The sequence below is a fragment of the Sphingobium sp. VMM genome (assembly GCF_056790315.1).
Genome location: NZ_JBXGSI010000001.1, coordinates 1 through 55,940, shown reverse-complemented (window position 1 = coordinate 55,940; position 55,940 = coordinate 1). Strand labels below are relative to the sequence as shown.

The following is a 55,940-nucleotide window of genomic DNA, read 5'->3' as shown; positions in this document are numbered from 1 at the left end:
GCCAGCGCGCGCCGTCATGGTCCCACACTTCCAGCCCGCCGACCCCGTCCTGCATCAGCACCGTGATGGCGCCGAAATCGGTATGCGCGCCGCAGCCCTTTTCATCGGGATGCGGATTGGCTTCCTGCGCGGGATAATGGAGCAGCCGCAGCGTCGCGATGGGTGAGGTCTGGAAATCCGCGAAATAGTCCGCATCCAGCCCCAGCGACAGCGCCAGCCCTTCCAGCAGCACCGCTATCAGGCTGCGCATCGCCGCATAATATTCCTCCATCGTGGCGCGGAAGTCGGGCAGGTCTTCGGGCCAGACATTGGGGCCGGTGTTGAAGAATTTCTGCGCCCGTTCATCGTCCGCCGCCACTTCCGCGCCGATATAATAGCCTTCCTTGAGGTCGGGCGGCGAATCCGGTTCCAGCGTCTGGCCGCGCAGCGGCTCATAGCCGCGATTGGCCTTCGAAAGCGCCATCGCCCGTTCCATCTTGCGGTCCATCGGCTGGGCAAAGAAGGCCGCGCTCTGCGCGAAGACCCGCGCCAGCAGCGCCGGGTCGATGCCATGGCCGACGCAATAGAAGAAGCCCTTGTCCAAACAGGCGGTGCGGATCGCCTGTACCACGGCGGCGCGGGCGCCTTCGTCCGAACCGGGCAGGCTGGAAATATCGACCGTCGGCAGGGTCAGCGCATCGCCCCGTTCAATCGTATCCCCTGTTGCTGTCAGCGTCATTTCATATCCTCGCTCGGCCTCTATATCGGCGCCCATTCTTCCTGTCTGCCCGCTCGAAAAAAAGCATCGATTATAGCCCACCCCGATGCCGAAAAGAGGACGTTGACCGAATCGGGATTATGGCCCAGGAGCGGCTATGTCCAACCGCGCCCACCGTTTCCATGCCCCCATGATCGTCTATTTCGACGCCATCCGCCGGGCGGGTTCGGTGCGGGAGGCGGCACGGCGGCTGAACGTCGCATCCTCCGCCGTGAACCGGCAATTGCTGAAGCTGGAGGAGGAACTGGGCACGCCGCTGTTCGACCGGTTGCCCGGCGGGCTGAAGCTGACCCATGCCGGGGCGACATTCGCCCGCCATGCGATAGAGGTGTTGCAGGACGCCGAACGGGTGCGGTCGGAGCTGGAGGCGATGCAGGGCCTGCGGTCGGGCCATGTCGAGATCGCGGCGGTGGAGGCGCTGACGTCGGGCCTGCTGCCCGATGTGCTGGCGCAACTGCGCGAACGCCACCCCCGCATCACCGTGGGCGTCAGCGTGCTGGGATCGGCCGCCATTTCCGCCGCGGTCATCGGCGGCGACGCGGACATGGGCATCGCCTTCGGTGTCGAGCGGACGTCCGACCTGCGCCAGCTGTCCCACAGCCGCCATCCGCTGGGCGCGACGATGCGGCCCGACCATCCGCTGGCGCGCAGCAGCAGCCTGACGCTGGCGACCTGCCTGTCCCATTCGCTGATCCTGCCCAAGGCGGATCTGTCCATCCGCCAGCAATTGCAGCGCGCGCTTGGCAAGCTGCCCCAGGGCGCGGTAGAGACCAGCTCGGTCGAACTGGCCAAGCAGCTGACGATGCGCGGGCTGGGCATTTCCTTTCAGACGCGGATCGGCATAGAGGATGAGATCGAGCGGGGCGAACTGGTCCATATTCCCATCGCCGGGCCCACCTATCTTCAGGCCGACCTGGGCATCTATGTCCGGTCCGCGCGCAATCCCGCCATTGCGGTCCATGCGCTGGTAGAGTTGCTGAACGCAGCGCTCGCCCGTTGCGCGAACGCCGCGAGCGAGGCCGAACCGGCCGCACCCCCATCATCCACCTGAAGGCCCATCATGACGCAGACGCAAGATATCCAGTTTTCCGAAATGTCCTATGACCAGTTTCTGGCCGATGTCGAAACCATCGCCAGCGCGGTCGAACAGGATCCGTGGGTGCCCGACTATATCGTCGGCATCGGCCGGGGCGGGCTGGTCCCCGCGACATTCCTGTCGCACCGCATGGGCATTGCCATGCTGTCCATCGACCATAGTTCGAAGGTGCATGCCTTTTCGGATTCGCTGCTGGTGCATCTGGCCGCCTGCACCCAGCTGGGCGAAAAATATCTGTTCGTCGACGATATCAACGACAGCGGCAAGACCATTGCCAGATTCCGGTCGCTGCTGATCGACAATGGCGGGTTGGCCGCCAATGTGCGTTTTGCCGTGCTGATCAACAATGTCAGTTCGCGCGAGACGGTGGACCATGCGTCGCGCAATATCGACCGGCAGGTCGACAAGCGATGGTTCATCTTCCCCTGGGGGTCGGTGGCGACCCGCGCCATGCAGGAACAGGATGCGCGCGAGGATCCAGAGCGGCTGAGCCTGTAGGGCGGGCCGTGCGCGATTGGGCGGCTATGCGCCGGCCAGTGTCCCCTGCGCGGTGTCGGATGCGGCATAGCGGCGGGCCAGCACGGCGCAGACCATCAGCTGGATCTGGTGGAAGAACATCAGCGGCAGGATGATCGCGCCCACCTGCGACGCGGAAAACAGCACGCCAGCCATCGGCACGCCCGACGCCAGGCTCTTTTTCGAGCCGCAAAACTGCAGCACGATACTGTCTTCCCGATTGAAGCCCAGCCATTTGCCCAGCGCATGGCTGAGCAGCAGCACGACCGACAGCAACAGCACGGAAAGCCCCGCAATCCGGGCAAGATCGTCCGGCGTGACGCGGTTCCACAGCCCCTCCACCACCGCCGCGCTGAAGGCGGTATAGACCACCAGCAGGATCGATCCGCGATCCACCATGGTCAGCAGCTTCTTTTGCCGGGCGATCCAGGCGCCGATCCACGGCCGCAGGAAATGGCCCGCCAGAAAGGGCAGCAGCAACTGGACCGCGATGGTCACGACCGCGTCGCCGGAAAAGCCGCCCTGCCGCCCGGTGATGAGGAAGGCGACCAGCAGCGGGGTGATGAAAATGCCCGCCAGGTTGGAAAAGGAGGCGCTGCACACCGCCGCCGCGACATTGCCCCGTGCCATGGCGGTGAAGGCGATGGACGATTGCACGGTGGAGGGCAGCAGGGTGAGGAACAGCATACCCGTGCCCAGCGCGGGATCGATGCCGGGGATCGCCCGGACGGCCAGGCCCAGCAGCGGGAACACCGCAAAGGTCATCAGCGCCACCGTCAGGTGCAGCCGCCAGTGGCGCGCGCCGTCGATCACCGCCTGCCGCGACAGGCGCGCGCCATGCATGAAGAAGAGGATGACGATGCCGATGTCGGCGCAGCCCCCCGCGACCGTCGCCGCCATCCCGCGCACCGGCAGGAAGGACGCCAGCAGCACCATGCCGACCAGCAGCAGGATATAGCTGTCGATGTTCAGCCGTGCCAGCAGCGCCTTCACGAGGCGCTGCCTTCGATGGAGACATGGGCGGACACGATCTTCCACCCGTCGGGGAAGCGGATCCAGGTCTGGCTCTGGCGGCCGCGCCGGTCGGACCCTTCGCGGAAAAATTCGATATTGGCGGTGGCGGCGTCGGGGCCGAAGGCAGCGACCGCGATCCGGCCGACGCGGCGCTGGGGGGAACCGCCGCGCCCTTTGCGAAAGTCGCGAATTTCTTCCATGCCGTACAGCACCTCGCCCACGCCATAGCGCACGGTGGTCGGCGCGTCGTGGAACAGCGCGTCCATCTCTGCCAGATCGTCCGCCATCAGCGCGCGTTCATAGCGTTCCAGCTGCGCCGTCACTTCGGCCACAACCCCTGCATCGTTCACGGTCATCGTCCTTCCCCTTTTGCCGCTATCAGGCCCCTGCCCTCCAGCATGGTCGCATAATCGATCAGGGCGCTGTCGCGACCCTTCGCCGCGATCAGCTGCACCCCCATGGGCAGCCCCGCCACCGGCAGGGGTGCGGCCACCACGGGCAGGCCCAGAAAGCTGATCGGCTGGGTGTAGAGGCCCAGATTGGCGCGGGCCGGTTGCGGCGCGCCATCGATGGGGATGGTGGGATCGTCGATGCGCGGCGCCGGGCCGAAGGTGGCCGGCGCGATCAGCACGTCATGGTCGGCCAGCGCGCGCTCCACATGGGCGGCAAAGACGCTGCGAAAGGCCATGGCCTGCGCATATATGGCATCCGGCAGCGCCGCTCCCGCGATCAGCCGGTCGCGGGTCGCCGGATCGTAGGACAGCGGATCGGCCGCCAGCGCGTCGCGATGCAGCCGCCCGCCCTCATAGGCGGTGAGCAGAAAGGCGGCCGATCGCGCCCTCGCCACATCGGGCAGGTCGACCACCGGCAGCCCGCCCAGCCCGGCGGAAAGGCGGTCCAGCGCCGCCGCCATGTCCGGCGCCAGATTGGCCGCGAACCAGCCGCCCAGCAAAGCGGGCCGGCCGAGCGGCGCGGCTTCGCCCGCGCCGCCGCGCAGCACCGCGTCGACCAGCGCCAGATCGCCGGCGCTGCGCGTGAAGGCGCCGATATCGTCCAGCGTGTGGACAAAGGGATAGGTCCCCGCCAGCGGCAGCGAGCCATGGGTCGGCTTCGTCCCGTAAATGCCGCAAAGGCTGGCCGGAATGCGGATCGATCCATTGGTGTCGGACCCAAGGGCAAAGGGCAGCATGCCCGCCGCCACCGCCGCCGCCGACCCTCCCGACGATCCACCCGCGAACCGCGCCGGATCGTGCGGGTTGCGGGTGATGCCCCAATGCGCATTGTCGGTGACGAAGCCATAGGCGAACTCGTCCATGTTGAGCGTCGCCACCAGCACCGCGCCCGCCGCGCGCAGTCGCGCGATCGCTTCGGCGTCGGCGGTCGCGGGCGGCGCATCCTTCAGCCGTGCGGCGCCCGCCGTGGTCGGCAGGCCGGCGACGTCGAACAGGTCCTTGACGCCATAGGGCACGCCGGCGAGCGGGCCGGGATCCTGCCCGGCGGCCAGTTGCGCATCGACCGCTGCCGCCTGCGCCAGCGCCCGGTCGCGCAGGGTGCGCGTCACCGCGACGATCGCCGGGTTGCGGGCGGCGATGCGGTCCAGCGCCGCCGTCGCCAGCGCCACCGCCGACAGCCGCCCGGACCGGACCGCATCGGCGCAAGCGACGACGCCCCATGTCGACAGGTCGGTCATGCCTGTCCCCCGCGCAGCAGGTCGGCATGGCGTTGCAACAGGCGGGCATTGGCCGCCACGCCCGCCACGCAGGCATCAGGCAGGTCCATGCCGATCCGCGCTGCGATTTCGGCGGCCAGATCCGCGTCGGCCGTTTGCGTGAAGAGGGGGACGAAGAGGGGGGTGTCAGCTTCCATGGGCCTTCAGCTTCCGCGATAGGTGGAATAGGAAAAGGGCGAGGCGAGCAGCGGGACATGATAATGGCCCCCTTCGCCCATGCCGAAATCGATGGGCACGATGTCAAGGAAGGGCGGCTGCGGCAGGTCGACGCCCAGCCAGCGGAAATAATCCGCCACCGCAAAGGTCAGCCGGTAGTTTCCGGCCGCCAGTTCCAGATCGCGCAGCGCCGGGCAGCGGCCGTCCGCATCGGTCAGCCCTGCGAACAGCAGCCGGTCGCCCGACAGCAGGCGGATCGCCATGCCAGCGGCGGGGCGGCCGTGCATGGTGTCGAGGACATGGGTGGACAGGCTCATGCCGCGGCCTCCGTCGGCGTGGCGCGGGGCGTGGGCAGCTGCGCGGAAAATTCAGGTTCGGCATAGGCGAAATAATCGGCCAGTATCGCCCCCTGATCGTCCAGAAACAGCTGGTCCGCGACCCCCTGCACCAGCCGGGGCAGCGCATGTTTCAGTCCCGAAATCGCCGATGCCGACAGACCGAAATTGATGAGGCCCGAATAGTTGAAGGCGAACAGCCCGTGCAGCGCGTCTTCATCCTGCGGCGTGCGCGGCAGCAGCTGGAACCCCGTGCCCAGATAGGGGTGCGCATCCAGCACCGCGTCGCGATCCTGCGGTGCGAAGCGGTCCGACCAGCGGGCGATGCCCGCCGCGACCGGGCGCAGTTCGGGGCGCAGCGCGGGATCGGTGGCAAGGCCGGTGGACAGGATCAGGAAATCGAAGCGCTGCCGCCCCTGCGGCGTGATGACATCCACCCCGTCGCCTGCTTCCGCCACATCCAGCCAGGGCGATCCCAGATGCAGATGGAAGCCCGGATGGCTGGCCGCACGCGCGAATGTGTCGTTGGTGGGCGGCTGGTTGCGTTCGAAAAAATTCTTCATCATCCGATATTTGGCCTCATCCGCCAAAGCGGGGAAGCGCGGGATGACGCCGTTCGCCTCCAGAAAACGGATCGGGTTAACGGTGGGCAATTGCTGGCGGCGGACAAAGACATGCACCTCCCCCGCGCCCAGCGACAGCGCATGTTGCGCATTGTCGAAGGCCGACGCGCCGCCGCCCAATATCGCGATCCGCCTGCCCGCCAGCGCATCGAAATCGATGGCCTGAGAGGTGTGGGCATAAAGATGGCCGGGCAGCTTCGTCACCATGGCGGGCATCTGCCACTGGCCGCCGCCCTGTATGCCGGTGGCCATGACGACCTTGCGCGCCAGCAGCGTTTCGCCATCGGCCAGCGACAGGCGGAACAGGCCGCGCCGCACCGGTTCCACCAGCGTGACCCGGCTGTCGTTGCGCACCGGCAGGCGCAGCACGCGGCGATACCAGCGCAGATAGTCCATCCAGTCGCGCCGGGGGATCTTGTCAATGGCGGCCCAGCCCTGCGGCCCGTGCATCGCCTCCCAATAAGCGCGGAAGGTGAGCGCGGGGATGCCATAGTCGATGGCGGTCAGATGCTTGGGCGTGCGCAGCGTCATCATCCGCGCATAGCTGTCCCACGGCCCTTCCTGCCCCGCCGGATTTTCGTCGAGCACAAGGATGTTGGAAATCCGTTCGCGCAGCAGGCCGAAGGCCGCGCCCAGCCCGCTCTGCCCGCCGCCGACGATCACCACGTCGTGGATGTGCTGGTCATCTGGCGCATCGGTGCGGGTCCAGTCCGCCCCGCCAAAGCCGAGACAGTCCAGATCATGCGCCAGCCGGGCCTCATGCTGTGCCAATGTCATGCCAGATCCTCCAGACGCAGGGCCACGATCCTGCCGATTTCGGCAAGGGCGGTGGCGATTTCGCTTTGTTCGTCATGGGCCAGCCGCTGTCCCATGGCCGCCAATATGCCCGCCTTGTTCGTCAGCCGGACGCAGATGATGAAGGGAAAACCGAAACGCGCGCCATAGCGGGCGTTCAGGTCGTGAAAGGCGCGATATTCCTCGGGCGACAGCCGGTCCAGCCCGGCCGATGCCTGTTCGGCGGCAGATGCATCGGTCAGCGACCCGTCGATGGCGGCCTTCCCCGCCAGTTCGGGATGGGCGCGAATCAGCGCCAGTTGTTCGTCCCGGGTGGCGTCGTGCACCGTCTGCATCAGCCCGGCATGCAGATCGTCGAAGGGCAGGCGTTCGGCGGCGCGCTCCACCACCCAAGGGGAATGTTCGAACAATGCGCCATAGCGGGCGATGAAATCGGCTTTTTCTTCAGTCATGGGGGTGCAGCTCCAGCCAGTGGCGGGCAATGTCGATGCGGCGGGCGACCCAGGCATCGTCATGGGCCAGGACATGATCCAGGAAACGGGCAAGCGCATGGGCGCGGGCGGGCCGTCCGGCGATGCGGCCATGCAGACCAACCGACATCATCCGCCCGCCTTCCGCCCGCAGCTGGTCGAACGTGTCGCGCAGATAGCGGAAGAACTGGTCCCCCTCCGTAAAGCCGTTCAGCGCCACCATCTTCATATCGTTGGCGTCCAGCGCATAGGGCACGATCAGCTGCGCCCGGCCGAAACGCCGGTCATAATAGGGCAGGTCGTCGGCGTAGGAATCCGCGTCGTAAAGAAACCCTCCCTCCTGCGCGACCAGCCGGGCGGTGTTGGGCGAGGTGCGGCCCTGATACCAGCCGAGCGGCCTTTGCCCGGTCAGGCGGGTGTGGACCTCTATGGCGCGGGCGATATGTTCCGCCTCCCGATCCGCCAGCATATGCTGATAATCGATCCAGCGATAGCCGTGGCTGGCCACTTCCCAGTCCGCCTTCAGCATCGCGTCGACGGCGGCGGGGTTGGCGGCCATCGCGGCGGCCACGCCAAAAACGGTGACGGGCAGGCCGCGATCCGTGAACAGCCGGTGCAGGCGCCAGAAACCGGCGCGGCTGCCATATTCATACAGGCTTTCCATCGCCATCGCCCGGTCGGCATGGCTGACCGCGCCGACCATGTCGGACAGAAAGGCTTCGGATCCCCGGTCGCCGTTCAGGACGCTGTTTTCCGCGCCTTCCTCATAATTGATGACGAACTGCACCGCGATCCGCGCGCCGCCGGGCCAGTGCGCGGCGGGCGGGGTCTGGCCATAGCCGATCAGGTCGCGCGCGCTCATCGTGCGTTCCATGCGCTGAGCGCGGCGTCGACCGCCTCGCCCGGGGGACAGCCATGCCCCTCCGCCCGCAGCACCGCCTCCAGCGCGCCCAATGTTATCAGTATCTTGTGCTTGCGCGCATTATATCCCATCGCGCCGAACCGCCACACCTTGCCCGCCAGCGGGCCGAAGGCGGTGCCGATCTCTATTTCGAAATCCTCGCGCATGCGGCGGCGCACCCGCTCTCCATCCACGCCTTCGGGAATATAGGCCGCGGTCACATTGGTCATGCGATAGCGGTCGTCGCCGAACAGCGTCAGCCCCAGCGCGCGCAGCCCGGTCGCCATGGCGCGGCCTGCCGCCGCATGGCGGGCATAGCGCTGCTCCAGCCCCTCTTCCAGCATGATACGGGCGCATTCGCGCGCGCCATAAAGCATGGTGGTCGCCTCTGTATGGTGGTTCAGGCGCTTTTCGGACCAATAGTCCATCACCATGCCCAGATCGAAATAGTTGGACCCGATGACGATGCCCCCGCCCTCATCCTCGCCCTCTTCCATGTCCCCGCTGCGCAGGCCCAGTTCGACGCGGCGGCGGCCGTAAATATGCGTCGCCGCGCGATCGGAAATGGTGATGGGGGCCGAACCGGACGATCCGCCCAGGCATTTCTGCAACCCGCCGGTGACGATATCCGCGCCCCAGCGGTCCGCCGCCAGTTCCATGCCGCCGATGGTCGCGGTGGCGTCAACATAGAGCAGCGCGCCCGCATCGCGGCACAGCGCGCCCAGCCCGTCCAGCGGCTGCGCCATGGTGGTGGATGTGTCGCCATGGATGGTCGCGACGACTTTGGGCCCGGTCCGGGCGATGGCGTCGCCGATCGCGTCCAGCGGCACGACTTCGCCCCAGGGCGCGTCCACCCGCTCCACCCGGGCGCCGACCCGCTTCAATATCTCCGTCAGCAGCAGGCCGAAACGGCCGAAGTTGACCACCAGCACCGTGTCGCCGGGGCTGACCATGCTGACCAGCGCCGCCTCTATGCCCGCGCGAGCCGTGCCGTTGACCAGAAAGGTCTGGCGGTTCTGCGTGCCGAAGATCGGGCGGTACAGCGCCATCACCTCATTCATATAGGCGGTCATTTCCGGGTCGAACTGGCCCAGCAGGTCGGCCGACATGGCGCGCAGCACGCGGGGATGGGCGTTGATCGGGCCGGGGCCCATCAGCAGGCGCTGGGGCGGGTCGATCTCTGCAAAGACATTAGGCACGGTGGATATCCTCCAGGGATTTGATGAAGCGCAGCATCGTGCGGGCGGCCAGATCGGCGTCTTCGGGCAGGACGCTTTCGGCCGGATTGTGGCTGATCCCCTCGCGGCAGCGGATGAACAGCATCGCCGTGGGGCAAAGCGCGGACAGGATCATCGCGTCATGCCCCGCCCCCGACACCAGCCGTCGCACCGGCAGCCCCTCCGCCGCCAGCGCGCCGTCCATCAGCGTCATCAGTTGCGGGTCGCAGGGGCTGGCGGGCAGGCTGTGCAGCGCGTCGACCGACAGGGTGACGCCGCGCACCGCCGCGATGTGCCCGAAACGCGCGACAATGACATCGGCCAGCGCGGCGCAATCGGCATCCCGCGCGGCGCGCACGTCCAGCGTGAACATGGCACTGCCCGGCACCACATTGGCCGCGCCCGGCCCGGCGGTGACGGTGCCCACCGTCGCCACCCGGTCGCCCCCGGCGGCCAGCGCCTCCTGCTCCGCCGTCAGGATCATCGCCGCCGCCGCCGCCAGCGCGTCGCGGCGCAGCGTCATGGCGGTGGTCCCGGCATGGCCCGCCCGGCCGCCGACCTTTATGCCAAAGCGCCGTTGCGCGGCGATGCCGGTGACGGTGCCCAGCGCCAGCCCGTCGGCCTCCAGCACCGGGCCCTGTTCGATATGCGCCTCCAGATAGGCGAAGGCGCCGGGGTGGCGCGCCTGCCGATAGGCGTCGAAATCGCGGGGCACCGCGGCGCCCACTGCCTCGCCATAGGCGGCCATCGCCTGAAACAGGGTGACGCCATCGGCATCTGCAGGTTCGGTCAGCTGCGCGTCCAGCGTGCCCGCCACCGCCCGGCTGGTCAGCATCGCCAGCGGAAAGCGCGACCCTTCCTCATCCCCGAAGGCGTAGATCTCGATGGGGAAGCGCAGCCTTTCGCCCGCATCGTGCAGCGCCGCCACGCATTCGATGCCCAGCATGATGCCCAGCGGCCCGTCATAGCGGCCCGCGTCGCGCACGCTGTCCAGATGGCTGCCCACGATCAGCGGCGGGCCGTCGCCTGTCCCCTCATAGCGGCCGATCAGATTGCCCGCCGCGTCGATCCGCACCGCCATGCCTGCCTGCGCCATCCAGCGCGCGACCAGTTGCTGCGACGCGGCATAGGCGGGCGTCAGATAGGCGCGATACAGCCCGTCAGCGCTGTCGCTATAGGGCGGCAGGCCCAGCCGGTCGCACCGTTCGACCGCGCGCGCGCCGCTTACCATGTCGCCACCGCGCCGTCGGACCGGGGGTCGGTCGCGCCCTCGATCAGGCCGTCGGCATGGCGCACGACCGCGCCGGCATGGCCCATGGTGGCGGTAAAGGGGGCCAGCATCTCCACATCATGGCCCGCCGCCGCCAGCGCTGCGACGGTGGCAGGGTCGAAGCGGCTTTCCAGCTTCAGCGTGGTGCTGCTTTCGCCCCAGGTCCGGCCCAGCAGCCAGCGCGGCATCGTCACCGCCTGCTGCAAGGGCACGTCGAACCAGGCATAGCGGCTGAAGATCGCGGCCTGCGTCTGCGGCTGCCCCTCCCCGCCCATGGTGCCATAGGCCATGACCCGCCCGTCATGGAAACGCGCCAGCGCCGGGTTCAGCGTATGGAAGGGCTTGCGTCCCGGCGCCAGCGCGTTCCAGCCTTGCTGCGCCAGACGGAAACTGGCGCCCCGGTTCTGCCAGGTGATGCCGGTCTGCGGCAGGACCAGCCCGGACCCGAATTCGAAATAGGTGGACTGGATGCAGCTGACCACCTGCCCACGCGCATCGGCCGCGCCGAACCAGCAGGTGTCGCCCAGCGCGCTGTCCTGCGGCCAGGGTAGCGCGCGCGCCGGGTCGATGCGCCCGGCCATCGCCGCCAGCGCATCCCGGTCGTCCAGGATCGACTGGGCGGGAACGGGCATATGGGCCGGGTCGCCGACATGGCTGTCGCGCACCAGAAAGGCCTGTTTCGTCGCCTCTATCAGGCCGTGGAGATGGGCGAACCCCTCCCCCTCCGTCACGCCCAGCCGGTCGAACAGGGCCAGAATCAGCAGCGACGCCAGCCCCTGCGTCGGCGGCGCCGTGTTGTACAGGTGCGCGCCCTTGACCGTCAGGGTCAGCGGCCGGGGTTCGATGGCGCGGTGCGCCTCCAGATCGGCAGCCGTGACCGGGCTGCCCAGCGCGACCAGATCCGCCGCGATCGACCGGGCCAGCTTGCCGGTATAGAAATCCTGCAGGCCATTGTCGGCCAGCATCTGCAGCGTGGCGGCCAGCGCGGGCTGGCACAGCCGTTCGCCCTGCTTCAGCGGGCGGCCGCCCGGCGCGAAAATATCGCCATAGGCGCCGCGCTGCGCAATCAGTTCGGCATGTTTGGCGGCCGCGATCTGCGCCCCGCCCTCTGTCACGGCGACGCCCTGCCGCGCCAGATCGATGGCGTCGCGCAGCAGCCGGTCCAGACTGAGCGTGCCGGCATCGCCCGCCAGCGCCTGTTTCCAGCCCGACACCGTGCCCGCAACTGTGTTCGCCGCCAGCGGGCCGCGCCACGGAATGTCCTTCAGCCCGGCATAGAGCGACAGGTCGGCGCGCGCGGCGGCGGCGCCGCAGGCGTCGATGGCATGGACATGGCCGTCGGGATCGTGGATCAGCCAGAAACCGTCGCCGCCGATACCGGTCATATGGGGATAGACCACCGCCAGCGTCGCGGCCATCGCCACGCATGCCTCGACCGCGGTGCCGCCATCCTTGAGCACGCTCAGGCCCGCCTGACTCGCCAGATGATGCGGCGCAGTGGCAAGGCCATTATAGCTGGATGGTGCGTGCATCATGTCATGGGCGTCCCTGTCAGGCTGATGGGAAAAAGTGTGACGGCGGCGGCCGATCTAAAAAAGAACTTATTTTAGGTCATGGCGATGCCAAAATGGGGACAGCAGATAATCCGGCCCCACAGGGAAAGAGGGCGCAAAAAAAGGGCGGGCGGCGATGCCTCGCCGTCCGCCCCCGCAGGTGCCATGGAACGTCTGTTTCAGCAGGTCAGGCCCAGCGCCCGCAACGCCTTGCGATAGGAAACGGAAGATCGGTCGGCCGCGAAATGGGCTTCCTCCTCCAGTTCCAGCGGCAGGTCCTCCGGGCATTGCGCCTCCACAATGGCCTGATCCTCCGCAAAGATCTGCGCGTTGAAGGCGTAGACATCCTCGACCGATCCGGTGCGGTCGAAATTGCGGACCAGCGGCACATAAAGCGTGGTTTCCCGCGCTGACACCGGGGTGGCGATGTTCATGATGCGCAGCACGCCGTCATGGGGGAAATCGACCGTCAGGAAGGCGATATAGGGCGGATAGACGTCGAAGGTCCGGCGCCAGATGAAGCCTTCGGGTTCCAGATGCTGCAACGGTTTGGGGAAGTTGCTGACATCGCTGATATAGATGCTGCGGAACCCATAGTCGGTCTGCCGGGTCTGGTAGAGCGGCACCACGCTGTTCTCGCGGTCGGCAAAGGCCTCATGATGGATCCAGGCGAAATGGGCGACGTCGATAAACCCTTCCACCTGCCGTCCGGGGGCGGCCTGTATCGACACTGGCGGGCAGACGATGGCCTGAAAATCGGACGCGCCGAATTCGGGGAAGTCGGGAATGTCGGCCAGCGCATTGTCCGGATCCAGACAGGTCCACACCAGCCCATAGCGTTCGACCATGGGCAAGGTGGTGGCGCGGAACCGGTCCGACGGCACGACATTGGGCTGGGCCGGGATCTTGACGCAGCGCCCGTCCGCAGCAAAGCGCAGGCCGTGATATGGGCAGACCAGATTGTCGTCCTCCACCCAGCCCATGCTGAGCGGCACGCCGCGATGGGGGCACAGGTCGCGCGCGACGCTGATGCCCGACGTGGTGCGATAGACGACCAGCTTCACGTCCAGCAGCTTTGACTGGACCGGCGCGGTGCCGACATCGTCGACGCGGGCGACGGGAAACCAGTAGCGGGACAATATTTCCCAGTCCCCGTCGGCATAGGTGCAGTTGCGCGGCCGGGTGACGCGGGGGGGCCGGGTCGCGGCCGGCGGCGGCACATCGTCCCGTTCCTGCAGCAGCGATGGCGCCTGCGTCATGCGGGAACTCCCAGATAGTTGATGCGGAAGGCATTCCCGTCAGGATCGCGCAGCACCGACTGATACCAGCCATAATAGGTTTCGAACGGTTCCTTCACCACCTGTGCGCCCAGCACGGCGGCCTGCCGGGTCAGCCGCTGCACCTCTTCGGGCGAATCCACGTTGAAGGTCTGGAACACGCGGTCGCCCGGTTCCGTCTGGGGCGCCATGCCCAGCAGTTCATAAGCGCCCGTGCCGCTGAAGCCCAGCGACGTGCCGCCGGCGGCAAAGCCCCGGAAGATCGGCGAGCGGCTTTCGCGATATTCCTCCAACCCGAACAGGCTGCTGTAGAAATCGGCCAGCCGGTCGATGTCGGCGGTGAAGATGTTGGTATAAGCAAGAACAGCCATTGTTCGATCCTTCACGCCGCGAGGCCATAGGTCTTGCGGTACATTTCGGCGATATGATCCCCCACCGTGGTGTCGGGATAGGTGGGCGGCCCGTCTTCGGGCAGGCAGGTCGGCGCGCAGCTGACCTTGTAGAAATAATTGGGGTCGAAAAAGGTCGGCACCGAAAAGCGATCCCGGCCGCTATGGTTGTTGAGCACCCGGTGCATGTTGGCATGGTACAGGCCGTTGGTCAGCACGCGGACCATTTCGCCCAGGTTGATGACGAAGGTGCCCGGGATCGGCGGCGCAGCGATCCATTCGCCCGCCGCATTTTCCACCTCCAGCCCGCCGACATCGTCCTGCAGCAAAATGGTAATCATGCCCCAGTCGATATGCGCGCCCGCGCCGATCTGGTTATAGGCGGCGTCGGTCGGCTGCGGGCCGTATTTCAGCAGCCGGCTGTTGAACAGCGGCTCCTGCAGCCCGTCGACGAAATAATCCTCCGGCAGGTCGATGGACAGGGCGATCAGGCTCATCAGATGGCGGCCGACGCGGAACATCTCTGCCACATAGGCTTCATAGCGGGCGCGAAAGCCATCGGGCTTTTCCGGCCACAGATTGGCGCCGCAATTGGGCACGCCATCACGCACATAGGGATGGTCGTCGTCCAGATCGACGCCGATCAGAAAGCCTTCCTTGAGGTCCGGCGGTGATCCGTCGTCCAGCGTCTGAAGGCCCGGCGCCTCGTAACCGCGGGTGCAGGTCGAATATCTGGTGTCGACCTTTGCCTTTTCCTCCAGCGGCAGGGCAAAGAAGCGGCGCGCCAGGTCGAGCTGGCCGTCCATCATCGCCTGCGGCACGCCATGGTTGGCGATGTAGAAGAAGCCGGTGTCCCGCGCGGTCTTGTGGATTTCCCACGCAACCGCCTTCTTGGCCTCCAGGTCGCCGGACAGGCTGGGCCCCAGGTCGATCAGGGGGATCGCCTCTGCAGGCTTGGGGGGCGTGTAGACGATCATGTCAGGCGGCCTCCGCTTCCTTGAACTTGGGCGTGTTGTTCATCTGGTCCATCTTCATTTCCAGATGCTCCAGCGACGTGGTGCGCGCATATTTCGGCGCCTTGTCGATGGCGCAGGTCGGGATGCATTCGATGACCGCGTCGTAATTGGGCTGGTGGAAGAAGACGAGCGACTGGCGGCGGCTGCCCACCCCCTTGTCGCGCGGCGGATTGACGACGCGGTGCATGGTCGACACCCATTCGTCATTGGTCCATTGCGCCATCAGGTCGCCCAGGTTGATGATGAACGCGCCCGGCACGATGGGCACCGCTTCCCAGCGGCCGTCGGCGGTCAGCACTTCCAGTCCGCCGGGCTTGTCCTCCGTCTTCAGGATGGTCAGGCCGCCATAATCGGTGTGCGCACCGGCGCGCAGCTGGCCATCCTCCAGCGCTTCGGGCTGGTCGGGATAGTTGCTGATGACCATGTTGGTGATGTGCCGGTCGATCTTGTCCGCGAACCAGTCGGGCGACAGGTTCAGCGCGCGGGCGCACAGTTCCATCAGCAGCGCGGCCAGCTTTTCCATCTCATGATAATAAGTGACGATGGCAGGCTGGAAGGCGGGCACGTCGGCATCGGGCCAGATATTGGGATGGAAGATCCGGCGCGCGGTCGGCGTGGTGAAATAGGGGTCGCTTTCGTCCAGGTCGAAACGGCCGATATTATAATATTCGCGATGGTCGGGCTTGGCATCTTCCTCGCCGATGGTGCTGGCAAGGTTGCCGGTCTCTATCCCGAAATAGCCGCGATAGACGGCCGGGTCGGGCGAGCGATATTTGCCCTTTTCCGGGCCCGACAGGTCGAACAGCGCCCGGCTGGCGGTGGCGGCGGCCTCGATCGCTTCGGCCGGGACACCATGGCCCGACACCACCAGAAAACCGATGCTGCGCGCAGCGGCGCCAACCTGTTCGGCCACGGCCTGTCGGTCCGCTTCGCTGCCCGTGCGCGCGGGGGTCAGGTCGATGATGGGAACCACGCTACCGTCAAACTTCATTTCAGCCTCCTGCGTGGCCGGCATGGGGCGCCGGCATGCGATTGTTGTGGATGTCGGATTCCCCGGCGATGGCGCTGTTCGTTGCGCGCCCGGTGCCAAGGAAGATGTTGAGCAGGATCGCCGTGACAATGCCCAGCAGCACGCCGCTATGGGTGAAGGGCGCCAGCGCAGCCGGGGCCGCGGCAAAGAAACGGTCGGAAAAAGTGGGGATCAGGCCCATGCCCAGGCTGATCGCGACGACCAGCAGATCCTCCCGCGATCGGTCCAGCCCCGCCGCCGCGAGCGAACGGATGCCCGACGCCGCGACCATGCCGAACAGCACCAGCGCGGCCCCGCCCAGCACGCTGGGCGGCACGGCGGCGACCAGCGCGGACAGCCGGGGGAACAGCGCCAGCACCAGCATCATCGCGCCCGCGCCGATGCAGACGAAGCGGCTGCGCACCCCTGTCATGTTCACCAGCGCGATATTCTGGGCATAGGATGTATAGGGAAAGCTGTTGAAAACGCCGCCGATGACCGCGCCCAGGCAATCGGCGCGCAGCCCGCGCGACAGGTCGCGCGTCGTCACCGGACGGTCGACCATGTCGCCCATCATCGTCAGCATGCCGCTGGATTCCACCAGCGTGATCAGCAGCACCACCACCATCGATGCGATGGCCGCCGGGTCGAACAGGGGCAGGCCGAAATGGAAGGGCGTGACCAGTTGCAGCGGGGGTGCGGCGACGGCGCCGGAAAAATCCACCAGCCCCATGGCTGCCGCGACGGCATAGCCCGCCGCCATGCCCATCAGGATCGCGCAATTGGCCAGAAAGCCGGTGCCCAGCCGCGTCACCAGCAGGATCACCGCAATGGTGCCGCCCGCCAGCAGCAGATGGACAGGCGCGCCATAGTCGGCGGCGCCCTGTCCGCCGGCGGCCCAGTCCACCGCCACGCCCATCAGCGACAGGCCGATCAGCAGCATGGCGGTGCCGGTGACGGTGGGGGTCAGCACCCGCCGCAGCCGTCCGACCAGCGGCACCAGCGGCAGGACGATCAGCCCGGCGGCGATGGCCGCGCCATAGACGCCCGGCAGGCCCAGTCCCGGCTGGCTGGCAATGGCGATGGCGGGCATCACGCCGACAAAGGTCACGCCCATGATGATGGGCAGGCGAATGCCCACGCCGCCCCGGCCCAGTCCAAGACATTGCAGCAGCGTGACCAGCCCGCAGGCGAACAGGTCGGCGCTGACCAGATAGGCGGTGTCCTGCGCCGACAGGTGCAGCGCGGAAGCGACCAGCAGGGGCACGGTGATCGCCCCTGCATACATGGTCAGCACATGCTGGAAGGCCAGGGCCCCCAGCGCCCCCGCCGGCGGGACATGGTCCACCGGATGGGGCATGACGCGATCAGAAGTCATATTTCACCGATGCGATGACCTGACGCGGCGGGATGTACATGTCGCTGGTCGTGAAGCTGCCAAAGGGGTTGGAATAGCGCGAGGCGATCCCGTTCTTGTCGAAGATGTTCGACACGGTGACGCCCAGCGTCCAGCCGCTGTCCTGCGGGGTGAAGGCGAAATTGGCGTTCACCTGCGTATAGCCGGGCACCACGTCGCGGGCGCCGTCATTGAAGATGCGATACTGGAACTTGCCGCGATAGATGAGTTCCGCATGCGATTTGAGCGTGCCCAGCGAACCGATGTCCAGCGTGTGGGTCGCGCCGACCGCGCCCTGCCATTTGGGCAGTTTGGGCGGCACATTGCCGTTGGTGTTGCGGGTCTGCTGGGCCCGCAGCGCGATGGTATAGGCATCGAAGGGGCCATAACCCAGCGCGGCGGCGGCCAGCGTGGCGGCATGGGCGCGGGACGGGTCCAGCGTGATATAATCGCCCACCAGTTCGCCATCGAGATAGGTGACATTGCCGTCCAGCTTGAGCTTCCCGGTCAGTTCGACCGTGGCCTCCGCCTCTGCACCCCAGATCCGCGTCTTGGGCACGTTCGACACGCCGCCCTGATAGGGGATCGGATCCTCCATCTGATATTGCAGATTTTTATAGTCATAGAAGAAGGCTGCGGTGTTCAGCGTCACCCGGCCGTCGGCAAAGCGGTTCTTCGCGCCGATCTCATAGGACCAGACATATTCCGGCTGATAGGTCAGCGGCACCAGCAACGGCGTGCTGTTGTTGCTGACGCCGCCGGGCTTATACCCGCGCGAAATGCTGGCATAGACCATGTTGCGCGGAGTCAGTTCGAAATCGACCTCGCCCTTGCCGGTCAGCGCATTTTCACTGGTTTTCGCATGCACGGTCGGCGCGAAAATATCGAACAGCGTGCTGTTGCTGCTGTTGAAATCGTCATGGGCGTAGCGCAGGCCCAGCGTCGCGCTGACCGTGTCGGCCAGCTTGTACTTGGCCTGGGCGAAACCGGCATAGCTATAACGTTTCTGCCGGCTGTTGAGCGCATAATCGAGATTATAGGGATAGTTGGCGAAGGTCAGCGGCAGGGTCAGATCATAGACCGGGTTCGCGTCCGTGCCGCGATATTCCAATATGTCCTGGCCCAGTTTCTGATAGAGGAAATAGGCGCCGACAATGTAGCTGAGCGGCCCTTCCCCGTTCGAGGTCAGGTTGAATTCCTGGCTGAAGGCGTCGACGCTGTTGTTCCAATAGGGCTGGGCGTCATAGGTGCCGGTCTGGGCATAGGTGGACCGGTCGACGTCGATCTGGTTGTGGTTGCGCGTCGTCTGGTAGGAACTGAGCGACTTGAGCGTCGCAAAGCCCATGTCATATTGCAGGTCGGCATAGGTCAGGAAGAAGTCGAGCTTGTATTTGTTCGCATAATCCTGGGAAATGCGGCGCGGATCGGTGTCGATATCGTCGACATTCTTCTGCGCGGCGCCATGTTCGTCGGCATTGAAATATTGCGCCGTCAACTGGGCGGAAAATGTGTCGGTCGGCGTCCACAGCAGCGATATCTTGGCGGAAATACGGTCGGCATCGTCCAGCCCGTAGCGGCCATAGGCCGGGCTGAGCCCGGTCTGGCGCGCGAAGCCCTTGTGATAATAGCGCTGCACGGTGCCGCGCACGGCCAGCGTGTCGCTGATCGGGACGTTCAGCGTCGCGGTGCCGCGCACCAGATCGTAATTGCCCAGTTCCAGCTGGGTCGATCCGCTGAGCGCCTGGGTGTCCGGCCTGGCGGTGATGGCGTTGATGATGCCGCCGGTCGCGCTCTGGCCGAAGACGGTGCCCTGCGGGCCGCGCAACACCTCTACCCGCTGAAGGTCCAGGAAATCCTGTTGCAGCGCATAGGGGCTGACGACATAGACGCCATCGATGTGGAAGGAGGTGCCGGGCTGCGCGCTCAGATTGTCGGACGCTTCATAGCCCACGCCACGGATCGACACGACCCGCACGAAGCTGCCGCTGTTGGCGATGGTCAGTCCCGGCACAAAGCCGTTCATGTCGATCAACTGGGTGATGTTGGACTGGGCCAGCGTATCGGCCGAAATCGCCGTGATCGCCAGCGGCGCGCGCTGAAGCGTGGTCTGCTGCTTTTCGCCGGTGACGATGATCTCACCCTCGGCATAGGCGCTATCCTCGGCCGCGCCCCCGGCGGCGGGTGCCTCTGCTGCATGGGCGGAGACCCCTGCGCCCAACAGGGCGGATATCATGGTGCTGGCCAGAAACGTCGATTTCGACCGCAGATTCAACATTCACATACCCCCTTTTCGACAGGACGACCGGCTGATCGCTCTTTGATTCGCCCTCTCGATTTTGCTGTTGCACAAAATCTGCCATTGAAACCTGTGCTGATCCATCGCAGAATATCGCAAGCACTGTTCGCATAATGAGAACAGTTCAGACGGAGACTTCCTCATGCTTCTCAGCCGGGCCGCCCTGTATTTCGACGAAGTCGCCCGGCGGGGCGGGCTGCGCCGCGCGGCCGACGTGCTGCACATCGCCCCGTCGGCGGTCGACCGCCAGATCATCCAGTTGGAGGAGGAAATGGGCACCCAGCTGTTCGAACGCACCCCCACCGGCATGCGCATGACGGCGGCGGGGGAATTGCTGATCGACGGGGTGCGCCGCTGGCGCCGCGATCTGCAACGCATCCGGTCGGAAATCGACAATCTGGTCGGGCTGCGCAGGGGCAGCGTCGTCATCGGGCTGGTCGAGGGCGCGACGGAATTCATCGCCGGGGCGGTCGCGTCCTTCCAGCAACGCTATCCCGCCATCCAGTTCCGCATGGAGGTGTTTGGCGCGCAGGGGGTGATCGATCAGGTGATGGCAGGCGACATCGATGTCGGCGTGACCTTCAACCCGCCCAATAATCCGGTGATCCGGCTTGACCGGACGATGATCTATCGACTGGGGCTGGTGGTGCATCCCGACCATCCGCTGGCCGGGCGCAAGGAAATATCGCTGGCCGAATGCGCCAGCCATCCGCTGATCGTGCCCAGCGAGACATTGTCGCTGCGCCGCGTGTTCGACATCGCCTGGGGGCGCCATGTCGGCGGCCCGCCCCGCGCCGTGGCGGAAGTCAGCAGCATCGGGCTGATCAAGTCGCTGGCAATCCGCGGCGCGGGGGTGGGGTTGCTGACCGCCTTCGACGCGATCAGCGAGATTCAGGCGGGCAGCCTGATCTTCGTCCCGTTGTCCGACGAACGGATCGACCTGTCCACGCTTTCTATCGTCAGCGCGTCGGGACGGACGCTATCAGTTCCTGCTTCCCTGCTGATTCAGCATCTGGCACAGATAATGGACCAGCAAGGTGTCCCTGTAATCTAGCACTACTTTGGCAGAAGTTTACTGGGACGTCTGATGAGGCAACATCCGCAGTGAGGGCAATGCCCCGGCGGTGAGCGAGACAGGCGGTCAAGGATGGCCTGGCGCACTGCTGGCAAGGTGGGTTGGGGAGGCGGACCGAGGATTCTTTTTTTTTCGCCCCGCCTGAGCGAGCCTTTGAGATTGCAGGAAGGCGTAGGCCATCATCGACATCAAGGCGTGGCGGTGAAGCCCGGTCCAGGATCGTCCTTCGAAGTGATCGAGGCCGAGTTCCTCCTTGAGTTGCTGATGCGCTTGTTCGCAAACCCAGCGCGCCTTGATCGCACCGGCGAGAGCCTTGATCGGGGTGTCGCCGGGCAGATTGGAGAGATAGTATTTGCGCTCGCCATTCGAGCGATGCTCACCAACCAGCCAGGCTTCCTCGCCCGGCATGTGCTGGGCCCCGGCAGAGCCGATCCGTTGAGGCGCACCATCGGCAATGCGCACGCGCATGGCGGCAAAGCGGGCCGTCAGCCGTCCCTTTGTTCCTTTGCGCCAACTGACCTGTCGCCATTTCGCGCTTTCGAGCATTGCGTGCGCGGCCATGGATTTGACGTCGGGCACATGTCGCACCCGTGGGCGACCGCGTCCTGCGACTGGGAAGATCAGTTGCACATCGGCCGGATAGACCTTCTGATGCCGGGGGATGCCAACCGCCCAGCAAAGGCTACGTGCACTCAGTGCCTGCCGGAACGGAGCCGACAGCCCGTAACCCGCATCGGCCAGCACGCAGCCAAAGCGCACCCCGGCCGCGATGACACGATCAATCTCCTCAATCGCGATCTCTGGCTTGGTGCGGTATTCCTGCAAGGGCGCAGGCACGCCAACCTTGTCCATGCGCGCAGCATCGCTCGTCCAGCTTTCCGGCAGGAACAGCCGCAAGCTTAACATGAGGGGAACTTCGCCCGAAGCCAATGTCACCGATACCATCGTCTGGCAGTTGGCATTCTTGCCCAGCGCCGTGGCGTATTGGGGCGCGACGCCAACCGAAGCCTTGCCCTTCTTGGGCAGGGCGGTGTCGTCGATGATCAACCAGGCTCCCTCACCGCCAACCAATTCATCCGCCTGGTTCCACAAGGTCGCTTCCAGTGGGGCGCTGTCCCATAAGCCAGCCCCGATGAAATGATGAAGCCGGTCGTAGGGTATCGCATCCGAACGGGCTGCCATGGGTTGGATGCTCTTGCGATCGCCGGGCCCGATCAGACCGGCGATATAGGCCGGGCACATTCTACGTCGAGTCTTATTCCCCAAGGCTTCCAGATATGGCGCAAGCCACCGTTCAAGATCCGCCTGCCACGCCTCTTCCATCGCCAGCCTCCATCAAAGCTGGCTCCCCATGAATCACGCATTCAGTGCCATGGGAATCCCGAAAATCAAACTTCTGCCAAAGTAGTGCTAGGGTCAGAACCCATTGCTGTAATTAGATTTAGTTGATTCAGGCTCCGTGAGGAGACTGGATCTGAGCGATTGAACGCTCTTGGGAAAATACGGCTCAAGCCGCGCCATCTGCTCGTCCGTCAGCCAATACAGGTCCCTCAAATCCAATCTCCTCGCGGAGCATGAATCAGATCGAGCCGGTTATATCAATGGGTCCTGACCCTAGATCCGCCGATCTGGACCGCAACCTGGGACATGGTGGTTGCAGCATAGCCATTTTCCAGAAAAATCTTCCTCGCATTTTGCAAGATCGCCCGCCGTCGTGCGATTTTCTTCTCTTCGCGGCTGCCCACTAATTTCCTCTTCCTCACCAGAGCCGGTGCTTAGCCCAATAGTATCTCGCTTTCCTGATTGGATTAGCCTGAGCAAATCGCAAACTCCACGATCGAGGCACCGCCATCTGCTTTCAGGTGACATCCTTAAGCATCGTGGACGCGTCAGCCAGTTGCGTCGGATTCAGCACCGCTCCGGACAGCACATGCGCGCGGCCCTGAACATAATCCTTGACCGCATTGACGCAATCGAGCGCGATCAGCTTGCCGTCCTTGAGGTAAAGTACAGAGAAGCTGCGGGTCGCCGGATCGCCGCGCAAAATCGTCTGGTCATGCCCGGTCGACAGTCCGACGGTCTGGAGCTTCAGATCATATTGGTTCGACCAGAACCAGGGCACAGCGTTATAGGCCTCTTCCATGCCCATAATATGGCCTACCGCGGTCTTCGCCTGATCGTTGGCGTTCTGGACCGATTCCAGCCGGATCTGCGCACCACGGGCGAAGCTGTTGGCATGCGCCGCGCAATCGCCCACCGCATAGATGTCGGGCAGGCTGGTGCGGCAATATTCGTCGACATCCACGCCATTGCCGCCGATGGCCCCCGCCGCGATCAGCGGGCCGGTTTCGGGGATGATGCCGATGCCGACGATCACCATGTCGGTTTCGATCCGCTCGCCATCGGCCATCTGCACGGCGGTCGCCTCGCCATCCGTCACCTCGATGCAGTCCATCCGTGCGCCGGTGCGCAGGTCGACGCCATGGGCGCGATGTTCCGCCTCATAAAAGCGCGATAGATCTTCACCCGCCACGCGCGCCAGCACGCGATCAAGCGCTTCGAGCAGCACGACCTTCTTTCCGAATTTGGACAGCACGGCCGCCGCTTCAAGCCCGATATAGCCGCCGCCGATCACAGTCACATGGTTGATCTGGTCGATCTTCGCCATCATCGCGTCGACATTGTCGCGGCGGCGCACGGCATGGACATTGGGCGCTTCGGCGCCATTGCAGGTCAACATGCGGGGAGAGCCGCCCGTGGCCCAGATCAGCTTGCCATAGCCTATTTCCGTGTCGCCTGCGGTCACAAATTTACCGACAGGATCAACGGCCTTCACGCGGCGGCCGAGCAGCATGTCGATCCCGCGCTCTTCCCAGAAGCTCGCCGGGCGGATCAGGATGCGATCAAAGCTCTTGTCGCCCGCGAAATATTCCTTGGACAGCGGAGGACGTTCATAGGGGGGATCCTTTTCGTCGCCGATCATGGCGACCGAGCCTTCGAAACCCAGTTGCCGCAGCGATATGGCCGCTTGCGCACCGGCATGGCCCGCACCCACGATCAGGACGTCATAACTACTCATTCGAAAATCCCATCAAAAATCGGTTCTGGATAGCTGCTGTCCGCGCATTGCTGGCGGACTGCCGACATTGCCATGGCCCACTCAGCCGTTCGATCGGCGATCAGCAGCGGCACCTGCTGTTCGGGCCAGTGACGGAAGGGAAGAACCGTGCCATCCCGGCGCCACAACTCGACCTGATCGAGCCGGACATCGGCTATCAGCCATTGCGGCCGGTTCAGGTCGCCAAATGCGAACACGCCATTGTCCGGCGTGATGCCGTCAGGCGGCCCGTAAATGCCCGCCGAGCCGTGATTCTCGTCCAGCGAGGGCAACCAAGGCGCCTCACCGACCGTCGGCGCCTGAACCACATAGCATTGATTTTCCAACGCCCGGGCCTGCGCACCGATACGCACGCGCCAAAAGCCCTGCATGCTGTCGGTCGCGGAAGGAACAAGGATGATTTGCGCACCCGCCTCTGCCTGCGCACGCGCGATCAGCGGAAATTCGGCATCATAGCAGATGGTTATCCCCACCCGTCCGACCGGTGTATCGATCACATGGATGGCCTCGCCACCCCCTATGCCCCAGGTTTCCCACTCGAATCGGGTCATGACGATCTTGTCCTGATGACCGGAACTGCCGTCCGGGCAAAAAAGGCGGGCACGGTTGACGATCAATCCCCGATTATCCCGGCATGGGCGGCTGCCGCCCAGGATCGTCACCTCATAGTGAATGGCAAAATGGCGATGTAGTTCGTCGATCCGCTCCCCGACCGCCATGACATGATGCAGCCAGGCCTGCAAATCCGCCGCAGCGTCAGGATCGCCGCCCGCCAATTCCATCGCAGCATATTCTGGGAAAAGCAGGAGTTGCGCACCCTGTTCCGCCGCTTCCCACACCCAGCGGCTGATCTTAATTTCCCAAGCGCCGTAGGTGAGTAGAAGCTCGATCGGATATTGCGCGGCGGCAATACGGAAATCTGTCATTTGGACGCCTATAGCTGCTTCAACCAGAAGCGCATCAGATGTTCGCTCTCTTTAGCTTGCCCGGCTTCCTTCCAGCGCATGTTCATGGTGAAGCGCGGCGCAAGGCGATAGCCGCGCCTGTGCCAGAAGGGGGTGAGGTCGCGTGCGCTTTCCGGTCGCAAGGGATGGTCCGCATCCCTCGACACCGCGCAAAAGACAGCGCTACTCGCACCGGCCTTGCGCGCCGCCGCCTCGCGCTCGTCGAAGAAGCGATGACCCAGGCCGAGCCCGCGAAACTGGGGCAGCAGCACGGACTCGCCGAAATAGAAGAAGCTATCGACATCGACGCCGGCGGCCAGAAAGGGAGATTTGACGGCATCAGACTGAGTCGCCATGGGCGATGCGGTAGCCATGCCCACGGGAATTTCCCCCAGCCGTGCGACCACCAACACGGCCGCCTCGTCGCTCAGAAACTCGGCCAGATAGCCGGCTTCATAATCGACGCTACCATCATAAAGATAGGGCCAGCTGCGAAACACAGTCATGCGCAAGGTTGCGAGCGCGTGCAGCGACATGTCGTCCTTGCAAATGCACTCGACCCGGATCTGCTCGACGAGGTCCGCCTGCATCAACCCGCCTTCACCTGATCCAGCCAACCGGCCAGATTATAATGATTGCTGACCCGCGCGATCAGGCCATCGCGCAGTTCGAAAAAGGCGCCGACGCGCAGAAGGTAACGCTGGCCCGATGCCGGGGGCAGACCGGTATCGGTTTCCAGATATTCCCCTTTCAGCATGAATTCCCCCGCCGCCCGTTGCCCGTCAGCCGAGGTCAGGAACACCGGATCAATGACCTGTTCCCTGTAGCAGCGGTTCATATGGTCGAGAAACTCGGCAAAGGCTGTCTTCCCCCTCCGCACCGCACCCTGCGAGGGTTCATGCACGACATCATGCGTCAATAAATCGAGCATCGCCGCACTGTCGCCGCGATTGAAGGCCGCATAATAACGGACAAGCAGATCATCGTTCATCGTCTTCAATTTTCCGGCGCTATGGTGACCCGAAGACCGTCCATCTCGGCCGTCAGGGGAATCTGGCAGGAGAGACGCGACCGGTCACTGCGATGATCGCTACTGTCGAGCAGGTCGTTTTCATCCTCGCTCATCGCGGGCATCGCCGCGTCCGGCTCGATAAAGACATGGCAGGTCGCGCAGGAACAACATCCGCCGCACAGCGCCAGCAATTCATCCAGGCCGCTGTCGCGGATCGCTTCCATGAGCGACAGGCCGGCTTCTGCTTCGATCGGCCGTTCCGATCCATTCCGGTCGGCAATGATGATCTGGACCATTAGTTCGTCCCTTTCATTAGCCGTTCCGCATGCCAGCGCAAATGATCGGCCATGAAGGAGGAAATGAAATAATAGCTGTGATCGTAGCCGGACTGCATCCGCAGCGTCAGCGGCTGGCCCGCGCTTTTGCAGGCCGCCTCCAGCAATTCGGGACGAAGCTGTTCGGCCAGAAACTGGTCGGCATCGCCTTGATCGACCAGCAGATCAGGCAACCGGGCGCCATCCTCGATCAGCGCGACGGCATCATGTCTGCGCCAAACGGCGCTGTCCTCTCCCAGATAGCCCATCAGCGCCTTCTTTCCCCAGGGCACCTGCGAAGGGGCAACGATCGGAGAGAAAGCCGACACCGCCTTGTACCGATCGGGATGGTTGAGGCCGATGGTCAGAGCGCCGTGGCCACCCATGCTGTGGCCCATGATCGACTGGCGTTCCATATCGGCGGGGAAGTTCGCCGCGATCAATGCGGGCAACTCCTCCGTCACATAGGACCACATGCGATAATGGAGCGCAAAGGGCGCCTCGGTTGCGTCGACATAGAAGCCCGCGCCAAGGCCGAAATCATAGGCTCCGGCCGGATCGTAGGCGACGCCCTCTCCGCGCGGGCTGGTGTCCGGCGCGACGAGGATCAGCCCCAGCTCCGCGCAGGCTGAACGGAACTCGCCCTTTTCCGTCACATTGGCATGGGTGCAGGTAAGTCCGGACAGATACCAGACCACTGGCAGCTTCACGCCTTCCGCATGGGGCGGCACGAAGACGGAGAAGGTCATCTCCGTCCCCGTCACGCTGGAAGCATGTTTATGGACGCCCTGGACCCCGCCATGGCTTTTGTTGGTTGAAACGGTTTCCAGGGCCATCATTCACTCGCTGAAGAAATAGGCGCAGACCTTGTTCCCGGCCGGATCGCGCAGATAGGCGGCATAGGCGCCGGGCAAGTGACCGCGAGGGCCAGCTGCGCCTTCACACGCACCACCCGCCGAAACGCCAGCGGCGTGGAATGCATCGACGTCAGCTTGACTGGAGGTCGCAAAGCCGATGGTCACACCGTTGCCGGATGGCGCTTCACCGTTGCCCGGACGCAGGACCGGAAAGGCCGGCTTGTCCTTGCCATACAGAATGGCGCTGTCACCAAAGGGCCCCAAATTCTTCACGCCCAAAGGCGCCAGTGCGGCGTCGTAAAACGCCGTGGAAACTGCCAGATCGCTTGCGCCGACGCAGGCGTGCGAAAACACGCCATCACCCGAAATCACTGCCATATTTATTCTCCGACTCTATCAAAAATGAATGTCAGAACACAACCACGCTGCGAATGCTCTTGCCGGCGTGCATCAGGTCGAAGGCGGTGTTGATCTCCTCCAGACCCATGACATGGGTGATCATCGGGTCGATCTCGATCTTGCCGGCCATGTACATGTCGACAATCTTGGGCACGTCGGTTCGGCCCTTGGCGCCGCCGAAGGCCGTGCCGCGCCAGTTGCGGCCTGTGACGAGCTGGAAGGGACGCGTCCCGATTTCTTTACCCGCTTCGGCTACGCCGATGATGATCGATGTGCCCCAGCCGCGATGGCAGGCTTCCAGCGCGGTACGCATAACTTCGGTATTGCCGGTCGCATCGAACGTATAGTCGGCGCCGCCGTCGGTCAGTTCCACGACCTTCGCCACCGTCTCTTCCCGGCTCAGCCCCTTTGAATTGAGGAAGTCGGTCATGCCGAACTTGCGGCCCCATTCCTCACGGTCGGGATTGATGTCGACGCCGATGATCTTGTTCGCACCGACAAGGCGCGCGCCCTGGATCACGTTGAGACCGATGCCGCCCAGGCCGAAGATAACGACATTGTCGCCCACCTGCACCTTGGCCGTGTTGATGACCGCGCCCACGCCGGTCGTCACGCCGCAACCGATATAGCAGCTCGACTGGAAGGGCGCGTCCTCGCGGATCTTCGCCACCGCGATCTCCGGCAACACGGTGAAGTTCGAAAAAGTCGAGCAGCCCATATAGTGGAAGATCGGCTGGCCCTTGTAGGAAAAGCGCGTCGTGCCGTCGGGCATCAGACCCTTGCCTTGCGTCGCGCGGATCGCGGTGCACAGGTTGGTCTTGCCGCTGAGGCAGCTTTTGCACTGGCGGCATTCCGGCGTGTAGAGCGGAATCACGTGATCACCCGGCTTGACCGAAGTGACGCCCGCGCCGACCTCACGCACGATGCCCGCGCCTTCATGACCCAGGATCGAGGGGAAGATACCCTCGCTGTCGAAGCCGTCGAGCGTATAGGCATCGGTATGGCAGATGCCGGTCGCCATGATCTCGACCAGCACTTCACCAGCTCGGGGCCCTTCCAGGTCTACCTCGACGATTTCCAGGGGCTTCTTCGCTTCAAAGGCGACGGCGGCGCGGGTCTTCATGTCTCACTCCTGCTCGTGATCAAGGTCGGAAATGAGCTGATGTGGCTCGGCGCAACCGGCAAAATTCTCGCACCACCATGCGAAGATGCTCGTTAGCCAAACCACAGGCCCCTCCGATATTCTTTTCGTGCTCAGGTTCTAGCAATTCGCTCGCGCTGTGATAATATAGTCATTCAGCAAATAATTATTTCCTATTAGGGATAATAAATGTCGAGTTGGGACGGGATCGACGAATTTGTTAGCGTTGCGACGACAGGCTCTTTCACGCGCGGGGCGCAATCGTTAGGCGTCTCGACGACCCATGTCAGCCGATCGATCATGGCGCTGGAGCAACGAGTACAGGCGCAACTGTTCCACCGCACCACACGCACCGTCCGCCTAACCGACACCGGGCGCGTTTTTTTCGAGCGCTGTGAACGGATAGCCCAGGAACGAGACGAAGCCATTGCGCTGATCGGAGACCGAAGCGAGCCCCAAGGCGAGTTACGGGTCACCTGCTCCACAGCCATGGGGGAGCGTTTTATCTCGCCAATCATTCGTCGCTTTGCCATGCGACATTCCAGACTTAATGTGTCCATCGAACTCACCAATCGGGTGACCGATCTGATTGCCGAGGGCTTCGATTTGGCTGTGCGAACAGGCACAATCACTGACTCGCGCCTGATCGCGACGAGAGTTGCCTCACGCACACTTTATACCTGTGCTGCGCCCAGTTACCTTGCCACGACTGGACGACCGACAATGGTGGAGGCGCTGGATCAGCATGAATGTATCGCGGGCTCTGCGGCCACGTGGCATTTCAAGGTGGACGGCCAGGAAGTCATTCACAGGCCCCAGGGGCGGTTCCGCTGCAATAGCGGCCAGGCAGTGATGGAAGCGTGCGTTGCCGGCCTGGGCATCTGCCAGCTACCCGATTTCTACATCCTGCCGTACCTGAAGCATGGCATGGTCGAACTGCTGCTGGAAGACATGCAACCCGACGATGAACCGATCTGGGCGGTCTATCCCCAGCGGCGCCATTTGCTCCCAAAGGTGCAGCAGGTCGTCGATTGCCTGCTGCATGAGTTAGGGCCGGCGATGAACAGGCCACGAAACGAAAGAACCTCAGGATAAGTCTCGACTTCCATTTATCCCACCAGCTACAGCAGTACGATCGGCTGGCGCCCTTCATCCATCTCAGGCAGCAAGATCCACAAGGGGCACGACCGCTCGAGCCACCAAATCATCCAGACCATCGACGATCCACCGGGAATAATGCCGCTCGATCATCACGACGGAGGTGTCGTGCAGCGCGGCCACGAGGCGAATCGGCAGTCCCATGCGGAGGCCCCGAACGATCGAGCTGTGCCGTAATGCATAAGGGATGGTTGCGGCTGGGAGCCCTGCCTCTTTCACAACCTGATTCCAGCTTCGGGTCATTTCCGAGGGCGATTTCCATGGCCCTCGTTCGTAACGCTCCCACTTGACCGCCGAGACCTGCCGGACACGCCAACGTTCCAACAACGGCGCACTCGACGACCGATCCTCCACGATCGGCTTCAGCAGTTCGACGATATCGTCGCCGATCGCCACGCGGATATGCTCGTTGTTCTTCTTATTCCCCTTGTAGGATTGCGGGATCATGAGCCGGTTCCGCTCCAGCAACGCATCCGCGACCTGCATCCGCCGCAACTGGGCGAATCGGGCACCGGTCGCCGCCATGACCGCGACCAGACGCCCCAGATCCTCGTCCATGGCGCAGGCGGCCGCGACGATCCGGCGCACCTCGGCATCGGCCAAAATCTGGTTCTCACGGGCCTTCGACTCGGTCACCGCCGGGGCTTCGAGGGACAAGCCATATTTGATGGTCAGCGGCAGATCGACCGGAAGAACCTTGCGATGCTCTGCCCAGGCCGCATTGAGGGCCGCCTTGAAATCGTTGAGCAGCCGCTGCGTGCTGGTGAACTTCTGTCGGGCCAGTCGCTTCTGCCAGGCGCGCAGATCCGCCTCCGACAAATCCTTGAGTGCCAACCCTGCCATCCGCTTGTCGCCGAGGACATGCTTGTTGAGCTTGTAATGGGCATCCGACCGGACATCCCTTCCCGCCTGTGCCGCGCGCCGCGCGTCGCGTCGCACGACATAGGCCGAGATCGCCGTCCCGACGGTGATGTTGGGGTCAAGCGCTGCCGGCGCACCGCTCGTCTGCCGCTCGACCCATTCGAGCGCTTTTGCCAGCGCCTGCTTCCAGCTGAGGATCGTATCATCGTCAGCGTCACGGACGTCGTCTGGCTCGCCCAACGTGGCGTTCAAATAGGCATTGGGCACATCGGTGCGCCGGAAACGGACCACCCAGCTGACCTTCCGCGCGCCCTTGTAATAGCCGATATGGAAGCCCTCGGAGACGAGCCGCCAATAGGCCTTGGTCTTGACCGGCAGGCGCAGGCGCACGGCCCGATCCTGGATACGAATGTCGGCAACTATGCGAGCCATAAGCGAAAGGGACCATCCGATTTCTTGTCCTTTTGCTATAGCAGGACTGCCTTGGATTCGCAAGGATGCCACAATGCTAAGTATATGAAATTAAATGCATCCCAGAGTGTCCCCAGACGTCTTGGCGGCTCTCTCTCACGGCTGAAACACGGGTTCGATTCCCGTAGGGGTCACCAGATTCGATCATATCTGACGAACAACAGATATGCCGACGCACTGGCGATCGCATTTCTCTGCGGGCAGCCGCCCTACATCCCTAGCTCGCTCAACCCCGGATGATCGTCAGGCCGGCGCCCCTGCGTCCAGTGGAATTTCCGGTCGGCCGCGCTGATCGGTGCATCATTGATGCAGGCGAACCGCCGCTGCATCAGGCCGCTCGCGTCAAACTCCCAATTCTCGTTGCCATAGGAACGGAACCAGTTGCCGCTGTCGTCATGCCATTCATAGGCGAAGCGCACCGCGATGCGGTTGTCGGCAAAGGCCCATAATTCCTTGATCAGCCGATAATCCAGCTCGCGCTGCCATTTGCGCGTCAGGAAGGCGATGATCGCCGAGCGGCCATTGACGAACTCCGCCCGGTTCCGCCACTGGCTGAGCGGCGTATAGGCCATGGCCACCCTGGCCGGATCGCGGCTGTTCCAACCATCCTCGGCCAGGCGCACCTTCTGTGTCGCGCTCTCCAGGGTGAAGGGCGGCAGCGGCGGTCTCACATTGTCCATCATGCGTCTCCCAATTTGCCGAGGCGATCCTGCAACGCCCTGTTTTCAGCTTCCAGCTGCGCCAGCCGCTCATGCAGCGGCCGGACCGCCTGTTCGATCTCGCGCTCGGTGAAGCGCGGCGTGATATGCTGCGGGCAGTTCCAGTCGAACGCCTCCAGCCGCAGCCGGAAGATGCGCTCCGCCCGCGCCTTGTAATCCTTGTCCATGACAAGATCGGTGAGCGCCGGATCGGCATCGAGCGCCAGCTTCTCGACATGGACGTAGATTTTGAGCCGGGCACGGCGGGGATAGTCCACCAGGATCAGGCAGGCCCGGTCGTTCGCGGCCAGGTTGCCGGTGCTGATATATTGTCGGTTGCCGCGATAATCGGCAAAGGCCAGCGTCCGGTCGTCAACCAGCTTGAGGAAGCCGGCCGGGCCGCCGCGATGCTGGACATAGGGCCAGCCATCCTCCGACACGGTGGCCATGTAGAAACTGTCGCGGGCCGCCAGGAAATGGGCTTCATTGTCGGTGAAGCGGTCAAAGGCGCGATTGCCGCTGAACGCCGCCCAATGGGCGTCCGCGCCCATCTCCGCCTGCGCCGCGCGGACGCTCGGCGTCGTGGCGATATCCAGAAAACCGTAGGACATGGCCTGTCTCCCATCATCCGTCCGTTGCGGGGCCATGCTTCGACATGGCCCCGCCGGGTGTTCAGCGCGCCGCGACCTTGCGATCGAGGAAGTCGCGGATCAGCGGCGCCATTTCATCCAGCTTGTCTTCCAGGGCGAAATGGCCGGTATCGAGAATATGCATCTCCGCGTCGGGCAGGTCACGCTCGTAGGGATGCGCGCCGGCTTCGGGGAAGATCTTGTCATTCTTGCCCCAGACGATCAGCGTCGGCGGCTTGCGTTCGCGGAAGAAGGCCTGGAATGCCGGGTAGAGCGGCACATTGGTGCGATAGTCGTAGAACAGGTCGAGCTGGATATCCTTGTTGCCCGGCCGGTCGAGCAAGGCCTGGTCCTGCACCCAATTGTCGGGGCTGATCCGCGACAGATCGCGCACGCCATCGGTATATTGGAATTTGGTGGCGTCGAGGCCGACGAGCCAGGCCTGCGCCTCGCGATCCTTGGCCGATCCGCTCTTCCAATAGGTCTTGATCGGATCCCAGAAGGCGCCCAGCCCTTCCTCATAGGCATTGCCATTCTGGACGATGAGGCCGCTGACCCGCTCGGGATGCTTGAGGGCGAGGCGGTAGCCGACCGGGGCGCCATAATCCATGACATACATGGCGTAGCGCCGGGCGCCGATCTTGCCCATCAGCGTGTCGACCATGTCGGCATAATGGGCGAAGCTGTAGGTGAACTGGCGATGGTCGGGCGCGTCGCTCTGGCCAAAGCCCGGATAGTCGGGCGCGATCACATGATAGCGGTCGGCGAGGAGCGGGATCAGGTTGCGGAACATGTGCGACGATGTCGGGAAGCCGTGGAGCAGCAGCACCACCGGGCCGTCGGCGGGGCCGGCTTCGCGATAGAACATCTTGACGCCGTCGATGGTGGCGCTGCGATAATGGACCGTGGCGGCGGCAGCCTGCGTGGCGACGGCGCTCGCGGGCGCGGCGATCGCCTCGGCCGAGGCAGCGATGCCGGCGGTCGCCAGCAGCATCGAAATGACCAGTTTCTTCATCATGTCCTCCACCCTGTTGGGGTCGCTGAGCAAGGGCTTCAGCTTCTGGAGACAGAGATAATCCTTGTCGTCATTCCTGATAATTCGGGAAAACTGGAAGTAATTATTCCTTATTATGGAATAATGGTCATGTCTGCTGGAACAGAGGATTGGCCCGCAGCCGATCGACCGCCAGATCGACGAAACTGCGCACCTTGGCCGCCGCCCGCCGCCCTTCGGCGTGGATGACATGGATCGGCATCGGCTTTTCCATATGCTCGTCCAATATCGTGACCAGCCGCCCGGCCGCCAGTGCCGGCTCGACCTGGTAGGACAGCACCCGCGTCAACCCCCAGCCCTGCTCGGCGGCGGCGATCGCCGCCTCATTGGTGTTGCAGAAGAGCTGCGGGTGCACCGTGACGCTGCTCCGTCCCTCCGGTCCGAAATGCCATTCGGGGGAGGCCCATGCCCCGGTCGGGCCGATGATGCGATGATAGGCAAGATCGGCCGGGGTCCGGGGCATGACATGCTGCTCGAAATAGGCCGGCGCGCCACAGATGACCCGCCGCACCGTCCCGACCCGAATGGCGCTGAGGCCCGAATCCGGCAGATGACCGATCCGGATGGCGACATCGATGCCCTCCTCGACGATGTTGACAAGCCGGTCGACGAACAGGCTGCGCCCGGTCACCGCGGGAAAGCGATCCAGATAGTCGAGCAGGATCGGCAGCACGTACATCTGGCCGAAGACCACCGATCCCGTGACGATCAGCGTGCCGGTGGGATTGCCATGGGCGCCCGCCGCCGCCGCGTCCGCATCCGCCATGTCGGCCAATATCCGGCGGCAATCGTCCAGATAGCCACGGCCCGCCTCGGTCAGCTTCACCGATCGCGTGGTCCGCGTGAGAAGGCGCACGCCGATCTCGTCCTCCAGCGCGGAAATCGCCCGCGTGACCGCCGGCGGGCTCAGATGCAGCTGCCGCGCGGCTTCGGCAAAACCGCCTGTTTCCGCCACGCGAACGAATATCTTCATGGCTTGCCAACGGTCCAAAGCATTCCCCTCGATCATCGCTGCGGCCGAAAAGGATGCGCAGAACCCCATGCGCCGGTCAATCAGCAGGACTGACGCACAAGGTCCGTTTCGGGCGCAACAGAAACGATTATCTCATGGACCTCCCCCCCTTCATCATGACGCCTCAGGGTCGCCCCCGATGGAAATGCACAGGGATCACGGATATCACCGCGCAACGATAACCAGGGGGACATGACGTGCCGATCGACTACCGCAACATGGTTCGCCACGGTCGCCTGTTTTGCGCCTTGCTGCTGCTCCCCCACACCGCCCTCGCCCAAGGCGATCGCGCTACATCACCGCCGGAATTTGCCCGCCGCGCCGACAATCTGAAGCCCGGCCAATGGGTCTGGGCGCCGCAGGTATCGCCGACCGGGCCGCTGCTCGTCTATGTCGATCTCTCGCGCCAGATCGCGACCGTCTATCGCAACGGCGTGCGCATCGCCGTGTCCACCATCTCCTCGGGCAAGGAAGGCCATGCAACGCCCACCGGCGTCTTCACCATCCTGCAAAAGGACAAGGACCATCGGTCCAGCACCTATAATAACGCGCCCATGCCCTATCAGCAGCGCCTGACCTGGGACGGCGTCGCGCTCCATGCCGGCGGCCTGCCGGGCTATCCCGAAAGCCATGGCTGCATCCACCTGCCTTATAAATTCTCGCAGGAACTCTTCGCCATCACCAGCCTGGGCGCGACCGTGGTGGTCCAGGGCAATGCCGCCACCCATATGCGCACCAGCCAGGCGAGCCTCTTGTCACCGATCAACGACAAGGGCGAGCAGGTCGAATATCGCCCGCTCAAGGGCGAGGAATATCGCTGGCAGCCCGAACTGGCGACCAGCGGCCCGCTGACCATCATCGTCTCTAAGAAGGAGCAGCGGATCGTCGTGCTGCGCAACGGCACGGAAATCGGCCGCAGCGTCGCCGAGATCAAGGAGGGCGATCCCGGCTCCCATGTCATCACCCTCACCATGGGGAAGGATGGCAAGACCCACTGGCTCTATGTCGGCCTGCCGGGCCATGAAAATGATGTCGAGAATGTCGTGGACGAAGCGGTGCTGAACCGGGTGCGCCTGCCGCGCGGCTTCTACGACAAGATCCGCAGCCAGTTGAAGCCGGGCACCACCATCCTCGTCACCGACTCCAGCGTCGGCGCCTCGACCGGCGAGAAACTCACGATCATGGACGCGGTCGCGCCCCAGCCCTGACCACCCATCAAGCATCGCCACGGCGGAGCCCTCTATGCTTGCGGGCACCCATCCCCATGCGCACAAGCTGTCGGAAAGAGCAGCATGCCACAGGAAAGGATGAGGATAATGCCCCGCTTCACCGCCGAAACCGCCATTGCCGCGCTAGAGATCGAGCAGTTGGTGATCGACTGGGGCTATGATCTGGACCTTAATGGCGGCATGAATGTCGCACCGCTCTGCACCGACGATTGCCATTATCTGGTCGGCGGCACGCTGCATCAGGGCCATGGCACCATCACCGCCTTCTACACCGCCCGCAACGAACGGGTCGCCGCCCAGCAGAAGGATGGCGTCCGCACTCAGCGGCACACCATCACCAATATGCGCATTCAATTCCCGGCCGTCGATCATGGCAGCGCGCAGTTCATGCTGGTCAATTATTCAGGTGAAGGCAAGGCGCCGATCCTGAACCTGGTCGGCCCGACCATCGTCGCCGATTGCCGCATGGAATTCCGCCGGGATGCGGACGGCGAATGGCGCATCTCGCTGTTCGACAGCACGCCGATGTTCATCGGCAATGATCCGTTCCTCAACGCCGCCGTTGTCCGGAAATAGGGAAATTCGCCGCCCGGCAAGGCTGACATGGAAATGCCGAACCCGGCGCACAATGTTACAGACATCGCCGCAATCTGAAATCGCCGGGCAAAATCACACGCAGACACTCCGCCTGACCAGCGTCAGACCCGGAGTGCAGCGTGATACAACAGCCGATCAATTTCCCGGCCCGGACCGACCAGACAGACAGGAAGACGCAGTCGATCTGCTTCTTCTTCAACGCGCAGATCCATCATCTTCTGCACGCCATGCCGCTGGCACTGGAATTGTCGCATGATCCGCGCTTTCGCGTCGATATCATCGCGGCCGGCGCCGATCATATTGCGCTGGCCCGCGACCTGGCAGCCCGTCATGGCGGCGGCCGGCTGAACTTCATCCATCTCGACAATATCTGGCTGCGCACCCTGTCCCACCTGTCGGGCCATGCCAGCCCGCCCAAGCTCGCCACCCTCCTCGCCGCGCGCCACCGCCTCGCCCGCTATGACGCGATCGTCGTGCCCGAACGCACCTCGCTGCTGCTACGCCGGCTCGGGCTGGCGGGCAGCCGCTTCATCCATACCTGTCATGGCGCGGGCGACCGCGCGGTTGGCTATGATCCGCGCATCGCGCTGTTCGACTTCGTGCTGCTGGCGGGCGAGAAGCAGCGCCGGCGGATGCTGGCGCAGGGCCTGATCCGCGAGGATCATTACGCCATTGCCGGCTATGGCAAGTTCGACCTGACCCAAGGCCAGCGCCCGGCGAGCCCCTTCACCGACAATCGCCCGATCATACTATACAACCCGCATTTCTCGCCGCGCCTCTCCTCCTGGCAGGCGATGGGCACGGATGTACTGCGCCAGTTCGCGGCCGATGACCGGTTCAACCTGATCGTTGCGCCCCATGTCCGCCTGTTCGACAATCGCCGCAAGCGCGCTGCAGCCGAGCGCATGCTGGCCGAATTTGCCGGCCTGCCGCATATCCATGTCGACCTGGGCAGCCGGGCGAGCGTCGACATGAGCTATGTCCAGCTCGCCGCCGCCTATATCGGCGACGTGTCGAGCCAGATCTATGAATTCATCGCCACACCGCGCCCCTGTCTCTTCCTCAACGGTCATGGCGCGCAGTGGCGCGACGATCCCAACTATGCCCATTGGCATTATGGCCCGGTCCATGAATCCGCCGATCGCATCCCCGACAAGGTCGCCGCCGCCATGGCGGCCCACGGCATGTATGACGCCGCCCAGCGACGCGGCCTGTCCGATACCTTCACCAGCGGTGGCGCGCCCGCCTCGACGCGCGCGGCCAGGGCGGTCGCGGATTATCTGACGCGCGGCGCGCCAGCAGCGCGGCCCGTTCCGACACCCTATAAGCTGCGGGAGGCGCTGCGCCATGGCTGATGCCGATCGCCGCCTCTGGCTCGTCGCCCGCGTCCATGCGCCCGATGAAGGCGGGGTCCAGACCTATGTGGCCGAAACCGCCCGCGCCTATGCCGCGCTGGGCTGGCGCGTCACCCTGTTCGCCAAATCCTCGGCCGGTCCGCGCCGGGTCAGCAGCGACGGCGTCGAACTGATCGATGTCGGCCCGGCCTCGCGCCTGCGGGTCTATGGCCGGCTGTTCCGCGCCATGGCCGGCGCCTGGCTGCGCGGTGAGCGCCCACAGGCAATCCATGCCTGCACCTGGCGCGCAGCCCTGCCTGCCCTCGCCTTTCCCCGCCCCCTCATCGTGACGATCCATGGCCGGGAAGTCGGTCGCCCGGCCGGCGGTGCCTTCGCGCTGCTGCGGCTGGTGCTGCGCCGCGCCCGGCGCATCGTCGCGGTCAGCGCCGTCACCCGCGACCTGCTGGTGCAGCGCCTGCCCGATCTTGCCGCGCGCACCATCGTCGCCTGGAACGGGGTGCGCATGCCAACCGACCGCCCCACCACCGCCTTCCAGAATGGCGCCGCGCCGGCCCAGATACTGACCGTCTGCCGCCTGGTCGCGCGCAAGAATATTCCGGCCGCGATCGACGCCGCAGCCGCCTGCCTGCGCGAGGAAGCCTCACTCCACTACACCATCGTCGGCCGCGGCGTGGACGGCATCCGCATCCAGCAGACCGTGCGCCGCCACCAACTGGAGGATCATGTCCGGCTGGCCGGCTATGTCTCCGACGCGGAACTGGCCGCGCAATATCGCGATGCCGACATTTTCCTCCACCCCCAGATCTCGCTGGAGGATGGCGCCGAGGTGGAAGGCTTCGGCCTCAGCGTCGCCGATGCCATGGCACAGGGGCTGGCCTGCATCGTCGGCGCGGATGGCGGCCCTGCCGAACTGGTTCGCGATGGCGTCACCGGCCTGGTCGTCGACGGCAATTCCCCCAGCGCATTGCGCGCGGCGCTCGCGCTGCTGGCGCGCGATCCCGCGCTCTGCCGCCGGCTGGGCGATCAGGCCCGGATCTGGGCCGCGAACAACCTGTCATGGGAACGGCATTGTCGCCTCGTGCTGCACGAACTGCCGGCCAGCCGCCCCGCCCCGTCTCGCAGCGCGCCCGCACTCACCGAAGGAGGATAGGATGCGCAACTACAGGGGCCCCATCATCCATATCGGCTATCACAAGACCGGCACCACCTGGTTCCAGGATATTTTCTATCCCGCCGTCCGCAATCGTCGCTACCTGCCCCGCACCGTTGCGCGGGCCGCCTTTCTGGAGGCCGGCGCGCTCCATTTCGAGCCTGACCAGGCCCGCCACAAGCTGGGCCAGGACCGCGACGACATCATCCTGTGCGAGGAAAATCTGAGCGGCGGGCTGCATAATGGCGGGCTGGCCGGCAATCTTTCCAAGGATGTCGCCGGCCGCATCCGCGATACGCTGCCCAGCGCGCAGATCGTCATCTTCGTGCGCGATCCCTGCTCCGCCATCGCGTCCGCCTATCTCCAATATGTGAAGGGCGGCGGCACTTTCGGCATCCATCGTTATCTGTTCGGCCGCGACCGGCTCGGCCCGGTGGCGCCGGAGCGGGACGAGGCGCCCGGCTTCCGCCGCGAGCATTTCGACTATGCCCGGCTGATCGCTCATTATGACCGGCTGTTCGGCGCGGACAATGTCCATGTCTTCCGCTATGAGGATTTTCGCGCCGATCCACGCGGTTTCGCCGCCACCTATGCCGCCCGTTTCGGGCTGGATATCACCCTCGACCGGCTGGACTGGGGCACACGCAACCCCTCCCCCGGCCGGCTGCTGCTCTGGGCCTTTCGCGCAGCCAATCTCTTCACCCGGCGCGCCGTCGCGGACAAGGACTGCCTGCTCCATCTGCCCGGCTGGTATGGGTTCAGCCGCAAGCTGCTCCGCCGCGCCAATGCCTCGGGCCGCTTCGGTCGCCCGCTGCGCATGCGCGACATATTGGACGAAGGCGCCATCGCCCATTTCAACGACTATTACCGGCATGGCGAGGCTGCCATTGCCGACCGACTGGAACAACAGACATGCCGCGACGCGAAATCACGCGACGGGATGGCCGCAACGGCGCCGTCCTATGCTCGATCATGCAGAACAGCCACATCCTCCTTGCCGACGATGACGCAGCACTGCTGACGTCGCTGTCGGACTATTTCGGCCGCTATGGCTTCGACGTCGACACCGCCGCCAATCTCGCCGACATGCGCCGCCTTTCGGAAGAGGGTCATTATGACCTGTTGATCGCCGAACCGATGATGCCGGGTCAGCATACAGCCGGCCTGCTGCGCGAATTCGCGTTCGAGCGGCGCATTCCGGTCATCATCCACAGCCGCGCCAGCAGCGACATCGATCGCATCCTGGGCCTGGAAATGGGCGCGGAAGATTATCTGACCAAGCCCTGCAACGCCCGCGAACTGCTCGCCCGCGCCAATGCGGCCCTGCGCGCCCGTCGCCGCCAGGCCGATGCCGGCACCATGGCTACGGCACCGCGCGACAATAGCTGGGTCGCCTTCCAGGGCTGGCGCTTCGATCTCACCACCCGTCAGTTGTTCGATCCGAGCGGCGGCACCATCTCGCTGTCCGAGGGCGAATATCAGTTGCTGCGCGTCTTCGTGGCCAATGCGCGCCAGGTGCTCAACCGCCACCAGTTGCTCGATCAGGTCTATGGCGCGTCGAGCGACCATTATGACCGCGCCATCGATGTCCAGCTGTGCCGTCTGCGTCGCAAATTGTCGGCTGGCGGCCTCAAGGGACAGACGATCCGCACCGTGCGCAACGAAGGCTATATCTTCGTCCACCCCGTCACGGCTGGCAACGCCGCCAACTAATCATAATAAAAATCAGATCCATTACCCCGTATATGAAAATATGCGGGGATTTTTTCGTCACAAATCAAATATAATTACGACATTTCATAAATTATGAAATTCCGTGAAACATACGCAACATTTCACAACATAATCAAATCTATCGTCATATCTGTTTTTTATTGGCAACAGCTTTGTTAAACCTTTGTGAAACACGGCAAATCGCGTTGACGCACTTCGTCGCACGCATACAAATCTCTCCATCGGCTCGCGTCACCCCAAGGACAAAACCAACAGGGCGCGGACCGGGATAGAATATCCCAAGGGAGATTATTTTCATGCCGTCTCACATCATGCGGCGCCTTTCGGCGTCGACCATCCTGCTCGGCCTGGCGACCCCGGCCTTCGCGCAGACCAGCGCGGCGGATGATGGCGCGACCAGCGACACCATCGTCGTCACCGGTTCGCGCATCGCCCGCCCCGACCTGCAGCAGGCATCGCCGATCGCGATCGTCAGCGCGCAGGAATTGAAGCTCAGCGGCAAGGTCAACGTCGAATCGATCATCAATGACCTGCCCCAACTGATCCCCAGCACGACGGCAGCATCCAATAATCCGGGCGGCGGCGTGTCGACGGCCGACCTGCGCGGCTTGGGTGCCAACCGCACCCTGGTGCTGGTCGATGGGCGTCGCTACGTCTCCTATGACTCCAACCAGATCGTCGATCTCAACACCGTTCCGGCGGGCCTGATCGACCATGTCGAAGTCGTGTCGGGCGGCCGTTCCGCCGTCTATGGTTCGGACGCGATCGCCGGCGTCATCAACTTCGTGACCAAGCGCGACTTTTCCGGCGTGGAAGCAAACGCCAATTATCGCATCAACCAGGCAGGCGACGGCGGCACCTTCAACACCAACCTGCTGATGGGCGGCAATTTCGCCGACGGTCGCGGCAACGCCACCTTCTATATCGATTACACAAAGCGCGACGCCGTGCAGCAGTCGGCCCGCAGCTATACCAAGCAGGCCTATACCGATGACGGCGATGGCGGCCTGGCCGCCGGCGGCTCGGGCTCGATCCCCGGCACCCGCTTCGCCCTGTCCGGCACCCAGTATAAGTTCAATCAGGACGGCAGCTATTCGGCCTATGACGCGACGACCGACGCCTACAACTATGCGCCGGACAATTATCTGCAGGTGCCCCAGAAGCGCATCCTGCTGAGCGCCCAGACCCATTATGACGTCAACGATCACCTGACCGTCTATGCCGAGGGTCAGTTCATCAACAACCGGGTGAAGAACCGCCTCGCGTCCACGCCGTTCACCGGCTCGGTCTCGCTCGACGTCGACTCCTCCTTCCTTTCGCCGGAATCGCAGGCGCTGCTGTCCGCAGCCGACACCGATGGCGATGGCTATGCCACCGCCGCCATCTATCGCCGCCTCAACGAGGTCGGCGCCCGCATCTCCAACGTCGACAACACCGCCTATCGCACCCTGATCGGTGCCAAGGGCCAGATTGCCGGCGACTGGAACTATGACGGCTATTACAGCTATTCGCGCACCAAGCAGGTCGAGACCCAGACCGGCAACGTATCGCGCAGCCGCGTGGAGCAGGCGCTCAAGACCACCTATGACAGCGACGGCAATCTGGTCTGTTCGGACACCAGCAATGGCTGCGTCCCGCTGAACATCTTCGGCGAAGGCAATATCAGCAGCGAAGCCGCCGCCTTCATCTCGATCCCGGTCAAGAATGTCAGCACCGTGACCGAACAGGTCGCCAGCTTCGCCGTCACCAACGGCAATCTGTTCGACTTGGGCGCCGGCCCGGCCGGTATCGCCTTCGGTGCGGAATATCGCTCCGAACATGGCAGCTATGATCCGGACTATGCCCTGTCCTCGGGCGACGTCGTCGGCTTCAACGCCGGTGAAGGCCTGTCGGGCGGCTATAATGTGAAGGAGCTGTTCGCCGAAATCGACGTGCCGCTGCTCGCCGACCTGCCGCTGGTCCACAAGCTCGACTTCAACGGCGCCTATCGCTTCTCGCATTACTCGACCGCAGCCAAGAATGTCGGCACCTTCTCGGCCGGCCTCATCTATGCGCCGATCAAGGACGTCACCTTCCGCGGCCAATATAGCCGGGCGGTGCGTGCGCCGACCGTCGCGGATCTCTATTCGGGCCAGTCGCAGGACTTCCCGACCGCGAACGATCCCTGCTCGACCGAGGACGCGACCACCAATGCCAGCCTGGCGGCCAGCTGCGTCGCGACCGGCGTTCCGTCGAGCGCGCTCGGCACCGACATCAACGGTGGCAGCTCACAGATCGACTCGATCACCGGCGGCAACCCGAACCTGCGTGAGGAAAAGTCGGACACCTGGACCGCGGGCGTCGTGCTCCAGCCCAGCTTCCTGCCGCGCTTCAGCCTGACGGTCGATTATTACCATATCAAGATCGACAATTACATCTCGACGCCGGGCACCGCGAACATCATCAAGGCCTGCTATGGCGATCAGTCCAATGGCTGGACGCCCTATGACAGCAGCTATTGCTCGCTGCTGCCGCGCAACGAGAACAGCTATGCGATCGAGGGCGCGGAAAATCTCCTGTCCAACACCGGTGGTCTCAAGACCGAGGGCGTGGACTTCGAGATGAACTACAGCCTGCCGCTCAACTTCGGCGTGTTCGGCGCCAAGACCGGCAAGCTCAGCTTCCGCGTCGCGGGCACCCGTCTGATCCGTTACGACCTGAACCCGGTCGCGGCGATCCCGGAACTGAACCAGAGCTGCGCCGGCCGCTTCGGCGTCTATTGCGGCGATCCTTATTCCAAGCTGCGGCTCAACAATCGCATCACCTGGAGCAGCGGTCCGATCACCCTGGGCCTGACCCATCGCTATCTGTCGAGCGTCCGCGACGACGACGATACGACCACCTATACCGTCGAGAAGATCAAGGCCTACAACCTGTTCGACCTCGGCCTCCAGGTGCAGGCGACGGAAACCTTCGGCTGGTCGCTGGGCATGAACAACATGTTCAACAAGAAGCCGCCGATCATGGGCGACAACCAGCAGCAGTCGAACACCTATCCGTCGACCTACGACGTATACGGCCGCGCCTTCTTCGTGAACGCCTCGGTCAAGTTCTGATCATATTGCCGGACGGGCCTCCTCGCCTGTCCGGCACCTGCACCACAAAAAAGCGGCCACCCTTTCGGACGGCCGCTTTTTCCTTTGATCGACCGGCGCATCAGCGCGGCGGATTGACCACCACATATTGCACCGACGATCCGACATATTGCGGCTGATACCAGCTGTTGCCGCACCGCGAATAGCTGATGCCGTTGACCACCACGGTCGAACAATCCGGCGGAATGCTGCGCACGATCGAGCCGATCGCCGCCGCCGTCAGCGTCACCGCGGCCGCGGTCGCCACCGGATGCCAGTGATCGTCCCAATCATCATCCCACCGGTCATGGCGATGATGATCATAATGGTCGTAGCGGTCCGGACCGCCCCCATGATGCCCACCGCCATGATCAACATTCACATGGACATTATTGACCGTGTTGTGATGCCGGTTGTGATTGACATTGTTGATCGATCCGCCGCGCACGCCCGGCCGCCCGCCGGGATGGGAATTGCCCGGCCGCGCCGCATGGCCGCCACCCGAGGGCCGCGCCGGTCGTGCGCGCCCGCCGCCACCGCGATTGCCACGGTTCCGGGGCGGCGCCGCCTCTGCCGTCGAAGCGGTCATGCCCAGCACCAGCGCCGCCGATGACAACATGACCCGACCGATGACGACCGGTTCGGCCATCAGGGCAAGCGATGCGATGATGGCCAGGCCGCGTTTTGCCTCCATGCTCATTTCGCCTCTCCCTTGCTCAGGTCCACCATGCGGATCGGATTGGCGCCGGCCGGCGCGGTGAAGGCGAGGTCAGCCGCCGACGGTCGCGCGCTGCCGTCCCAGCGCATCAGCGCGCTATATTGCGGCATCGACGGATCATTCGTGTCGGTGATCACCATCTTGCAGGGCAACTGGCTGCTGTCCTCGATCCATATCTGCCAGTCGACCTTTTCCTGGCGGAAGGCATAATGGGTGCAGGTACGGCCATCGATCGTCTCGGGGCGGATGACATAGCCCGACTTTATGCGGCTGCGCAGCATCTGGTCCGTGCCCCAGGTGAACAGGTCGGCCAGCGGCAGTTCGACACCATAGGTGGTGCGCAGGCTGTCGAGCGACTGGCCGATCGAACCGGTCACCGGCACGCTGGCATAATAGTTCAGGCGCGGCGCCAGCACCGTGAACTTGCCGCCGCCAAAATAATATTCGCGGTTCTGAATGTCGGATGTGGCGACGATCTTGAACGCGTCGGGCTTGTGGACCTGAATGTCCAGCGCACCGGTGAATTGCAGTTTCTGGCCGGTATCCAGCACCACTTCGGTCGTGACATCGGCCTTCAGCGCGAATCCGGGCAGCGCGATCAGCTTGGCGCTCATCTTGTCCATCGCGTCCATTGCCGCCGGCTCGACCACGCCCGCCGCCGGTGCGGCAGTCTGCGCATGGGCAGTGGATGCGGCCAGCAGCGTCAGCGGCACACAGAGACATTTTATCCTAGACCTCATCACAAGCTCCTTCTGCCCGGATCGGACGCGCGGCGAGATGCGCGATGCAGCCATCGGACGTCATCTCCCTTGCTGCGGCCGACTATCGCCGTTCCCACGACGCGGCCCATCGGGATAATTGCCGATTTGGCCGCATTTCTTTCCGAGCAGGGCCTGAGGCTGACGGAGCATCAGGCGGAAAGTGCAGTCCTTCTTCCCGCCTGATGCATGACCACACCCAGGGGGATGGGTGGCAGTCATTTCATGGGCCGGTAGTCCCGGCCGATCCCTGCTGCCGGGTGGTCATTTGCGCACCGTCCCGGCCTTGTCCTGTCGCTATCAAGCTAGAGCGCCGCCGGGGCCGGCCAAGTCGGGATTTGCCCTGATCGGCCTTTTGCGCCGATGCCCGTCATTCGGCGCGACCATAACATGCTGCTATCCAACGCTCCGCGCCCCTTTGCGCCCGCGCACCGGCAACAGATCGTTACCGTGCCGTCCCAGGGTTTATCATGATCGCCAATCCCCGACGGCACGCCTAGGATCACCGCAAGATTTCTCGCTGATGGAGCGGCGATCATGACGGAAGACATTCCCAATCTGCCAGCCGATCTGGGTGCAAAACGCACCGTCATGGCCGCGGATCGCACCTTGATGGCCTGGATTCGCACCTCGCTCTCGATGCTCAGCTTCGGCTTCACCATCTACAAATTTCTCGACGCCGCGACGGAGAAGACGGGCCATGGCGATTCCCAGAGCCCGCAGCATATCGGCCTGTTCCTCGCCGGCATGGGCACGCTGGCCATCCTGCTTGGCACATGGGGTTACTGGATGACGCTGTCCGACCTCAAGCAGACCAACCAGTTTCATCTGGGCCGACCAGTGCTGGTCATGGCGCTGATCATGTGCGTGGCCGGCATCGCCCTGTTCGCGGCCATTGCGACGCGCGCCGTATAGGCGCATCAACAGGATCGACAGACAAGGAGTATCGGTTGACCGTGCCATCCCCCCTCGCCCCTGCGGCCACTGCGCCGGACAACATGATCCATATTCCCGGCGGCCGCTTCATCATGGGGTCGGACCATCATTATCCCGAGGAAGCGCCGGCCCATCCGGTCGAGGTCGACGCCTTCTGGATCGATGCCACCCCCGTCACCAATCGCGACTTCCGCCGCTTCGTCGAGGCGACCGGCCATCGCACGACGGCGGAGATCGCCCCCAATCCGGACGATTATCCCGGCGCCCAACCGGACATGCTGCGCCCCGCCTCCTTGGTCTTCACGCCGACCGAACGCCCGGTACCGCTGCATGACTGGAGCCAATGGTGGCGCTATGTCTTCGACGCCGACTGGCGCCACCCGCTCGGCCCGGACTCCTCGATCGATGACCTCGACGACCATCCGGTGGTCCATGTCACCTATGACGACGCCACCGCCTATGCCGCCTGGGCCGGCAAGGCGTTGCCCACGGAAGCGGAATGGGAATTTGCCGCGCGCGGCGGCTTCGATGGCCAGGAATTTGCCTGGGGCGAGGAACTGCTGCCCGATGGCAAGGCGATGGCGAATTTCTGGCAGGGCAATTTCCCATCCGAAAATCTGCTGATCGACGGCTATGAACGCACCTCGCCGGTCGGCAGCTTCCCCGCCAATGGCTATGGCCTGTCCGACATGATCGGCAATGTCTGGGAATGGACCGAGGATTTCTACGCCGCCCGGCACCAGGCCGATCCCTCGCGCCCCTGCTGCGCGCCGCGCAACCCGCTCAACCAGGCGCGCGAAGCCAGCTATGACCCGCAGCAGCCGCACATCCTCATCCCGCGCCGTGTCCTTAAAGGGGGCTCGCACCTCTGCGCGCCCAGTTATTGCCGGCGCTATCGTCCAGCCGCGCGCCATGCCCAGGCGATCGACTCCTCGACCAGCCATATCGGCTTTCGCTGCGTGATCCGCGCCGCCTGACAGGCAAAAAGGGCGTCGCGCCGATCCGCGCGACGCCCTGTTATTCCTAGAAACCGACCTGCATGAAGACCGCCGGCCCGCTGAACCGGTATTTGATCCGCCCGGCCCAATTATCCTTGTCGACATCGACCCGATAATTGACGTAGCGCCACATCGCGCCGATCCCGACATTCCTGGCAAAGCGCCAGGTCATGGCGGCTTCGGCATTGAGCAGCCGGCCCTTATAATCGTCGACCTTGAGCGACAGATAATCCGCCCTTGCGCTCAGCGTCAGGTCATTGGCGATCCGCTGCGTCGCGAACAGCCCCACCGTCGGCAGCGGCGCCAGCGCCTTGCGGCGGCGCTGCGTCCCACTCACCTGCGTTTCCCCCAATCGGGCATCCCCCTTGAGCGTCAGGGTGAAATCGGTCGCATGCAGCCCCAGCGCCGCGCCGACGCGGGTATCGGGCGTGCTCACGAACGCATAGCCGAAGGTCAGTCGGTAGACGTCGCTATCGAAGCCGCTTTCCACCCGGACACCGGCCGGATAGGTGACATCGTCAAAGACAATATCGCGCGCTACCGTCTTGGAGCCGTTGCGGCTCAGCGAATAATATTCGCCCATCACCGACCAGTTGCCGCCCAATCTTATCCCCGCCGCGATCTGCGGCAGTGCCTTGTGCTTGTCGAGATCAAGGTCGGATTCCAGGTCGATATTCGTGCCGCCATCCGGGTTGGAGGCTGGCGCGACCCGGACATGGGAACTGACCAATGGCCAATAGGCCCCCACCTCGACCCAATATTTGTCGTCGATCGATTGCGCATGCGCAGGCGCTGTGACCGTGCCCATCATCACGACACAAATGCCGCCAAGCCTAATGCTGTGACGCGCCATTTCGTCCTCCCTTCGGCCGGCGGCCGCTCATTAGATACGGTGACCATGCCGCCTGCCCCCTTGTGCGCCCTTGCGTAGAGCTTGGGCATCGGGGTCATTGCCTAGGAGCGCGGAGAATGTTGCCGGGGTAAACCCGATGCCGTCATCACCATTGGCCTGTAAAGCGGCCGGAAAATGTCGTGCAGGCCGATCCCCCCTCTCCGGGTAAATACCCGGTTATCAGATCGGGCCTTTCAACCATCCATCCGGCATGCGCGACTCAGGAGCGGCGAGCAGGCCGCCGCCCGACTTCGGCGCGCCACGCTAGGTATATTTCCTTATACCTAAAATTATACATAAAACCCACATTTCTTCAAAGTATACAATGTCATACTTTGGTCCATTAACGCTGTTAAACGCCCATTTCACATAGGTTTCGTAGCAGCAACCCGCCAAACATTCATCAATGCAGAAAGCATCGAAAGGCCGAGAAAAACTCTGCTTTTTACACAGGCTTGACCATTGCTACATAGAATCACCACCGGTATACTTACCGATAACAGGGTCGCTCGTTAGTTAGTCCATTTTCACGCGGCATTTGCCGCGCAGATAATCTTTACGCGCCGGGACTTTCGCCCCGGTCGAATGATACAGGGCATTTTTAGCTGGTGAGGGAGACGTCATGCTCGAACTACATCAAGCGGGGGCACCCTATTATCCGGAGTTTTTCGGTGACGAACGTGGCAGTGCCACAGTTCCCGTGCCGATCTATCTGGTTCCGCCGAGTCCGTCCCATACAACATCCCGTGCAGAGCTGCAGCGCCTGATCAACAGCATTCCGGTCAAGATCGTGGTGGTGGATCGCGATGCCTGCATCGTGGCCATCAATGGCGCCTGCCAGCCCTATCTCCGCGCCGTTGGCCTCGACCTGCATCTCGTGGCAGGCCAGAGCTACTATGCCGTCAAGGCGCGTTTCGCCGCGCCGCCGCAGGATGCCCGCAGCGTGAGCGAGCATGTCGCCGCCCTCTGTCAGCACAACACGCCCTTCAGCCAGACCCTCAGCTTCCCGCTCGCCGGGCAGGACATCCGCATGGTCGTCCATGGCGAACGCCTGCCGGGCGCCGAGGATCTGTTCATCCTCAGCCATCTCGACGATGAAGATCCGGAAAGCGAAACCGCCAATCCCCGTCGCTACCACCTCTCGATGCTGCAGGCGGAGGAAGAGGAGCGCAAGCGGATCGCCCGCGAACTGCATGACGAAACGGCCCAGCAACTGGCCCTGATGCAGTTTAACCTCATGACGCTGCGCAACAGCGACATGAGCCCCCAGGCCAACGACGCCTATCAGGCCATGGAAATCTCGCTCAAGGCGATCCAGGATCAGGTGCGCACGCTCAGCTATCTGCTCCATCCGCCCGAACTGGCGGAGGATGGTATCGAGGCGGCCCTCGCCCATTTCACCCGCGGCTTCGCCCGCCGGTCCGGGCTCCAGGTCGAATTTCGCTGCCTTTCGGGACCGATCAAGCGCGACCCGGACATGGAGATCGCCTTCTATCGCGTCGCGCAGGAAGCACTGGCCAATGTCTACAAACATGCCGATGCCCGCCACGCCGTCGTCCGCCTGCGACGGACCCAGACCAGCTTCACCCTGGAAATAGAGGATGATGGCCGGGGCGTGCCCGAACATATCCTCAACGGCCAGGGCCGCGACATCGTCGGCGTCGGCCTGTCGGGCATGCGGGAGCGCGTCACGGCGCTCGCCGGCCAGTTGGAGGTCCGCCGCACCGGCGCCGGCACGCTCGTCACCGCGACCATACCGCGCCGCCGCCAGACCGACTGATCGGCGGCGCAGGATCAGGCCCGCCCGCCGTTCCCCCGCCGATCAGGGTTCGACGATATTGTTGCGCACCGCGTAGCGCACCAGTTCCGCCGTCGTTCCCAGCTTCAGCTTGTGCATCGCCGCCGCGCGGTGGGTTTCGACCGTCTTCACGCTGATATCGAGCAGATGGGCGATCTGCTTATTGATCTTGCCCTCCGCGATCAGTTGAACGATCTCGCGTTCGCGCGGGGTCAGCGTCGCGACATTGCTGCCGGCCACGCTGCTCTTCACATAATGGTCGAGCAGGGTTTCCGAGATCGCCGCCGAGAAATAGGGCTTGCGCAGCGACAGCGCCTCGACCGCCGACTGCAGATGCTGCCCGCTGTCGGATTTGAGCACATAGCCGCGCGCGCCCGCACGCAGCACCTCGACCAGCAGATCCTCCCGATCATGCATGGTGTAGATCAATATTTCGATCCGCGGGAATTCCTGCTTGAGCGCGCGGGTCAGTTCCAGCCCGTTCATCAGCGGCAGCGAATAATCCAGGATCGCGATGTCCGGCTGGGTATCGCGCGCCGCCTTCAGCGCGTCATGCCCGTCCGATGCCTCGGCGACGATCTGCCAGCGATCCTGGGTTTCGAGGAAAGTCCGAACCCCCTGGCGCAAGGCCTGATGATCGTCGGCAATCAATATCCGCGTCAATGGCTTGCTCATCCCTTACCCCTGTCCACTCCCGATGGCGCCCATGATGAGCCCGCCTATCTTTGCGGCCCGCCCGCCTGAAACAATGGGGGTTTTCCCCCGCATTAGCCGATATTGCCCCGACAGCGCGCAAAGCCGCCAATATCCGCCTTTCCGTCATGGTCTACGCGGGGCCTGGCAGCTGAAAATCTGCCATGCCCCGCCATATTTGGCGAGAGGAAAGCATGGTTATCGTGCATTTTCCTGATCTTAGCATCGATCACAGGGTTTTCTGCGATGCGAGCGTCCCCCAACCGGGTCGGGGATTATCCCGATGGCCCCACCCGCCGCGCCGATGGATGATGGCACCGGGCTTCATGGCCTTCAGGGAAAATGGGGACAGATGATGCGCAACGTAAAGACCTGCCTGCTGGGCGCTATCCTGCCGCTGGCGGGTGCGATCAGCACCCCGGCCCAGGCCGTCGAGGGCGCGGCCAGCCTCTATGTTCCCGGCACCGGCGGCCCCGCGACCGCCGTGATGCCGCCGCTGGAGGGCGTCTATTTCGACGACACCATCTACATCTACAATGGCAGCGCGAGCGCAAGCAAGGAATTCGTCGTCGGCGGCAATGTCGTCGCCGGCCTCGATGCAACGATCGTCGCCGATTTCCTGACGACGCTGGTCGTTCCCTCCACCAATTTCCTGGGCGGCACCCTGTCCATGGGCGTGACCGTGCCGGTCGGTGCGCCGATGATTGATGCCAATGCCGTCGTCACCGGCCCGTTCGGCAATCTGCGCAGCCTCAACGTCCATGATTCCGCGCTGGTGGTCGGCGATCCGGTGTTCAACACCATGCTCGGCTGGAAGGCGGGCAAGCTTCACATCCAGGCGAGTAGCATGGTCAACATCCCGGTCGGCCATTATCGCGAGGACCAACTGGCCAATCTGGCGCTGCATCGCTGGGCGGTCGACACATCGCTCGCGCTCAGCCTGCATGATGATGAGAGCGGCTGGGATCTGACCGGCAAGGCCGGCGTCACCTTCAATGGCAAGAATGACTATACGGAATATGACAGCGGCAATGAATTCCATCTCGAAGGATCGGTGGAAAAGGCGCTGTCGAAGAAATTCTCCCTCGGTGCCCAGGGCTATTGGCTGAAGCAGATCAGCGACGACAAGAGCAGCGGCGCCCTGCTCGGTGCCTTCCGGGGTGAGGTGGTCGGCGTCGGCGGCACGGCCGCGCTCAATGTCACCATGGGCCGCTCGCCCGCGACCTTCCGCCTGCGCGCCTTCAAGGAACTCGACGCCACCAACCGGCTGAAGGGCGAGGCCTTCTTCCTCAGCCTCAGCCTGCCGCTCTACATGAAGATGCCCAAGCAATAGCCTGGGCATCCCCTCTATAGTTGCCGCAGCGCGCGCGCGGGCCGCACCGACATCAGCGGGATCGATCCGGCGAGGCCGATCCCCAGCGTCAGCACCGCCCCGCCCGCCAGCGTCGCCAGGACCACGCCCCAGTCCGGCGCCCAGCCAAAGCTGAAGAGCTGGACCACCACATACCAGGCGGCCGCCCCGCCCAGCAGCAGCGCGACCAGCGCCAGCAGCCCGGCCAGCACGCCATATTCCAGCGCCTGCGCCCCCAATATCTGGCCACGCGTCGCGCCCAGCAGTTTCAGCACGACACTGTCATAGCTGCGGCTCTGCCGCCCGGCCGCGATCGCGCCGATCAGCACCGCGACCCCCGCCAGCACCGTTACCGATGCCGCCGCCAAAATCGCGCCCGACATCTGGTCGAGCAGGCCGGACACCTGGCTGATCACCTGCCCCACCTCGATCACCGACGCGCCGGGGAAGGTCGCCAGCAGCGCGCTCGTCACCGCCTGCTCCTGGCGCTTGTCGGGCAGGCTGATCGTCGCGGTCAGGCTGTGCGGCGCCGACGCCAGCGTGCTGGGCGAGAAAACCATCACATAGTTGAAGCCCATCGTGTCCCAGTTGATCTTGCGCAGCGACGCGACCTGCGCCTCGATCTCGCGGCCCAGGATCGACACGGTGATGCGATCGCCGACCCAGATGTCCAGCGCCTTGGCCTGGTCGGCGTCCAGCGACACCAGCGGCGGCCCGACATAGTCGCGCGGCCACCAGCGTCCCTCCACGATCTCGCTCCCCTCCGGCAGGGTCGGGCTATAGGTGACGCCGCGCTCGCCGCGCAGGATCCATGCCCCTTCCGGCTTTTCCTTCAGGTCGGCGACGCGCTTGCCCGAATAGCCGGTCACCGTGCCACGCAGGATCGGCACGACATTCAGCTTCGCCGCCGGGACGCGCTTGGCCATCAAGGCGCGAAACTGCGCCTCCGCCCCGGCCGGCATGTCGAGTATGAACAGGTTGGGCGCCTGTTTCGGCACGGTCCGGCCGATCTCCGCCCGGATGCTGGTCTGGATCGCAGCCAGCGTGACGAACAGGGTCAGCGCCAGCCCCAATGCCACCGTCAACGCCGCCGTCTGCGCGCCGGGCCGATGCAGGTTGGCGAGCGCCAGCCGCAGCAGCGGCCGCCGCGCATGGGGCATGCGCCGCGCCAGCCACTTTATCCCCTGCCCCATCGCCAGCAGCAGCAACAGGGTCGCCGTAATGGCGCCCAGCATGGCCGCAGCGAACATCGGCGTGCGCGCCGTCAGCAGCACGACCGCGACCAGCAGCGCGATCGCACCGCCAACCAGCGCCAGCGTGTGCCGGTCGATCCGCCGCCGCCCGTCGACCAGGGTGCGCAGGATCGCCGCCACCGGCTCGGTCCGCGCACGAGCGAGCGGCGGCAGGGTGAAGATCAGCGCGATCAGCAGGCCATAGGCGGCGCTCGTCACCAGCGGCAACGGATAGAGATGGAAGCCCGGCGCCACCGGCAGCATGTCGCCCGCCGCCCAGACCAGCAAGGGCGGCGACAGCGCGCCCGCCACCAGCCCGGCCAATATGGCCAACCCCGCAACCACCCCGATCTGCAGCAGATAGATGCGCTGGATATCGGCCGATGTCGCCCCCAGCACCTTGAAGGTCGCCAGCGCGCCGCGCTTGATCGCCAGATAGGACGCGACGCCATTGCTGACGCCGATGCCGGCGATCACCAGCGCAGCCAGGCCGATCAGCGACAGGAACTGGCCCATATTCTCGATAAAGCGATTGGTGCCCGGTGCCGCCCGCTCGCGGTCCTTATACTCCCAGCCCTGCTCGACATAGCGCTTCTCCAGCCGCTCGCGCAGCGCCTGCGCATCCGCCCCGACGGGCAGGCGGAGCCGATATTTGGCGCGGTAGAGGCTGCCCGGCTGGATCAGCCCGGTGCGGTCCAGCCCGTCCATCGACACGATCGCCACCGGCCCCAGGGTAAAGCCCTCGCCCACCCGGTCCGGCTCGTCGGCGATGATGGCGGCGACGGTGAAATCGGCAGTGCCATAGCGCAGCGCGTCACCGACGCCGATCGCCATCCGCTCGGCCAGGGCCGGGCTGATCAGGATGCGGTCGGCGGCCAGCGGCGCATAGCGCCCATGCTGCAACGCCAGCGTGCCATAGAGCGGATAGGCATCGTCCACGCCCTTCAGCTCGGTCAGCAGCGGCGCCGCCCCGCGCGCCCCGCCCTTGTGGACCATGGCGCGCAGCCGCACCGTCTCGCTCATCCGGCCCAACCGCGCGATCGCCTGCTGGTCGCGCGCGTCCATCACCCGCTGGGTCATGGCGATCTCGACATCGCCGCCCAGGATCATCTGTCCCCGCGCCGAAATCTCGCCGGTGATCGCGCTGGTCAGGCTGCCGATCGCCGCCAGCGTCATCACGCCCAGGAACAGGCAGACAAACAGCAGCCGCAAGCCGCGGAACCCGGCATGCAGGTCGCGCCGCGCGATCCGCCAGCTTGCCCCCCACCCCAATGTCGTCACGCGGCGACCTCGCCGCCCAGTTGGCCGTCCCGCATCTCGACGGTTCGGTCGCACCGCGCCGCCAACGCCGGATCATGGGTGATGATCAGCAGGGTCGCGCCGCTCGCCTGCTGCCGGGCGAACAGCAGGTCGATGATCGCCATGCCGGTCGACTGGTCCAGATTGCCGGTGGGTTCATCGGCGAACAATATCGCCGGATCGGGCGCCATGGCCCGCGCGATCGCCACGCGCTGCTGCTCGCCGCCCGATAGCTGGGCGGGATAATGGGACAGGCGATGGCTCAAGCCCACCGCCGTCAATTCCCGCGCCGCCCGCTCGAACGGATCGGCCAGACCCGCCAGTTCCAGCGGCACGGCGACATTTTCCAGTGCCGTCATCGTCGGCAACAGATGGAAGGATTGCAGGATGATGCCGATCCGCCCGCGCCGCGCCCGCGCCAGCCCATCCTCGTCGAGCGAGCGATAATTGACGCCTGCGACGCTGACCGTGCCGCCGCTCGCCTGCTCCAGCCCCGACAGGATCGCCATCAGCGATGACTTGCCCGATCCCGACGCGCCCAAGATCGCCAGGCTCTCGCCGCGACGAATATCCAGGTCGATGCCCTTCAATATCTGCGTGTTGCCGAGCGAGAGGGTGACATTGCGCGCCTGGATCGCGATATGGGGGGCATCGATGGTCGCATGCATGAAGAAGGAAGGCTCCTTGGCGAACGGTTTCCGGCTATATGGGTTCTCGCTGCTGCTTGTCCAACTGCTCGCCGCCTGTTCCCCAACGAAGGAGCAGGCACTTGCCCCCGCAGACAATAATGCAGCGAACATGACAGCGAAGGCGACACAGCCAATCGCTGATGACAAGCTGGTCGTCGTGTTCGGCGACAGCCTCTATGCCGGCTATAATCTTCAGCAGGATCAGGGCTTTGCACCCATCCTTGAACAAGCCCTGTCAAAACAGGGGGTCAAGGCCCATGTCGTCAATGCCGGCGTGTCAGGCGACACCAGCGCCGACGGCCTCGCCCGCCTCGCTTTCGGTCTCGACGGCCTGCCGCGCAAGCCAGACCTGGTCCTCGTGGGCCTGGGCGGCAACGACATGCTGCGCGGCCTCAGCCCGCAGGCGACCCGGACCAATATCGACGCCATCCTAACCGAACTTGCCAAGCGCGGCATTCCGGCAATGCTGACTGGCATGATGGCCTCGCCCAATATGGGACCGGACTATGCCGCCGCCTTCAACCCGATCTACCCGGACCTGGCGAAGAAGCATGGCGTACCGCTCTACCCCTTCTTCCTCGACGGCGTGATTGGCCAGCGGAGCCTGCTGCTGCCCGACGGCATCCACCCCAATCCGCAAGGTGTCCAACGCATCACCACCAAGGTCGCACCATTGGTAGCCAGGCAATTGGGGGAGTAGACGGCGTGGGCAAATCGGGCGCTCGTCAAATGGTTGAAATCGGCGGTGGGTTCAACGGGTGGCGGCAACACTTTAATCTTTTGAGGAAGATGGAGTGTCGCGATGAAGCAGCGTCGTCGGATCTATTACACGGCCAGCCA

55 protein-coding genes (1 of these 55 running past the window's edge) are annotated in these 55,940 nt (G+C 64.2%); 16 read left to right on the top strand and 39 right to left on the bottom strand.

What is annotated here, in order from left to right; genetic code table 11:
- Positions 1 to 718, bottom strand: partial view of an isopenicillin N synthase family dioxygenase gene (locus ACUCV3_RS00275; protein ID WP_048938654.1) — the 5' portion only. 281 nt of this gene lie to the left of the window's left edge; 718 of the gene's 999 nt are visible here — the first part of the coding sequence; its start codon is at positions 716 to 718; the stop codon falls past the left edge of the window.
- Positions 719 to 854: 136 nt separating this feature from the next.
- Here ACUCV3_RS00275 and ACUCV3_RS00270 point away from each other — a divergent pair, with 136 nt between their 5' ends.
- Together ACUCV3_RS00270 and ACUCV3_RS00265 are read left to right on the top strand one after the other, a co-directional pair.
- Positions 855 to 1,808 (top strand): LysR family transcriptional regulator, encoded by a 954-nt coding sequence (locus ACUCV3_RS00270; RefSeq protein ID WP_017502979.1) that lies wholly within the window; start codon positions 855 to 857, stop codon positions 1,806 to 1,808.
- A 9-nt stretch (positions 1,809 to 1,817) separates the two neighbouring features.
- Entirely contained in the window at positions 1,818 to 2,351 is a 534-nt protein-coding gene (locus ACUCV3_RS00265) for a phosphoribosyltransferase (protein WP_017502978.1), read from the top strand.
- Positions 2,352 to 2,375: 24 nt separating this feature from the next.
- Here the strand turns inward: ACUCV3_RS00265 and ACUCV3_RS00260 are convergent, their stop codons facing one another.
- From ACUCV3_RS00260 to ACUCV3_RS00180, 17 genes are all read right to left on the bottom strand, one after another.
- Positions 2,376 to 3,362 carry a bile acid:sodium symporter family protein gene (locus ACUCV3_RS00260; RefSeq protein ID WP_017502977.1) on the bottom strand — a complete coding sequence of 329 codons (987 nt, stop codon included), beginning with the start codon at positions 3,360 to 3,362 and terminating at the stop codon, positions 2,376 to 2,378.
- Entirely contained in the window at positions 3,359 to 3,739 is a 381-nt protein-coding gene (gene hpxZ / locus ACUCV3_RS00255) for an oxalurate catabolism protein HpxZ (RefSeq protein WP_048938630.1), read from the bottom strand. The genes ACUCV3_RS00260 and hpxZ overlap by 4 nt, the downstream gene beginning before the upstream one ends.
- Entirely contained in the window at positions 3,736 to 5,073 is a 1,338-nt protein-coding gene (locus ACUCV3_RS00250) for an AtzE family amidohydrolase (protein ID WP_017502785.1), read from the bottom strand. Before ACUCV3_RS00250 ends, hpxZ begins: the two co-directional genes overlap by 4 nt.
- A complete protein-coding gene (locus ACUCV3_RS00245; RefSeq protein WP_017502786.1) occupies positions 5,070 to 5,249 on the bottom strand; it encodes a DUF4089 domain-containing protein in 180 nt (59 codons plus the stop codon). Before ACUCV3_RS00245 ends, ACUCV3_RS00250 begins: the two co-directional genes overlap by 4 nt.
- Positions 5,250 to 5,255: 6 nt before the next feature.
- On the bottom strand, positions 5,256 to 5,585 hold the full coding sequence (gene uraH, locus ACUCV3_RS00240; protein ID WP_017502787.1) for a hydroxyisourate hydrolase: 330 nt from the start codon (positions 5,583 to 5,585) through the stop codon (positions 5,256 to 5,258).
- Positions 5,582 to 7,003, bottom strand: a complete 1,422-nt coding sequence (locus ACUCV3_RS00235) for an NAD(P)-binding domain-containing protein (RefSeq protein ID WP_017502788.1) — start codon at positions 7,001 to 7,003, stop codon at positions 5,582 to 5,584. The genes uraH and ACUCV3_RS00235 overlap by 4 nt, the downstream gene beginning before the upstream one ends.
- Positions 7,000 to 7,473 carry a 2-oxo-4-hydroxy-4-carboxy-5-ureidoimidazoline decarboxylase gene (gene uraD / locus ACUCV3_RS00230; protein WP_017502789.1) on the bottom strand — a complete coding sequence of 158 codons (474 nt, stop codon included), beginning with the start codon at positions 7,471 to 7,473 and terminating at the stop codon, positions 7,000 to 7,002. The genes ACUCV3_RS00235 and uraD overlap by 4 nt, the downstream gene beginning before the upstream one ends.
- Positions 7,466 to 8,353 (bottom strand): allantoinase PuuE, encoded by an 888-nt coding sequence (gene puuE, locus ACUCV3_RS00225; RefSeq protein ID WP_038293028.1) that lies wholly within the window; start codon positions 8,351 to 8,353, stop codon positions 7,466 to 7,468. The genes uraD and puuE overlap by 8 nt, the downstream gene beginning before the upstream one ends.
- Entirely contained in the window at positions 8,350 to 9,546 is a 1,197-nt protein-coding gene (locus ACUCV3_RS00220; protein ID WP_080993657.1) for a pyridoxal-phosphate-dependent aminotransferase family protein, read from the bottom strand. The genes puuE and ACUCV3_RS00220 overlap by 4 nt, the downstream gene beginning before the upstream one ends.
- Positions 9,547 to 9,583: 37 nt before the next feature.
- Positions 9,584 to 10,840 (bottom strand): allantoate amidohydrolase, encoded by a 1,257-nt coding sequence (locus ACUCV3_RS00215; protein ID WP_017502792.1) that lies wholly within the window; start codon positions 10,838 to 10,840, stop codon positions 9,584 to 9,586.
- Positions 10,834 to 12,414, bottom strand: coding sequence for a gamma-glutamyltransferase family protein (locus ACUCV3_RS00210; protein WP_017502793.1), 1,581 nt, complete (start codon positions 12,412 to 12,414; stop codon positions 10,834 to 10,836). Before ACUCV3_RS00210 ends, ACUCV3_RS00215 begins: the two co-directional genes overlap by 7 nt.
- A 197-nt stretch (positions 12,415 to 12,611) precedes the next feature.
- A complete protein-coding gene (locus ACUCV3_RS00205; RefSeq protein ID WP_017502794.1) occupies positions 12,612 to 13,691 on the bottom strand; it encodes a Rieske 2Fe-2S domain-containing protein in 1,080 nt (359 codons plus the stop codon).
- Positions 13,688 to 14,080, bottom strand: a complete 393-nt coding sequence (locus tag ACUCV3_RS00200) for a VOC family protein (protein ID WP_017502795.1) — start codon at positions 14,078 to 14,080, stop codon at positions 13,688 to 13,690. The genes ACUCV3_RS00205 and ACUCV3_RS00200 overlap by 4 nt, the downstream gene beginning before the upstream one ends.
- An 11-nt stretch (positions 14,081 to 14,091) precedes the next feature.
- On the bottom strand, positions 14,092 to 15,075 hold the full coding sequence (locus tag ACUCV3_RS00195; protein WP_017502796.1) for an isopenicillin N synthase family dioxygenase: 984 nt from the start codon (positions 15,073 to 15,075) through the stop codon (positions 14,092 to 14,094).
- Between the two features lies 1 nt (position 15,076).
- Complete coding sequence (locus ACUCV3_RS00190) at positions 15,077 to 16,105, bottom strand: isopenicillin N synthase family dioxygenase (RefSeq protein WP_026109529.1); 1,029 nt, start codon at positions 16,103 to 16,105, stop codon at positions 15,077 to 15,079.
- A 1-nt stretch (position 16,106) separates the two neighbouring features.
- Positions 16,107 to 17,501: a nucleobase:cation symporter-2 family protein gene (locus ACUCV3_RS00185; RefSeq protein ID WP_107917611.1), complete on the bottom strand. Its 1,395-nt coding sequence runs from the start codon at positions 17,499 to 17,501 to the stop codon at positions 16,107 to 16,109.
- Positions 17,491 to 19,794 (bottom strand): TonB-dependent receptor, encoded by a 2,304-nt coding sequence (locus tag ACUCV3_RS00180; RefSeq protein ID WP_017502799.1) that lies wholly within the window; start codon positions 19,792 to 19,794, stop codon positions 17,491 to 17,493. The genes ACUCV3_RS00185 and ACUCV3_RS00180 overlap by 11 nt, the downstream gene beginning before the upstream one ends.
- 163 nt (positions 19,795 to 19,957) lie before the next feature.
- Here ACUCV3_RS00180 and ACUCV3_RS00175 point away from each other — a divergent pair, with 163 nt between their 5' ends.
- The gene (locus ACUCV3_RS00175; RefSeq protein ID WP_048938628.1) at positions 19,958 to 20,869 is read left to right on the top strand and encodes a LysR family transcriptional regulator; all 912 of its coding nucleotides are present in this window, start codon (positions 19,958 to 19,960) and stop codon (positions 20,867 to 20,869) included.
- Positions 20,870 to 20,956: 87 nt separating this feature from the next.
- On the opposite strand, the gene ACUCV3_RS00170 is transcribed toward ACUCV3_RS00175, so the two are convergent.
- From ACUCV3_RS00170 to ACUCV3_RS00125, 10 genes are all read right to left on the bottom strand, one after another.
- Positions 20,957 to 22,213, bottom strand: coding sequence for an IS701 family transposase (locus ACUCV3_RS00170; protein WP_026109249.1), 1,257 nt, complete (start codon positions 22,211 to 22,213; stop codon positions 20,957 to 20,959).
- Positions 22,214 to 22,488: 275 nt separating this feature from the next.
- On the bottom strand, positions 22,489 to 22,635 hold the full coding sequence (locus ACUCV3_RS00165; RefSeq protein WP_157228514.1) for a TetR family transcriptional regulator: 147 nt from the start codon (positions 22,633 to 22,635) through the stop codon (positions 22,489 to 22,491).
- A 113-nt stretch (positions 22,636 to 22,748) separates the two neighbouring features.
- Complete coding sequence (locus tag ACUCV3_RS00160; protein ID WP_017501556.1) at positions 22,749 to 23,969, bottom strand: NAD(P)/FAD-dependent oxidoreductase; 1,221 nt, start codon at positions 23,967 to 23,969, stop codon at positions 22,749 to 22,751.
- The gene (locus ACUCV3_RS00155) at positions 23,966 to 24,934 is read right to left on the bottom strand and encodes a carbon-nitrogen hydrolase family protein (RefSeq protein ID WP_017501555.1); all 969 of its coding nucleotides are present in this window, start codon (positions 24,932 to 24,934) and stop codon (positions 23,966 to 23,968) included. Before ACUCV3_RS00155 ends, ACUCV3_RS00160 begins: the two co-directional genes overlap by 4 nt.
- An 8-nt stretch (positions 24,935 to 24,942) precedes the next feature.
- Positions 24,943 to 25,542, bottom strand: coding sequence for a GNAT family N-acetyltransferase (locus ACUCV3_RS00150; protein WP_017501554.1), 600 nt, complete (start codon positions 25,540 to 25,542; stop codon positions 24,943 to 24,945).
- On the bottom strand, positions 25,542 to 25,943 hold the full coding sequence (locus ACUCV3_RS00145) for a ketosteroid isomerase-related protein (protein WP_482240281.1): 402 nt from the start codon (positions 25,941 to 25,943) through the stop codon (positions 25,542 to 25,544). Before ACUCV3_RS00145 ends, ACUCV3_RS00150 begins: the two co-directional genes overlap by 1 nt.
- Positions 25,944 to 25,948: 5 nt before the next feature.
- Positions 25,949 to 26,260 (bottom strand): 2Fe-2S iron-sulfur cluster-binding protein, encoded by a 312-nt coding sequence (locus tag ACUCV3_RS00140; protein WP_017501552.1) that lies wholly within the window; start codon positions 26,258 to 26,260, stop codon positions 25,949 to 25,951.
- Complete coding sequence (gene fghA / locus ACUCV3_RS00135; protein ID WP_026109246.1) at positions 26,260 to 27,108, bottom strand: S-formylglutathione hydrolase; 849 nt, start codon at positions 27,106 to 27,108, stop codon at positions 26,260 to 26,262. The genes ACUCV3_RS00140 and fghA overlap by 1 nt, the downstream gene beginning before the upstream one ends.
- A 9-nt stretch (positions 27,109 to 27,117) precedes the next feature.
- Positions 27,118 to 27,513 carry a VOC family protein gene (locus ACUCV3_RS00130; protein WP_017501550.1) on the bottom strand — a complete coding sequence of 132 codons (396 nt, stop codon included), beginning with the start codon at positions 27,511 to 27,513 and terminating at the stop codon, positions 27,118 to 27,120.
- Positions 27,514 to 27,544: 31 nt separating this feature from the next.
- The gene (locus tag ACUCV3_RS00125; RefSeq protein WP_017501549.1) at positions 27,545 to 28,657 is read right to left on the bottom strand and encodes an S-(hydroxymethyl)glutathione dehydrogenase/class III alcohol dehydrogenase; all 1,113 of its coding nucleotides are present in this window, start codon (positions 28,655 to 28,657) and stop codon (positions 27,545 to 27,547) included.
- 207 nt (positions 28,658 to 28,864) lie between these two features.
- On the opposite strand from ACUCV3_RS00125, the gene ACUCV3_RS00120 reads away from it, so the two are divergent.
- On the top strand, positions 28,865 to 29,770 hold the full coding sequence (locus tag ACUCV3_RS00120) for a LysR family transcriptional regulator (RefSeq protein WP_017501548.1): 906 nt from the start codon (positions 28,865 to 28,867) through the stop codon (positions 29,768 to 29,770).
- 63 nt (positions 29,771 to 29,833) lie between these two features.
- On the opposite strand, the gene ACUCV3_RS00115 is transcribed toward ACUCV3_RS00120, so the two are convergent.
- From ACUCV3_RS00115 to ACUCV3_RS00095, 5 genes are all read right to left on the bottom strand, one after another.
- Positions 29,834 to 30,961, bottom strand: coding sequence for a tyrosine-type recombinase/integrase (locus ACUCV3_RS00115; protein ID WP_313326511.1), 1,128 nt, complete (start codon positions 30,959 to 30,961; stop codon positions 29,834 to 29,836).
- 413 nt (positions 30,962 to 31,374) lie between these two features.
- Complete coding sequence (locus tag ACUCV3_RS00110) at positions 31,375 to 31,845, bottom strand: nuclear transport factor 2 family protein (protein WP_048938651.1); 471 nt, start codon at positions 31,843 to 31,845, stop codon at positions 31,375 to 31,377.
- Entirely contained in the window at positions 31,845 to 32,474 is a 630-nt protein-coding gene (locus ACUCV3_RS00105) for a pyridoxamine 5'-phosphate oxidase family protein (RefSeq protein WP_279776280.1), read from the bottom strand. The genes ACUCV3_RS00110 and ACUCV3_RS00105 overlap by 1 nt, the downstream gene beginning before the upstream one ends.
- Positions 32,475 to 32,535: 61 nt before the next feature.
- Positions 32,536 to 33,507, bottom strand: coding sequence for an alpha/beta fold hydrolase (locus ACUCV3_RS00100; RefSeq protein ID WP_432215176.1), 972 nt, complete (start codon positions 33,505 to 33,507; stop codon positions 32,536 to 32,538).
- Positions 33,508 to 33,634: 127 nt separating this feature from the next.
- Positions 33,635 to 34,519, bottom strand: a complete 885-nt coding sequence (locus tag ACUCV3_RS00095; protein WP_279730761.1) for a LysR family transcriptional regulator — start codon at positions 34,517 to 34,519, stop codon at positions 33,635 to 33,637.
- Between the two features lie 236 nt (positions 34,520 to 34,755).
- Between ACUCV3_RS00095 and ACUCV3_RS00090 the strand changes: the two genes are divergently transcribed.
- The 7 genes from ACUCV3_RS00090 (at position 34,756) to ACUCV3_RS00060 (ending at position 43,718) form a co-directional block, all read left to right on the top strand.
- Entirely contained in the window at positions 34,756 to 35,766 is a 1,011-nt protein-coding gene (locus ACUCV3_RS00090; RefSeq protein ID WP_279730763.1) for a L,D-transpeptidase, read from the top strand.
- Between the two features lie 108 nt (positions 35,767 to 35,874).
- Positions 35,875 to 36,363 carry a hypothetical protein gene (locus tag ACUCV3_RS00085; RefSeq protein ID WP_482240280.1) on the top strand — a complete coding sequence of 163 codons (489 nt, stop codon included), beginning with the start codon at positions 35,875 to 35,877 and terminating at the stop codon, positions 36,361 to 36,363.
- A gap of 140 nt (positions 36,364 to 36,503) precedes the next feature.
- A complete protein-coding gene (locus tag ACUCV3_RS00080; RefSeq protein WP_279730766.1) occupies positions 36,504 to 37,739 on the top strand; it encodes a glycosyl transferase in 1,236 nt (411 codons plus the stop codon).
- Positions 37,732 to 38,889: a glycosyltransferase family 4 protein gene (locus ACUCV3_RS00075; protein WP_279730767.1), complete on the top strand. Its 1,158-nt coding sequence runs from the start codon at positions 37,732 to 37,734 to the stop codon at positions 38,887 to 38,889. Before ACUCV3_RS00080 ends, ACUCV3_RS00075 begins: the two co-directional genes overlap by 8 nt.
- A 1-nt stretch (position 38,890) precedes the next feature.
- Positions 38,891 to 39,910 carry a sulfotransferase gene (locus tag ACUCV3_RS00070; RefSeq protein ID WP_482240279.1) on the top strand — a complete coding sequence of 340 codons (1,020 nt, stop codon included), beginning with the start codon at positions 38,891 to 38,893 and terminating at the stop codon, positions 39,908 to 39,910.
- Positions 39,862 to 40,602 (top strand): winged helix-turn-helix domain-containing protein, encoded by a 741-nt coding sequence (locus ACUCV3_RS00065; RefSeq protein WP_026109479.1) that lies wholly within the window; start codon positions 39,862 to 39,864, stop codon positions 40,600 to 40,602. Before ACUCV3_RS00070 ends, ACUCV3_RS00065 begins: the two co-directional genes overlap by 49 nt.
- Positions 40,603 to 40,919: 317 nt before the next feature.
- Entirely contained in the window at positions 40,920 to 43,718 is a 2,799-nt protein-coding gene (locus ACUCV3_RS00060) for a TonB-dependent receptor (protein WP_125985837.1), read from the top strand.
- Positions 43,719 to 43,818: 100 nt separating this feature from the next.
- On the opposite strand, the gene ACUCV3_RS00055 is transcribed toward ACUCV3_RS00060, so the two are convergent.
- Together ACUCV3_RS00055 and ACUCV3_RS00050 are read right to left on the bottom strand one after the other, a co-directional pair.
- Positions 43,819 to 44,436 (bottom strand): hypothetical protein, encoded by a 618-nt coding sequence (locus ACUCV3_RS00055; protein ID WP_482240278.1) that lies wholly within the window; start codon positions 44,434 to 44,436, stop codon positions 43,819 to 43,821.
- Complete coding sequence (locus tag ACUCV3_RS00050) at positions 44,433 to 45,194, bottom strand: DUF2092 domain-containing protein (protein WP_185705049.1); 762 nt, start codon at positions 45,192 to 45,194, stop codon at positions 44,433 to 44,435. The genes ACUCV3_RS00055 and ACUCV3_RS00050 overlap by 4 nt, the downstream gene beginning before the upstream one ends.
- A 555-nt stretch (positions 45,195 to 45,749) precedes the next feature.
- Here ACUCV3_RS00050 and ACUCV3_RS00045 point away from each other — a divergent pair.
- Positions 45,750 to 46,127 carry a YidH family protein gene (locus ACUCV3_RS00045; RefSeq protein WP_004207429.1) on the top strand — a complete coding sequence of 126 codons (378 nt, stop codon included), beginning with the start codon at positions 45,750 to 45,752 and terminating at the stop codon, positions 46,125 to 46,127.
- Positions 46,128 to 46,210: 83 nt separating this feature from the next.
- Positions 46,211 to 47,125: a formylglycine-generating enzyme family protein gene (locus ACUCV3_RS00040; RefSeq protein ID WP_185707841.1), complete on the top strand. Its 915-nt coding sequence runs from the start codon at positions 46,211 to 46,213 to the stop codon at positions 47,123 to 47,125.
- Between the two features lie 46 nt (positions 47,126 to 47,171).
- Here ACUCV3_RS00040 and ACUCV3_RS00035 read toward each other — a convergent pair whose 3' ends face one another.
- The gene (locus ACUCV3_RS00035) at positions 47,172 to 47,999 is read right to left on the bottom strand and encodes an outer membrane beta-barrel protein (protein ID WP_185705051.1); all 828 of its coding nucleotides are present in this window, start codon (positions 47,997 to 47,999) and stop codon (positions 47,172 to 47,174) included.
- Positions 48,000 to 48,660: 661 nt separating this feature from the next.
- On the opposite strand from ACUCV3_RS00035, the gene ACUCV3_RS00030 reads away from it, so the two are divergent.
- Entirely contained in the window at positions 48,661 to 49,818 is a 1,158-nt protein-coding gene (locus ACUCV3_RS00030; RefSeq protein WP_185705053.1) for a sensor histidine kinase, read from the top strand.
- Positions 49,819 to 49,860: 42 nt separating this feature from the next.
- Here ACUCV3_RS00030 and ACUCV3_RS00025 read toward each other — a convergent pair whose 3' ends face one another.
- On the bottom strand, positions 49,861 to 50,511 hold the full coding sequence (locus ACUCV3_RS00025) for a response regulator (protein WP_004207433.1): 651 nt from the start codon (positions 50,509 to 50,511) through the stop codon (positions 49,861 to 49,863).
- A 301-nt stretch (positions 50,512 to 50,812) separates the two neighbouring features.
- Here ACUCV3_RS00025 and ACUCV3_RS00020 point away from each other — a divergent pair, with 301 nt between their 5' ends.
- A complete protein-coding gene (locus tag ACUCV3_RS00020) occupies positions 50,813 to 51,862 on the top strand; it encodes a SphA family protein (protein ID WP_279730779.1) in 1,050 nt (349 codons plus the stop codon).
- A 14-nt stretch (positions 51,863 to 51,876) separates the two neighbouring features.
- Here the strand turns inward: ACUCV3_RS00020 and ACUCV3_RS00015 are convergent, their stop codons facing one another.
- Both ACUCV3_RS00015 and ACUCV3_RS00010 read right to left on the bottom strand, forming a co-directional pair.
- Positions 51,877 to 54,393 carry an ABC transporter permease gene (locus ACUCV3_RS00015; RefSeq protein WP_279730780.1) on the bottom strand — a complete coding sequence of 839 codons (2,517 nt, stop codon included), beginning with the start codon at positions 54,391 to 54,393 and terminating at the stop codon, positions 51,877 to 51,879.
- Complete coding sequence (locus ACUCV3_RS00010) at positions 54,390 to 55,079, bottom strand: ABC transporter ATP-binding protein (RefSeq protein WP_279730782.1); 690 nt, start codon at positions 55,077 to 55,079, stop codon at positions 54,390 to 54,392. The genes ACUCV3_RS00015 and ACUCV3_RS00010 overlap by 4 nt, the downstream gene beginning before the upstream one ends.
- On the opposite strand from ACUCV3_RS00010, the gene ACUCV3_RS00005 reads away from it, so the two are divergent.
- Positions 55,078 to 55,800: an arylesterase gene (locus ACUCV3_RS00005; protein WP_048939620.1), complete on the top strand. Its 723-nt coding sequence runs from the start codon at positions 55,078 to 55,080 to the stop codon at positions 55,798 to 55,800. The genes ACUCV3_RS00010 and ACUCV3_RS00005 overlap by 2 nt on opposite strands.
- The last annotated feature ends 140 nt before the right edge of the window (positions 55,801 to 55,940 follow it).

What these genes read in the sequence shown, in the direction of transcription:
- ACUCV3_RS00270 (WP_017502979.1), top strand. Translation starts at nt 855, where the DNA reads ATGTCCAACCGCGCCCACCGTTTCCATGCCCCCATGATCGTCTATTTC.
- ACUCV3_RS00265 (WP_017502978.1), top strand. Translation starts at nt 1,818, where the DNA reads ATGACGCAGACGCAAGATATCCAGTTTTCCGAAATGTCCTATGACCAG.
- hpxZ (WP_048938630.1), bottom strand. Translation starts at nt 3,739, where the DNA reads ATGACCGTGAACGATGCAGGGGTTGTGGCCGAAGTGACGGCGCAGCTG.
- ACUCV3_RS00250 (WP_017502785.1), bottom strand. Translation starts at nt 5,073, where the DNA reads ATGACCGACCTGTCGACATGGGGCGTCGTCGCTTGCGCCGATGCGGTC.
- ACUCV3_RS00245 (WP_017502786.1), bottom strand. Translation starts at nt 5,249, where the DNA reads ATGGAAGCTGACACCCCCCTCTTCGTCCCCCTCTTCACGCAAACGGCC.
- uraH (WP_017502787.1), bottom strand. Translation starts at nt 5,585, where the DNA reads ATGAGCCTGTCCACCCATGTCCTCGACACCATGCACGGCCGCCCCGCC.
- ACUCV3_RS00235 (WP_017502788.1), bottom strand. Translation starts at nt 7,003, where the DNA reads ATGACATTGGCACAGCATGAGGCCCGGCTGGCGCATGATCTGGACTGT.
- uraD (WP_017502789.1), bottom strand. Translation starts at nt 7,473, where the DNA reads ATGACTGAAGAAAAAGCCGATTTCATCGCCCGCTATGGCGCATTGTTC.
- puuE (WP_038293028.1), bottom strand. Translation starts at nt 8,353, where the DNA reads ATGAGCGCGCGCGACCTGATCGGCTATGGCCAGACCCCGCCCGCCGCG.
- ACUCV3_RS00220 (WP_080993657.1), bottom strand. Translation starts at nt 9,546, where the DNA reads ATGGGCCCCGGCCCGATCAACGCCCATCCCCGCGTGCTGCGCGCCATG.
- ACUCV3_RS00215 (WP_017502792.1), bottom strand. Translation starts at nt 10,840, where the DNA reads ATGGTAAGCGGCGCGCGCGCGGTCGAACGGTGCGACCGGCTGGGCCTG.
- ACUCV3_RS00210 (WP_017502793.1), bottom strand. Translation starts at nt 12,414, where the DNA reads ATGATGCACGCACCATCCAGCTATAATGGCCTTGCCACTGCGCCGCAT.
- ACUCV3_RS00205 (WP_017502794.1), bottom strand. Translation starts at nt 13,691, where the DNA reads ATGACGCAGGCGCCATCGCTGCTGCAGGAACGGGACGATGTGCCGCCG.
- ACUCV3_RS00200 (WP_017502795.1), bottom strand. Translation starts at nt 14,080, where the DNA reads ATGGCTGTTCTTGCTTATACCAACATCTTCACCGCCGACATCGACCGG.
- ACUCV3_RS00195 (WP_017502796.1), bottom strand. Translation starts at nt 15,075, where the DNA reads ATGATCGTCTACACGCCCCCCAAGCCTGCAGAGGCGATCCCCCTGATC.
- ACUCV3_RS00190 (WP_026109529.1), bottom strand. Translation starts at nt 16,105, where the DNA reads ATGAAGTTTGACGGTAGCGTGGTTCCCATCATCGACCTGACCCCCGCG.
- ACUCV3_RS00185 (WP_107917611.1), bottom strand. Translation starts at nt 17,501, where the DNA reads ATGACTTCTGATCGCGTCATGCCCCATCCGGTGGACCATGTCCCGCCG.
- ACUCV3_RS00180 (WP_017502799.1), bottom strand. Translation starts at nt 19,794, where the DNA reads ATGTTGAATCTGCGGTCGAAATCGACGTTTCTGGCCAGCACCATGATA.
- ACUCV3_RS00175 (WP_048938628.1), top strand. Translation starts at nt 19,958, where the DNA reads ATGCTTCTCAGCCGGGCCGCCCTGTATTTCGACGAAGTCGCCCGGCGG.
- ACUCV3_RS00170 (WP_026109249.1), bottom strand. Translation starts at nt 22,213, where the DNA reads ATGGAAGAGGCGTGGCAGGCGGATCTTGAACGGTGGCTTGCGCCATAT.
- ACUCV3_RS00160 (WP_017501556.1), bottom strand. Translation starts at nt 23,969, where the DNA reads ATGAGTAGTTATGACGTCCTGATCGTGGGTGCGGGCCATGCCGGTGCG.
- ACUCV3_RS00155 (WP_017501555.1), bottom strand. Translation starts at nt 24,934, where the DNA reads ATGACAGATTTCCGTATTGCCGCCGCGCAATATCCGATCGAGCTTCTA.
- ACUCV3_RS00150 (WP_017501554.1), bottom strand. Translation starts at nt 25,542, where the DNA reads ATGCAGGCGGACCTCGTCGAGCAGATCCGGGTCGAGTGCATTTGCAAG.
- ACUCV3_RS00145 (WP_482240281.1), bottom strand. Translation starts at nt 25,943, where the DNA reads ATGAACGATGATCTGCTTGTCCGTTATTATGCGGCCTTCAATCGCGGC.
- ACUCV3_RS00140 (WP_017501552.1), bottom strand. Translation starts at nt 26,260, where the DNA reads ATGGTCCAGATCATCATTGCCGACCGGAATGGATCGGAACGGCCGATC.
- ACUCV3_RS00130 (WP_017501550.1), bottom strand. Translation starts at nt 27,513, where the DNA reads ATGGCAGTGATTTCGGGTGATGGCGTGTTTTCGCACGCCTGCGTCGGC.
- ACUCV3_RS00125 (WP_017501549.1), bottom strand. Translation starts at nt 28,657, where the DNA reads ATGAAGACCCGCGCCGCCGTCGCCTTTGAAGCGAAGAAGCCCCTGGAA.
- ACUCV3_RS00120 (WP_017501548.1), top strand. Translation starts at nt 28,865, where the DNA reads ATGTCGAGTTGGGACGGGATCGACGAATTTGTTAGCGTTGCGACGACA.
- ACUCV3_RS00110 (WP_048938651.1), bottom strand. Translation starts at nt 31,845, where the DNA reads ATGGACAATGTGAGACCGCCGCTGCCGCCCTTCACCCTGGAGAGCGCG.
- ACUCV3_RS00105 (WP_279776280.1), bottom strand. Translation starts at nt 32,474, where the DNA reads ATGTCCTACGGTTTTCTGGATATCGCCACGACGCCGAGCGTCCGCGCG.
- ACUCV3_RS00100 (WP_432215176.1), bottom strand. Translation starts at nt 33,507, where the DNA reads ATGAAGAAACTGGTCATTTCGATGCTGCTGGCGACCGCCGGCATCGCT.
- ACUCV3_RS00095 (WP_279730761.1), bottom strand. Translation starts at nt 34,519, where the DNA reads ATGAAGATATTCGTTCGCGTGGCGGAAACAGGCGGTTTTGCCGAAGCC.
- ACUCV3_RS00085 (WP_482240280.1), top strand. Translation starts at nt 35,875, where the DNA reads ATGCCCCGCTTCACCGCCGAAACCGCCATTGCCGCGCTAGAGATCGAG.
- ACUCV3_RS00075 (WP_279730767.1), top strand. Translation starts at nt 37,732, where the DNA reads ATGGCTGATGCCGATCGCCGCCTCTGGCTCGTCGCCCGCGTCCATGCG.
- ACUCV3_RS00070 (WP_482240279.1), top strand. Translation starts at nt 38,891, where the DNA reads ATGCGCAACTACAGGGGCCCCATCATCCATATCGGCTATCACAAGACC.
- ACUCV3_RS00065 (WP_026109479.1), top strand. Translation starts at nt 39,862, where the DNA reads ATGCAGAACAGCCACATCCTCCTTGCCGACGATGACGCAGCACTGCTG.
- ACUCV3_RS00060 (WP_125985837.1), top strand. Translation starts at nt 40,920, where the DNA reads ATGCCGTCTCACATCATGCGGCGCCTTTCGGCGTCGACCATCCTGCTC.
- ACUCV3_RS00055 (WP_482240278.1), bottom strand. Translation starts at nt 44,436, where the DNA reads ATGAGCATGGAGGCAAAACGCGGCCTGGCCATCATCGCATCGCTTGCC.
- ACUCV3_RS00050 (WP_185705049.1), bottom strand. Translation starts at nt 45,194, where the DNA reads ATGAGGTCTAGGATAAAATGTCTCTGTGTGCCGCTGACGCTGCTGGCC.
- ACUCV3_RS00045 (WP_004207429.1), top strand. Translation starts at nt 45,750, where the DNA reads ATGACGGAAGACATTCCCAATCTGCCAGCCGATCTGGGTGCAAAACGC.
- ACUCV3_RS00040 (WP_185707841.1), top strand. Translation starts at nt 46,211, where the DNA reads ATGATCCATATTCCCGGCGGCCGCTTCATCATGGGGTCGGACCATCAT.
- ACUCV3_RS00035 (WP_185705051.1), bottom strand. Translation starts at nt 47,999, where the DNA reads ATGGCGCGTCACAGCATTAGGCTTGGCGGCATTTGTGTCGTGATGATG.
- ACUCV3_RS00030 (WP_185705053.1), top strand. Translation starts at nt 48,661, where the DNA reads ATGCTCGAACTACATCAAGCGGGGGCACCCTATTATCCGGAGTTTTTC.
- ACUCV3_RS00025 (WP_004207433.1), bottom strand. Translation starts at nt 50,511, where the DNA reads ATGAGCAAGCCATTGACGCGGATATTGATTGCCGACGATCATCAGGCC.
- ACUCV3_RS00020 (WP_279730779.1), top strand. Translation starts at nt 50,813, where the DNA reads ATGGCCCCACCCGCCGCGCCGATGGATGATGGCACCGGGCTTCATGGC.
- ACUCV3_RS00005 (WP_048939620.1), top strand. Translation starts at nt 55,078, where the DNA reads ATGAAGAAGGAAGGCTCCTTGGCGAACGGTTTCCGGCTATATGGGTTC.
- ACUCV3_RS00010 (WP_279730782.1), bottom strand. Translation starts at nt 55,079, where the DNA reads ATGCATGCGACCATCGATGCCCCCCATATCGCGATCCAGGCGCGCAAT.